We start from the raw sequence: 57,671 nt of genomic DNA on the forward strand, positions 1-57,671 counted from the left end.
CGACCTCGCCGCCCACCGTAACCTCAAGCGTGTAGTTGTGGCCGTGCCCATTCGTATTGGCGCACTTGCCAAAGACTTCGCGATTCTTCTCTTCGCTCCAAGCGGGATTGCGATAGAAGTGGGCGGAGGAGAACTCGGCTTTGCGTGTCAGATAAATCATCGTCTTATTGGATGAGTGTAAGGCGTTAAGAGTCGCTAAGTCGTGTACTCGCGGCCCTTCCACGTGACGGCCTTCGCGATCTTGACCATCTGCCATGAGCGGATCAACAAAGCTGCGAAGAGTGGCAGTGCGATCACCGTGAGGATGCGGTCGAGGAAGGGCGCGTGGGAACGGCCGACGCGCGAGAAGTAGCGCAGGAGCACACGCAGCCAGACGATGAAGATGGCCAGCGCCTGCCAGACCACAAGGTTCGGCATCAGGAGGGGCAGCAGCGGCAGGCCAAGCAGCAGAACGAAGTTGAGTAGGGCGATGGCCGCCATGATCAGCGGATTGCCGAAGAGCAGTGCGAGGTTCTTCGTCCAGCCTTCGATCATCTCCGGTGTTGACGCGTACATTCGTGCACTTACCGCTTCCGGTGCGTAGCGCAGTCGGATGGTGTGGCGGCGCTTCAGCAGCTTGGCGAGTGCGACGTCTTCGAGCACGGAAGATGCTACGGCCATGTGACCGCCCACGTCGAAGTAGGCCTGCCTGCGGACGAGCAGGAACTGGCCGTTGGCTGCTGCTATGGGGCTGGATGGGTCGCTTACTTTCTTCGGTGGATAGGTGCTTGCGAGCTCCGAGAAGATCAGCGGCATCAGCGCGCGCTGCACGAAGTTTGCTACGAGCTGGCGTGGCGAGTAGCTCAGCATCGTTAAATCGTGGCGTTCTGCTTCGACGATGGCGCGGCTGGTGCTGCCTGGTTCGTGGAGGGTGTCGGCGTCGGTGAAGAGGAGCCATTTCGCTGTGTGAGCCAAAGGCTGTGATGCTCCGAACCAGAGTGCGGCGTTTTTTCCGGTGAATCCGCTGCCGCTGGATTTCAGCGGAGGTGCCTGTAAAACATGCAATCCGGGGTGGTTTTCTGCGAGTTTCTGCACGATTTGAATCGATTCATCCGCCGAATTATCGTCGATCACAAAAATGTGCCAGTGCTCCCCCAACTGGAAGCCTGGTTCGGACTGGTCGAGCAGCGATTTGAGGCAGCCTGGGAGGTTGTGCGCCTCGTTCCGGGCGGGGATCAGGACGGTGAGGGGGTGCGTGGACGGCTCGTCCTCCTCAAGGTGAACGACGGGAGCGGTCCGGCGCAGGGCTGCGGCGGTGGGGCTGCCGTCAAAACGGAGGTCAAGGTCCGGCGCGGGGGTGACGCGATCGGTGCTCTGGTGCTCGGGTTGGGAACTGCTCGACTCGTCTGGCATGCGCCTCCGTATTATAGGAAGCGTGAGAGTTTCTGCGACGCTGCGTTTTGCTTTAGCCGCTGCCCTGTTGTTGACGGGCTGCAATCGTGGCGACCATCCGCAACAGATTGCGGAGACCGCGCCCGAGTTCACCGTCCAGGACGGACAGCAGACCGTGCGCCTGAGCCAGTTCCGCGGCAAGGTTGTCGTCCTTAACTTCTGGGCTACCTGGTGCGCGCCGTGCATCGACGAATTGCCCAGCCTGCAGGCCCTGCAGAAGGCGCGGCCGGACATCCAGGTGCTGGCCGTCTCCATCGACGACGATCCAGTTGCCTACGCGAAGTTCCTGAAGCAGTACGACATGAGCATCCTCAGCATCCGGACGGGCATGGAGGGCGTGAACCTGAAGTACGGATCGGTGCGTCCGCCGGAGACCTTCCTGATCGACCGAGGCGGGATGATCCGCCGGAAGTTCATCGGACCGCAGTTGTGGACGAATCCTGAGATTCTTGGGTATCTGCAGAAGATTTCGTAGCACTTCCAACCGGAGCGCTTAAGGACAACGCCCCACCCTTTGCTTGCAAAGGGTGGGGCGTTTGGCTTCGTCATGCTACTTAACGCTTGGACTGTCGTCTGCCGGCAGGTCGCCGAGGGCGTACTGGATGCCTGCGAGGACGTGTTCCATGATGGGTGTCGTGGCGTAGATGTGTTCGCTGTGGCCGAGGGCCTCATAGAAGACGCGGCCTTTGCCTTCGTGGCGGATCCAGCTCAGAGCGTAGTCGCCGTCGGTGCGTTTGGTTGCGGCCGTCTCCTTCGCCTTGTCGACGTCGCTCATCTTGGCGTAGTCGAGGCTGGTGAGGACGTGCACGCGCTTGCGTGAGAAGGAGTCCTGCACGAAGGTGTAGATCTCGTCATGCACGGTGAACTCCTGGCCGTGGAACATGGCGGTGATGGGGCTCTTCGGGTCGTCGATCTTCACGGTGATGGGCTGCGGGAAGAGCCAGTGGAACTTGAAGTAGCCGCCGATCATGGTGTCGAAGTCCTGCCATGTGCCGGTGGGTGCGTCGGTCGATCCGCGGGGCGGTGACGTGTGGTATGAGTCACCCGCTGCGTGAATCCCAGCGAGGCCTTTGCCGCCGCGGACGAAGTCGAGCAGCGCCTTCTTGCGCGCTTCGGTCGCGGCTGCGTCCTTCGGGTCATCCAGGAAGTTGAGCGTGGTGCTGTCGAGGAAGATCAGGTCATAGTTTGCGAGGTTCGCGGCGTTGATATCTGCGGGATCAAAGGTGATGGTGGTGCTGTACGCGCCGGTCGCCTCGCCCATAGCCTTGATGGTCTCCGCCGCGATCGGGATGGACGAATGGACGAAGCCCGCGGCGTGCGCCAGCAGCAGCACCTTGCGCGGTTTCTTGGGCTTGGCCGGCGCGTGATGCGGGATGTTGTCGAGCATCGCGACGTAGTCCTGAAGCTGCGGCTTCTGAAGCTGGACGCCGTCCTTGATGCTCTGCGGACGCGTGTCCGGGCTGGGAACGGTCTTCTCTTTCAGCTCGGCCGTGGAGCCGGTGTCAGGACGCTGTGCCGGGCGGGTTGCGGGTGGTGCGGCGGGTGCCTGAGCACAGGCTGCGGTGCTGGTGAGTACGGTGGCCGAAAGCGCAAGGGCCAGTGGCAGTGCTACACGAAGGATCATGTCTTTGGGAACTCCGGCGTGGCATTGAGGCCCGCCGTCACACGGTAATCGTGCGAGAGCGTGTCGTCAACGCGTTCCTGTCTATGGAGGATCCCCATACATCCGCTGCGCGTATGTATGGGCACCAGCTTCATGCGATGGTGGTTGCGCGGAAGAATCTTGATTCGCTGCCGTTGGCATCGCGTAGGGCGGAGGGATCAAGATGCAGATCCCTCCGCTTCGCTTCGCGATAGCTGTCCCTGTGGTGGGAAGCGGGACCGCTTAATCCTTGCCGTCTCGGAAGACACGCATGGAACGGCCACCGAGAATCACCTTTTCGCCAAGAGTCTCTGCGGCGAAGGGATTGTCGATCCTCTGGGTGTCGAGTACCTGGCGCCAGGGTGTGTTGCCCGGCGGCGGCGGCAGTTTGAACTCGACGCCGTCGTGGGCTGCGTTGACCATCATCAGGAAGCTGTCATCCGTGATGAGGCGGCCATCATCGTCAGTGACGCCGAGAGTTTTACCGTTGAGCATGAAAGCCAGAGAACGCTGCCAGTCGGCGTTCCAGTCCTCTTCGCGGAACTCCTCGCCGCCTGTGCCGTACCAGGCGATGTCCTTGATGACGGAGCCTCGCACGGTGCGGTCCTGGAAGAACTTGCGGCGACGCAGGTTGGGGTGCTTGGTCCGGAGCTCGATGAGCTTCGTCGTGAATTCCATCAGGCGCTGGCGGGGCTCGTCGAGCTTCCAGTCGTACCAGGTAATCTCGTTGTCCTGACAGTAGCCGTTGTTGTTGCCACGCTGGGAACGACCGACTTCGTCGCCGCCGCAGATCATAGGAACACCCTGCGACAAGATTAACGTTGTCAGGAAGTTGCGGGTCTGACGCTCACGTAACTCATTAATATCAGGATCGTCGGTCGCGCCCTCGGCACCCATGTTCCAACTGTCGTTGTCATTGGCGCCGTCGGTGTTGTCGTCGCCATTGTTCTCGTTGTGTTTTTCGTTGTAGCTAACGAGATCAGTGAGGGTGAAACCGTCGTGCGCCGTGATGAAGTTGATCGAGGCGTAGGGCTTGCGGCCGTCGCTCTGGTAGAGATCGCTGGAGCCCGTAATGCGGTAGGCGAAGTCCGAGAGCAGACCTTCGTCGCCCTTCCAGAAGCGGCGGACGGTGTCGCGGTATTTGCCGTTCCACTCAGCCCACAGGACCGGGAAGTTGCCGACCTGGTAGCCACCTTCGCCCACATCCCAAGGTTCGGCGATGAGCTTGACCGACTGCAGAATCGGATCCTCGATGGATGACGTTGAAGAAGCTGGAGAGCTTCTGGACACCCTCTTCGTCGCGGGCGAGCGTGCTTGCGAGATCGAAGCGGAAGCCGTCGACGTGCATCTCCGTAACCCAATAACGCAGTGAGTCCATGACGAGCATGAGCACCTGCGGGTGCGAGACGTTGAGCGTGTTGCCGGTGCCGGTGTAGTCCATGTAGTAGCGGGGACTGTCAGCGACCTGGCGGTAGTAGGTTGTATTGTCGATGCCCTCCATGAAGAGCATCGGGCCCTTCTCGTTGCCCTCGCAGGTGTGGTTGTAGACCACGTCGAGAATGACCTCGATCCCCTCTTTGTGTAGGGCTTTAACCATTTCCTTGAACTCGCGGACTTGCTCGCCGTCGCTGCCGGAAGAGCTGTAGCGGGCCATGGGAGCGAAGTAGCCCAGGGTGTTGTAGCCCCAGTAGTCGCGCAGTTCGCGATCGACGAGGTGGCCTTCGTCGATGAAGTGGTGGACGGGCAAAAGTTCGACGGCGGTGACGCCGAGCATCTTCAGATACTTGACGCTGGGCTCGGATGCCAAACCGGCGTAGGTGCCACGCAAACTCTCTTCGATAGCGGTGTTCTGCATGGAAAAGCCACGGACATTGAGCTCGTAGATGATGGAGTCGGAGAGCGGGATCTCCGGCGGGCAGTCACCCCCCCAGTCAAAGTGCGGGTCGATAACGATGCTCTTCGGCACGCCGCTGGCTGAATCCTGATCGTCTTTTTTAAGGTCGTCGCCGCTCATGACGTCGTAGGGGAAGACCGGTTTCTTCCAATCGATATCGCCCGTAATGGCCTTGGCGTAGGGATCAACCAGTACCTTGGCTTTGTTAAAGCGAAGGCCTTGCTCCGGCTCCCAAGGGCCGTCGACGCGATAGCCGTAGCGCTGGCCGGGCCGGATGTTGCGGACCAGGCCGTGCCAGACGAACGCTGTTTTCTCCTTCAGGGCAACGCAGTCAACCTGGTTGTCCTGTTCGTCAAAGAAGCAGACGGAGACCGCCGTAGCGTTCTCGCTGTACACAGCGAAATTTGTTCCCTTGCTGGAGGCGGTTGCTCCGAGCGGGTAGGGCTTTCCGGGCAGAACGGTACGTGTCATCTCTTGCATATCCCTATTCAGATCGTGTCTTAGAACGGTGGGATGCGGTGAGCGCGCCGGGGGATGGGCAGCGAAGGCAATGGGTTTGGGGTTGCGTCCGGTAGGCGACGCCTGTCGGCGGCGAATGACGTCACAGTTCGCCGCCGATGGGCAAGGGGCGTATTCTTGGAGTCGGCATGATGTTGCGATTTGCGTCTTACACAATCTTTGCGGGCCTCGCCCTGTCGTTGCCCGTGCACGCTCAGCGGGCTGAGCCAGGTACGCCGTCCCAGTCACCTTCACCACCCCAGCAGACGAAGCCGGCGGCGCCGGTGGAGGAACTGCCGGATTCTCCAGGTGCGTCAGAAGGCCTGGGCATTCCGCCCATGCCGAATGGACCGACCGCCGTCCTCGACACCAGCATGGGCCGCCTGACGTGCCAGTTCTTTGCGAATGAATCGCCGAAGACGGTAGAGAACTTTATCGGCCTCGCGACCGGCACCAAGCCGTTTGTGGATCCCATCACCGACAAGCCGATGAAGGGTGTGCATTTTTACGACGGCACAACGTTTCATCGGGTGATCGCGAACTTCATGATCCAGGGCGGCGACCGCGCCGGGACGGGCGCGGGCGATGCGGGGTATTACATTCCCGAGGAGCGGTCAGCCGGACTACGGTTTGACCGCGAAGGCCGCTTGGCGATGGCCAATGCCGGGCCTGGCACGGGCAGCACCCAGTTCTTCGTAACGGAAGGGCCCGTTCCGGAACTGAACGGCAAACACACGATCTTCGGGCAGTGCGATGCGCACTCTGTTCTGGTGGTGCAATCGATTGCGCGGGTCGAAAAGAACTCAAACGACAAGCCGGTCACACCGGTTTTGATCAACAAGGTGACGATCGTTCCGGAAGGCCAGCCGCTACCGGCGGAGCCAGCCGTTACGGCTGCTCCGGCCGCGAAATAGCATTCGGCAGGGCGGCATACGATACCGCCGGAAGCCGGGCGAACCCATCCGATAGACTTGCAACGAAAGAAGGAGAACGAAAATCATGGCAGAGCGCACACCTGGAACCTACGCGATCTTCAACACCAGCGAGGGCACCATTGTTACCAAGCTGTACGAGAAGGACGCGCCGGAGACCGTCGCCAACTTTATCGGCCTGGCCGAGGGCAGCAAGTCCTGGGAGAGCCGCAGCAAGAAGGGCGACAAGCTGTATGACGGCACCGTCTTTCACCGCGTGATTCCTGAGTTCATGATCCAGGGCGGCGATCCGGAAGGCACCGGCATGGGCGGCCCCGGCTACAAGTTTGCCGATGAGACCAAGGGTTCGCCGCACGGCTTCCAGACCACGGGCAAGCTGGCCATGGCGAATGCCGGCCCGAACACGAACGGATCGCAGTTCTTCATCACGGTTGCGCCGACCACGTGGCTGACCGGCCGCCACACCATCTTTGGTGAAGTGGTTGAGGGCTACGACATTGTGGAGAAGATCAGCAAGGCTCCGCGTGACGGCATGGACCGTCCGAAGAAGACCATCACGCTGGATACGGTTGTGATCGAGCGCGTTTAAGTTACTTTTCATCTTTCGATCGACGCCAGCGCCTTCGGGGGCTGGCGTCTTTTTTTGCTCACATTCGCGCTCTTCAGGCCGCTGTCGCCGCTCGCCGCCGCACATGAAAGTGCCGATTGATGGGACTTTCGATCCAGTGATAGCAGGCGATACCGCATACGATGCTGAGCGCCATGGTCAGCCCTAGCGGCACCATGAAATTCTGGACGCCCGAGAATGCCGGCAGTTGAATGATGCTGCGGACTGCGCCAACGAGAAACCAGTGCACAAGGTAGATGGAGTATGACGCGTCCCCGATGAGGAGTAACAGCCTCGGGATTCTGCGCCCAATCGATCGCTCAAGTTCTACCGCGAAGCCCACCATCAGAAAGGCAAGCGGGCCTGCAAATACGAAGTAAGAGATGGCTCCCCATTGTGTAAAGACCATCAGCCATGTACTCAGGAGCATCCCTGCGCATGCAATCCATGCCGGACAAGGCATTGCACCACGCAAGGCAACGGCGCGATAACGTTCGGCAAGCACCATACCCAGCAGGAACTCTAACAAGAGAGGCAGACGTGCGGTGTCCACCGGCACAAGAGCCGGCAAGTGCAGAAAGAACCCAGCCGCCCCCAGCATCAACAATGGCGGCAGAAAATACCGCAGGCGCACGCGAAACAGAAGCGCCAGGGCAATCAGGAGGTAGAAAAGCATCTCCATGTTTAGTGTCCAGCCCGGCGGCAACAGTGGCACGACCTCTCCCAGGCTGTTCCGCGAGGGAAGGAAGAGGTAAGAGGCGATCGTGTGCCAGACTGCCAGCTTGACTGTACCCGGCAGGAAGAAGTCCTTGAGGAGTTTCAAGGTGGTGAAGATCCAGTACGCAGGCACAAGCCGTTCAAGCCGTCGCAACAGGAATCTGCGGGCGTCCGCCGGGCCGCTATTCGACCGGCGCACGGAGAGCGGCATGATGAAGCCGCTGAGAACAAAAAAGATGTCCAGGCCTGTGCCACCATTCACGATGAACGGCAGTGTTCGTCTCCCCAGCTCAAACCACATGGTGGTCGTATGTAGCGAGATCACAAGTAACGCCGCGATACCACGGAGCGCCTGTACCGTCAGAACCGTGCTGCGCAAAGAGGGTGCGGGCTGGATCAGTCCGCGACTCCCAGCTGCCGCAACCACTTTCATGCCAGTTGCAGCAGGCGGCTCGTCTCTGCCGTCATTTGCGTCAGGAGCTCGGGTTCGGTATTCATGGAGCGGCCGTAGCTTGGCACGAGGTCGCGGATGCGGTCTGCTGAGCTTTCTGTTGCGGACAGCACCGGGAGGCCCTTGGCGATGAGTTCGAGCATGATGGAGACGGCTGTGGATGCTCCGGGGGATGCACCGAGCAGTGCGGCGAGTGAGCCGTCGGCGCTACGGACGATCTCAGTGCCGAATTCCAGCTTGCCGCCGGCCTTCGGGTCGGGCTTGATGATCTGTACGCGTTGACCGGCGATTTCGAGCACCCAGTCCTCACCGCGGGCGGTGGGGACGAACTCGCGGAGGGCGTTGATGCGGTCTTCCTGCGACTGCATGACCTGGCCGATGAGGTACTTGGTGAGTTCAAGGTTGGTAGCGCCGGCGCCGAGCATGCTGATGAGGTTACCGGTGCCGATAGAGCCGGGCAGGTCGAGGAACGAGCCGGTCTTAAGGAACTTGGTGGTGAAGCCTGCGAAGGGTCCGAAGAGGAGCTCGCGCTTGCCGTCGATGACGCGCGTGTCCAGGTGAGGTACGGACATGGGCGGTGCGCCGAGTGCGGGCTTGCCGTAAACCTTGGCGGCGTGCTGCTCGATGACGTCGCGGTTGGTGCAGCGCAGCCATTGGCCGCTGACGGGGAAGCCGCCGTAGCCGCGGCCTTCGGGAATGCCGGACTGTTGCAGAAGCGGCAGAGCCCCACCGCCTGCACCGAGGAAGACGAAGCGGGTGGTGATGCGTGTGCGCTTTTTGGTGGCGAGGTTCTCTACTTCGACGTACCAGCGGTTGTCCGGCAGCCGTGTGAGATCCGTGACCTTGTGGCGCGTGTAGATGCCGCTGCCCTGCTCATACAGGAGGCCGAGAAGGAGACGGGTGAGCGCGCCGAAGTTGAGGTCGGTTCCCTCTTCCGAACGCGTTGCCGCGACTGGTTCGGAGGCGTCGCGGGAGTTCATCATCAGCGGAATCCACTCGCGGACCTTTGCGGCGTCGTCGCTGAACTGCATGCTGCGGAAGAGCGGGCTGACCTGCATGGCTGCGAAGCGGCGGCGGAGGAAGTCGACGGCTTCGGCTCCATGGACGAAGCTCATGTGCGGGATGCGATTGATGAACTGCTTCGGATCGGCCAGCAGGCCGCGCTCTACGAGCGATGCCCAGAACTGGCGGGAGTGCTGAAACTGCTCGTTGATCTTGATGGCGCGGTCGATGGCGATGGTGCCGTCGGGCTGCTCGGCGGTGTAGTTGAGCTCGCAGAGTGCGGCGTGGCCGGTGCCGGCGTTGTTCCAGGCGTCAGAGCTTTCGATGGCCGGGCGGTCGAGTGCTTCGACGACGGTGACGCGGACGGACGGCGCGAGGGTCTTGAGCAGCGTACCCAGCGTGGCCGACATGATACCGGCGCCAACCAGAAGAACATCGGTTTCAGCGGGAAGAGCAGCTACTTCAGACATTTGAAAAGCCTAGCAGGGGGTGATTACGACTCGCAATCCGATGTTCGCCCATTTGGGCGGCTATCGCACGATTTGCGGACCTTTGTGAGCGGGACGGAAACGTGTGGCTCAGAAGGCCTGACAGACCTTCTGAGCCCTATCGATTACACAGCGTGGTGCGCACGCTGCATGATGTTGAGTACGTCGGTGTACTTGTTGCCGGTGCCGGTGTTGAAGATGACGACGCGGTCGCTCGGGCTGAGGAATTCCGTCTCGATGAGGCGGTCGTAGGCTGCGGTGGCAGCGGCGCCTTCGGGCGAGAGCAGGATGCCTTCGTTCTTACCCCAGTCCTGGATGGACTCGAAGATCTGGTCGTCGGTCTGGGAGATGACGGTGCCGCCGCTCTGGCGGACGACGTCGAGGATGATGTAGTCGCCGTAGGGCTTTGGGACGCGGAGACCGCTGGCGAGTGTGTGTGCGTTCTGGAACATCACAGAGGCGTCCGCGCCTTCGCGGTAGGCCTTGGTGACGGGTTCGCAGCCCGCTGCCTGTACGGCGATCATCTTCGGGCGCTTGCCGGTGACCCAGCCAAGCTCTTCCATTTCGAGGAAAGCCTTCCACATGCCGATGAGGCCCACGCCACCGCCGGTGGGGTAGAAGACTGCGTCAGGGTAGGTCCAGCCGCACTGCTCGACCAGTTCGTAGCCCATGGTCTTCTTGCCTTCGACACGGAAGGGCTCCTTCAGCGTGGAGACATCGAACCAGCCCTCCTCTTCCCTGCGTGCTGCGACGATCTTGGCGCAGTCGCTGATGAGGCCGTCGACGAGGGTCATGTGCGCGCCGTAGGCGATGCACTCGACCTGATTGGCGAGCGGGACGTCCTGCGGCATGAAGACGTGTGCCTCAATGCCTGCGGCAGCCGCGTAAGCTGCACATGCGCCGCCGGCATTGCCCGCGCTGGGCACTGCGACCTTGCCGATGCCGTAGTGCTTCATCATCGTCATGCACATGCTCATGCCGCGCGCTTTGAAGGTACCGGTGGGGTTGGCTCCCTCTTCCTTCAGCAGCACGTTGGGATTGCGACGCGACGGGAGAATGGGTGTCCAGCCTTCGGCGAGTGTGACCGGTGGGACGTCTGGCAGGACCGGCGCGTAGCGCCACATGCTGTCAATCTGCGGCAGGTTATCGCGGACCTGCAGGCCGCGCGCGGCGGAGAGGTCGTAGCGAACGTAAAACGTTCCGGCACATACGGGGCAGACGGTCTTGGGTGTTTCCGCACTCTCGCGATGATGGCAACGCGAACATTCCAGGTGGTCGATCTTCGGCATAGATCATCAGGATAGAAGATTTGTGACAGCAGCGGCGCGGTGGGTGACGCAGACACCTGTCTTGCAGAGTCTTCGACGTCAGGCGGCGCTTATCGACAGACGGATGGGCTGGAGTATCTGAGCCTCCTCTACACTTGAGTGCGATGCGGACTGTGCTTGCGACTCGTTACGTTCTTGCCCTGCGCGAGGGCGGTTCCATGCCCGCGATCGTCGAGGCAGACGACCTTGGCATGTACGTTGTGAAGTTTCGTGGTGCCGGTCAGGGCCCGCTGGCTTTGACGGCCGAGATCGTCGCCGGTGAGATCGGCCGTACGCTCGGGTTGAGTGTGCCGGAGTTGGTGCTGGTGGAGGTTGATCCTGCACTGGGCCGCAACGATCCCGATGCAGAGATACGGCATCTGCTGAAGGCGAGCGTCGGCACCAATGTTGGGCTGGATTATCTCCCTGGGTCGACAGACTTCAATGCCGCCGCAGGAGACCTGATCTCTGCAGAGACGGCTTCCATGGCGGTGTGGTTCGACAGCTTTGTGCAGAACGTCGATCGCACGCCGCGCAATCCGAACCTGTTGATGTGGCATCGCGAGGTGCGCTTTATTGATCATGGTGCGGCGATGTTCTTTCATCACAACTGGGAGACGATGCCGACCAAGACGCAGTCGCCTTTCGCCCAGATCGAGCACCATGTGCTGCTGCCTTTTGCGAGTGATCTCAAAACTGCTTCGTCACGCGCGCGTGCCGTGCTGAGTGAAGACGTGCTGCGCGCCATCGTTTCGATGGTGCCCGATGCATTCCTTGCCGCGGCGCTGGTTGAGAGTGGCGATGCGGAAGCAATCAAGGCAGAGGCCACAGCGAAGCGCGAGGCTTATGTGCGCTTCTTTGTGGAGCGTCTGGCTCACTCATCTATCTTCGAAGAGGAGGCCGACCGTGCACGCCAACGCCAGCTTTGATTACGCGACGCTGCGCGTGGTGCCTCGCGTGGAGCGTGAGGAGTTCGTCAACGCCGGCGTGATCCTCTTCTGCCTGGAGCGACGTTATTTGAAGTGCCGCATCGCGCTCGATGAAGAGCGAGTGCTGGCGCTGGCACCTTCTCTTGATGTCGCGACCATCCGGCAGCATCTGCGTGCCGTGGAGCTGCTCTGCAACGGTGATGCAAAGGGTGGACCGATGGCGAAGCTGTCGCAGCGGGAACGCTTCCACTGGTTGACTGCTCCGCGTAGCACCGTTTTGCAGACCTCGCCGGTCCGAACGGGTGTTTGCAGCAAAGAAAACGGCGACTGCCATGATCTGGACAGTCGCCTGGGTGAGATTGCTGCGATGATGCTGGGGACAAAGTAGGACGGGGTCGCGCTTCCGCGCGACGGAGCGCACTTGGCGCTGGTCCATGTATCAGAATCGATACATGGGGCACCCAGTTCTCACCGCTCGCTAGCTCCAGGCTCGGCCTTCGATGACGCGCTCGTAGACCCTGATGTACTCTTCCGCGGGCTTGTTCCAGGAGAAGTCCTGTTCCATGCCCCGCCTCATCATGGCCTCCCACTGTTCCTTGTTCTGGAAGGTGGCGACGGCGCGACGGATGGCATCAAGGAAGTCCCACTGGTTGTAGCCGTGGAACTTGAAGCCGTTGCCCTGCCCTTCGTGGAGTTCAACGATGGTGTCCTCGAGGCCGCCGGTTGAGCGGACGACGGGCACCGTGCCGTAGCGCAGCGAGTACATCTGGTTCAGGCCGCTGGGCTCGTAGTGCGACGGCATCAGGAAGATGTCGCTGCCTGCCTCGATCTTGTGCGCGGTGGTGTTGTCGTAGCGGATGTCCACGCGCACCTTGTCCGGGTAGCGTGCGGCAAGCTCGCTCAGGAGGCGCTCGTAGTACTCCTCGCCGGTGCCGAGCGCGATGAGGACGACGTCGTCCTTGATGAGTTCATGCAGGATGCCCGCGAGCAGGTCAAAGCCCTTCTGCGTGGCGAAGCGCGAGACGATGCCGAGCACGGCCGTTGTGTCTTCGACGTGGTCGAGACCGAAGGCATGCAGGAGGTCGCGACGGCATTCTTTCTTGCCCTTCAGGTTGTCCGCGCTGTAGTGTGCTGCGATGTGCGCATCGCGTGCGGGGTCCCACTGGTCGTAGTCGACGCCGTTGAGGATACCGAAGAGATCGCCGCTGCGCCTCCGGAAGATGTCGTCGAGGCCGTTGCCGAACTCCGGCGTCTGGATCTCTTCGGCGTAGCGCCGGCTCACCGTCGTGAGCGCGTCGGCGTAGACAAGGCCACCCTTGAGCAGGTTGACGTTGTCGTATGCCTCGAGCTTTTCCAAGGTGAACATGTCCCACGGCAGCATGATGCGTGGCATGGTGTCGGCCGGGAACCAGCCCTGGTAGCCGGCGTTATGGATGGTGAAGACACACGGCACCTTGCGCAGGACAGGATCGAAGAAGTAGATCGAGCGCAGATAGATGGGCACGAGCGCCGCCTGCCAGTCGTGGGCGTGGAAGACATCCGGCACGCCGAGGATCTTGCTGGCTTCAATCACCGCGCGGCTGTAGAGCGAGAAGCGCTCCCAGTTGTCGAGGTAGTCGCCGCCGGGCGTGGCGTAGAAGCTTTCGCGATCGAACATCTCCGGACAATCGAAGAAGTAGACCTGCACGCCATCCTGGATGCCGCCGTCCAGCACGCGCACGTAGCGCTGATAGCTTGGGAACGGAATGGTAAGGCTTTGGATGACCGTTGGCAGGTCGGGCAGCTTGCGCGCGACCTGGCGATAGTACGGTACAAACGTGGTGACGCGATGGCCCATGCGGACCAGGACGGGAGGCAATGCGCCGACCACGTCAGCCAGGCCGCCGGTCTTGGCCCAGGGCACGCACTCCGATGCTGCGAAAACAATGTGCATCCAAACTCCTGCAAATGTGCAGACCCAACGATACCGCACACGCAGGCACGATACCCTAAAGGTCTAGTCATCGGATGCAGCCACGCAAGCCAAAGCTCGGACAAAATTTTCTGGTCGACGACAACGCGCGTCACCGCATCGCGGATGCCCTGGGCGATGTGTCGCAGCGGACGGTCCTGGAGATTGGTCCAGGGCATGGCGCGATCACGACGATTCTGGCGGAACGAGCGAAGCGGCTTGTGTGCATTGAGCTTGACCGGTCGCTGGCGCCCGAGCTGCGATTCAAGTTCCGCAACCACCCGAATGTCGAAATCGTGGAAGGCGATGTGCTGCAAACGGACCTGACCGCCCTGGTGCCTGAGGGTGAGAAGGGCCTGCTGATCGGCAACCTGCCGTATTACATCACCAGCGACATCCTGCTGCATATGTTCACGCATGAGGCCGCGCTTGAGCTGGCCGTGGTGATGATGCAGCGGGAGGTGGCGGACCGTGTGGCGGCTGAGCCTGGGTCGCGCGACTTTGGCCTGCTGGGAGCGACCGCACAGATGCACGCGCGGGCGAATTCTCTGTTTACGCTGCCGCCGCAGGCCTTTGCGCCACCGCCAGATGTCTATTCGACCGTGCTGCGGTTGGCGTTTGCGCCGCGGTTCGATGAGCTGGGCATTGCAGATCGCAAGGGCTTCGATCGTTTTCTGAAGCTTTGTTTCCAGCAGAAGCGTAAGACCCTGAGCAACAACCTGCGTGCTGCGGGCTACACGCCGGCGCAGATTGCGGATGCGTGCGCGGCCGCCGGGATCGAGTCAAGCACGCGCGCCGAGGCGCTGCCACTGGATCGGTTTGCTGAGTTGTTTCGGGCGCTTTAGGCTGCCTGCTACTTTTTGGCGATCTCCTGCTGATCGACCATAGTCAGCAGTTGCTGGGCGCGGGTTCGGACGCGTTCGAGGACGGCTACGTCAGTAGCGAGGCTCTCGAGGATTGGGCGGATGGCACCAAGCTCGGCGGCGCGGCCTGTCTTGGCATCCTCTGCGAGGCGGATCATGACGGGGTCGAGGCCGAGACGGTCGTAGCGATGCAGCCGGTCGAGCTCAAGGCCTGCCTGCACGGTGCCTGCGATGGCCAGCATGTAATCCAGTGCTTCACTGAGCGGCTTGTTGTCGGTGAAGTTAAAGGTGCAGTGTGCGGCGGGGCCATCAGCCGGGGCGTATTCGACTTCCTTGGTGCCCATGTTTGCGATGCCCTTGGAGCGGGTCTCGCATGGCTGCAGGTTGTGCGTGCGTTCCATCAGCGAACTGAGCCGGGCGCGACCGGTGGGCGAGAGACGGAAGAGCACCTGGCCTGGATCGCTTCCCTTCACGGGCTTGCCTGTGTACTCGGCCATGCCGTGCAGGGGGACGGAGATCTGCCAGTGCGGGACAAGCAGGCCGGGCCGGTCATAGCTGACGACGAGTCGAAACGGAGCAGTGGTTACTGCCGGAGCGGAGTCTGGCACAGCATCCTGCGCGTGCGCCGACAGGGCGAGAGCAAGTAACGAACCGGCGAAGAGCAAAGACTTCAACGAACACCCATCCCAAAGTGTGTCTGCGCCGTGTGCACGTGGCAGATGGCGATTGCCAGTGCGTCAGCGGCATCGGCTGGTTCCGGCGCCTTATCCAGATCGAGCAGCCTCGCAACCATGAACTGTACCTGCTCTTTCGCGGCGAGGCCATAGCCTACGACGGCGCTCTTGATGGAGAGCGGGGCGTACTCGCTGACTTCCAGATTGCAGGTGGCCGCGGCCAGCATGGCGACGCCGCGAACGTGGCCCAGTTTGAGGGCGCTTTTGGCGTTGGCGGCGAAGAAGACGTCTTCAATGGCAACGCAATCGGGCTCGTAGACGGTCATGAGTCCGGTCAGTTCGGCGAAGACCTGCTGCAGTCGCAGCGGCGTCTTCTGCTTCTTGTCGAGCTTGATGGCGCCGGCGGCGATGGGGACCAGGCGACGCTCGCGTGCGGTCTCTTCGACCTGCACCACGCCCCAGCCGGTGTATTCCGTGCCGCAGTCGATTCCGAAGACGCGCATAGGACGAGTGTACCGGCAATGTCGGCTAAGGGACGGGCCTGAATCGCGGATGCTACTGCCGCGCCAATGTGCGCTGTGGGCGGGTGAAAGGAGCGATTTACGGGGCTGCAACGGCTTGTCGGAGGGGCTTACAGAAGTCTTACACACAGATACGGGCACTTCACGGTAGCTTTGGTGGTGAGGCGGACCAAAGCCCGCCAGAAACGAGTAGCCGAATGTCTCCTGTTGTTGATCAAGCCGCTGCAGAACAGACTCGCAGCACCCCCGTCGCAACCGCGCCTGTGCGCCTTGTTCCGGCAGCCGTAGAAGCTCGCGAGAAGGCCAAGATGGACCTCCGCATGGGCCGCGAGCACCAGCACGGACAAGTGAACTGGATTACCGCCATTGCCTTCGGCGCGTTCCATGTTCTGGCTGTGGTAGCCCTCTTCTTCTGGTCCTGGTCGTATGTTGCCTGCTTCGCCGTGATGTACTTCCTGGCGATCAATGTCGGCATCGGCATGACGTATCACCGCCTGTTGACGCACCGCGGCTATCGCGTTCCCCGCTGGCTTGAGATCTTCATGACCGCCTGCGGCACCATGGCCCTTGAGGGCGGACCGATCTTCTGGGTGGCCACGCACCGCGTTCACCATCAGCACAGCGACCAGGAAGGCGATCCGCACACGCCGCACGATGGTACCTGGTGGGCGCACATCGGCTGGATCATCACCGGCCGCGCCATGCATAGTGAGACTGCCCTGCTGGGCCGTTACGCCCCTGACCTTACCCGCGATCCCGCACAGCGCTGGCTGAGCAAGTACCACTGGCTGCCGCTGACCATTGCCGGCTTCCTGCCAGATGGGCCTTGGCTACTACATGGGCGGCGTGAAGATGATGTTCGGCATGGTTCTGTGGGGCACGTTCCTCCGCGTAGTTGTCGGTGTGAACGCGACCTGGTTCGTGAACTCGGCCTCGCACATGTTCGGACCGCGCCGCTTTGAGACGAAGGACGACTCGCGCAACAACTGGTGGGTCGCGATCCTTACCGGTGGCGAAGGCTGGCACAACAACCACCACGCTCATCCCGTCAGCGCGCGTCATGGCCTGGTCTGGTACGAGTTCGACATCAACTACTACGGCATCTGGCTGCTGAAGAAGCTGGGCATCGCAAAGAAGGTCCAGATTGCCAAGTGGGATCCTTCGAACCCGAAGCCTGCCGGCGCTTAGTCCGTTAATGTTTCCCAGAAGGCCCGGTGAAAGCCGGGCCTTTTTGTTTGTGCGCAGCTATGGTCCTGAGTGAATGAAGAGAGATGAAAGAATGATCACGCCATGAACATCACACGCCGGCGTGGCGCGATCGCGTTCTACATCACACTGGGTATCTGCCTGGTAGGGCTGGCCGTTGCCCTGAACGTTGGATGGATCATCGTCAACGTGACAGAGCGGCGTATTGCCATGCTGGTGCTCGGCGTGATCTTCTTCGCCGTCATCATTGCGGGCATGGTGCTCAACACAATCTTTCTGGTGCGTGAGATCCGGCGGAACGAACGCCAGGACAGCTTTCTGAACGCGGTCACGCACGAACTGAAGACACCCATTGCGTCCATCCGCCTGTACCTGGATACGCTGCAGCGGCGGCCACTGGAAGAGTCGCAGCGGCAGGAGTTCTACACGCGCATGCGTGAAGACAATGACCGCCTGCTGGCCACGGTGGAGCAGATCCTGCGCGCGGGCGAAGCCGGTGCCAAGGGTTTGCAGCGCAACGCGAAGGGCCGCCTGCCCGTGGATGTTCGCGCGCTGACGCAGGCCTGCCTGGAGGAGACCCTGCGACGGCACCATCTGGCTGAGGACGCAGTGAAGATGGTCGACGACACGGCCGGAGCAGACCTTCGCGTCAACGGCGATGCGGACAGCCTGCGCACCGCGATGTTGAACGTCCTGGACAATGCCGTGAAGTATTCCCCGGCGGGCGTGCACATCACGGCAGAGCTCAACACCGCACGTCGCGGCTTCGTCATTCTGCGTTTCATCGACACGGGCATGGGTATCCCGCCGGGCCAGCTTGGCAGGGTCTTTCACCGCTTCTATCGAGTGGGCGGCAATGCTTCCGCGAAGGTCAAGGGCACCGGCCTGGGACTGTTCATCGTCCGTGCCATTGCTCGTAATCACGGCGGCGATGCCAGTGCACAAAGCTACGGGGAAGGGCGCGGTACCACCATCACCCTGCAACTGCCGTTGATGCCCGCGGGCGCCGATACCAAGGCTGCAAGGAAGGTTTCATGAGCGATCAACCGCTGATTGCGCTGGTTGAGGATGAAGAGCATCTTGCCGATGCGCTGCTGTTCAACCTGAAGGCCGAAGGTTATCGCGTACACCACGAGGCGGATGGCGAGGCTGCGCTGGCGTGGCTGTTGAACGCGCCGGAACGTCCACGAGCCGTGCTGCTGGACGTGATGTTGCCGGGTATGGATGGATTTGCCATCGCGCGTGCACTGCGAGCTGCGAACAACTACGTCCCCATCCTGATGCTGACGGCCCGCGACCGGCCTGAGGACGTACTGGAAGGATTCGAGTCCGGTGCCGACGACTACCTGAACAAGCCGTTCGATCTGTCGATTCTGCTGGCCCGGCTGAACAGTCTGTTGCGTCGCATGCAGTGGCAGCAGGAATCGGCCCCGACCACCGAGGCCCCGGCTGCAGCCGAGCCGGAGGAGGTTCGCGATGTCTACGAGTTTGAGGGCAAGACCATCAACTTCGACTCGCTGGAGATCCATGCCAATGGCAAGATCACGCGGCTGACGCTCATGGAAGCGGACCTGTTGCGTTACCTGCTGGTTCGCGAGGGCCGGGTTGTTTCACGCAAGGAGATCCTGGAAGAGGTCTGGCGTGTGCGGGAGGACACGGATACGCGCGCCATCGACAATTTTATTGTGCGTCTGCGGCGATACCTGGAGGACGATCCCGTGCGGCCCCAGCACCTGCTTACGGTGCGTGGGGTTGGGTACCGGTTTGTGATCGATGGCGCGAAGGCTGCTGTCTGATCCTTGCCCGCTTTTCCACGAGCGGATACCGCGAACCCTTCCGCCGCCGGAGCGCGTCCAATCGCTACACTTAGGTACATGAGGAACCGTTGACACCGTGCGAATTCTGACGCGTTACATTTTGCGCGAAGTGCTGTCGCACGCGGTGCTGGGCGGTGTGCTGTTTACGTTTGTGCTCTTCATGCGCGACCTGGGGCGCATCCTTGAGCTGCTGGTGCGCGGCTCCGCGTCGCTGCATTCGGTGATGCTGGTCTTCTTCTACACGCTGCCGACGACGCTGATCCTGACCATTCCGATGACGGTGCTGGTCGGTATCCTGCTTGGTCTTTCGCGGCTTTCGGCAGACAGCGAAGTCACGGCCATGCGGGCTGCAGGCTTTGGCGTGATGCAGTTTGTGGGCGTCGTCTCGTATGCGGCGGTTGCTGCGCTGCTGGTTGGCCTGTTCAATTCGATGTATGTTGCACCGAAGTCGGCAGCCGCGTTGTTGCGCCTGGAATCATCCCTGAAGACGCAGCAGGCAAGCTTTGAAGTGCAGCCGCGCGTCTTCTACGAGGACTTCAAGAACTACGTTCTGTACGTGCAGGACACGCGTCCGGCTCAGGGCGCGACGCTGTGGCGCCACGTCTTTCTGGCCGATCTGACGGAGCCTGCGGCGCCCTCGATCACCACGGCTGAACAGGCTGTTGTCGTGCCCGGCCCGAGCGCGTCGCTCCGGCTCCACTTCCGCGATGGATCGAAGCACGAGATCTCGCCCAAGGACCCGAACCAGTACGACATCTCCACCTTTACGGAGACGGACACACCCATCCAGACGGGCGCGCAGGAAGACCTGAAGCTGGGCCACGCGGACACGCCGCTGGTCGCGATGTCGTTCGCCGAGCTGTGGCATCGCCGCTTTGAGCCACAGGGTCGCGTCTACATGATCGAGCTCCATAAGCGCATCAGCTATCCGGTCGCATGTATTGTGCTGATGCTGGTGGGCGTGCCGCTTGGTCTGTCGTCCCGCCGCGGCGGCAAGAGCACCGGCTTTGTGCTGACGGTGGCGCTGGTCTTCGTCTACTACTTCTTTTCGAGCGTCGGCGTGGCCATGGCGAAGCAGGGCAAACTGCCGGCAGGCATCGGCGTGTGGATTGCCAACATTGTCTTCTCCATCGTGGGTTTCCTGCTGCTGCGGCAGATGGCCCGCGGCGATGTCGGGATGCGCGGAACGGCCCTGGTACGTGCGCTCTCACCGGTGGGCCTCTGGGTCGAACGGCGTCTGCCCGCCCGCTTCCGCTCGTCGAACGCCGCAGCACAGGCTGCGAAGCGTGAGCGTCCGGCAAGCTATCGACCACTGCGCAACAACCGCTTCCCGCTGATCTTTGACGACTACGTCATGCGCCAGTTCCTGTCGACCTTTGCGCTGGTGCTGGTCTCGTTCGTCGCGATCTCGATCATCTTCAACTTCTTCGAACTGATCGGCGACATCTTCCGCAACCGCACGCCGCTGATCACCGTCGGCGACTACCTGCTGAACCTGATCCCGTACATGCTCTACAACCTGACGCCGCTGTGCGCGCTGCTGGGTGTTCTGGTGACGCTCGGTTCCCTTTCGCGGACCAGCGAGTTGACGGCCATGAAGGCCAGCGGCGTGAGCCTGTACCGGCTGATCGCGCCTCTGCTGCTGATCGCAAGTATTCTTGCCGTCGGACTGTACGCCTTTGGCGATTTCTATCTGCCAAACGCCAATCGCCGGCAGGAGTCACTGCGATCGGAGATCAAGGGAAAGCCCGCACAGACCTTCCTGCGGCCTGATCGCAAGTGGATCAGCGGACAGCAGGACACGGTGGGCGAGCCGGCGCGCATCTTTTACTACCAGTTCTTCGATCCGGATAAGAACGTCTTCGCGAACCTGACGGTCTTCGAGTTCCAGCCGGGCAGCTTCCACCTGAGCCGCCGTATCTTTGCCAGCTCTGCGCACTGGGAACAGAAGACGCAGCAATGGGTGTTGGAGAGTGGCTGGGAACGCGACTTCCAGGGCGAAGCCATCTCCGACTACAAACCGTTTGCGCTTTCCGTCTTCCCCGAGATCCGCGAGCAGCCCTCCTACTTCAAGAAGGAGACGCGGCAGTCGCAGGAGATGAGCTTTGGCGAGCTGGACAAGTACATCACGGACCTGCAGCAGAGCGGCTTCGACACCATGCGGCTGCGTGTGCAGCTCAACCGCAAGCTGGCGTATCCGCTGATCACGCTGGTGATGGCGATCTTCGCGGTGCCGTTCGCTTTGACGATGGGCAAACGCGGGTCGCTGGCGGGTATTGCCACGGCCATCGGCATGGCCGTGGCTTACACGGTGATTGCCAGTGTTTTTGAGGCGATGGGGAATGTGAATGCGCTTCCGCCGATGCTGGCGGCGTGGTCGCCGGACCTGCTGTTTGGCATGGCGGGTGGGTATCTGCTGCTGAAAGCGCAGACCTGATCGCGGTTTCGCCGCATCGTGCAGACCACTCGTAGAATCAAATGCGAGGATTGTTCATGCGAAACCTTGCACCAGCGCTGCTCGCAACGATTGCCATGGCAGCGACCGCACAGACCGCCCCGAAGCCCGCAACCACCACCGCGAAGCCCGGCGCCGCGAAGAGCTCTACCGCGACACACCGGCTGACCGCTCACGTTCCAAGGACGACCATGCCCGATCCCAAAGCAACTGAAGGCACTGCCGCTGTCGGCACGATGCCCGCTGTCACCGGCACGCCGGCGCCGCTGTACGCACTGAAGTACATCGACACAAAGATTGGCGACGGCGAACTGGCTCGCCCGTCGACGCCGCCGTCCAACGTGGTCTTCTACACCGTGCATTACACCGGTTGGACCCTTGACGGTAAGAAGTTCGATTCGTCCGTCGACCGCGGCCAGCCCATCGTCTTTCCGATCGGCCTGAAGCGTGTGATCTCCGGCTGGGACACGGGCTTTGAAGGCATGCATGTCGGTGGCAAGCGCCGCCTTATCATCCCGTACCAGCTTGCTTATGGTGCTGCGGGGCATCCGCCCGATATCCCAGAGAAGGCTGACCTGGTCTTCGACGTGGAGCTGGTCGGTCAGGGCAATACGCAGCAGCCCGTTACGGGCTCGCATTTTGAGCCGCCGACGCCTGAGTCTGCACCCTTAACACCGCAACCCGGCGCGAACCCGGCGGCCAAGCCGGAAGATCACCCGGAATAGAACAGGAACAACCATGCTGGAAAAGCTGAACCCACTGCGTCCCTACCTGAAGCGATACCGCGCCCAACTGGCGCAGGGCGCAGTCGCGGTGCTGCTTTATAACAGCTCGAAGATCGTGATGCCGTTGCTGATCGGCCGCGCCGTGGATGGCATCGTCCACCACGGCGCGGAGTCGGTCATCACGCGTACGGTCTTTCTGTTGATCGCCGTCGCTGCCGTTGCGGCGGTGTGCCTGTATGCCACGCGATGGATCATCATTGGCGCCAGCCGCGAGATCGAGTTCGATCTGCGCAATGACATGTTCGGCAACCTTGAGAAGCAGTCGCTTTCGTTCTTCCACCAGCACCGTACGGGCGACATCATGGCCCGTGCGACGAACGATCTGAATGCGGTTCGACAACTGCTTGGCCCGGCAATCATGTACTCCGCCAACACCGTTGTCTTTACGGCGGCGGCGCTGCCGTTCATGCTGCACATCTCCAGCCGGCTGACGCTGTTTGCGTTCCTGCCGTTGCCGATCGCTTCCGTCGTCGTGCAGCTGATGGGCCGCAAGATCCACTCACGCTTTGAGCGGATCCAGGCCATGTTCTCGGAGATCAGCGCCAAGGCGCAGGAGAACTTCAGCGGTGCCCGCCTGGTCCGCGCCTTTGCGCAGGAAGAGGCGGAGATCAAGTCCTTCGAAACGGCGAACCGTGAGTACATCCGCCGGTCACTGTTTCTTGTCCGCATTATGGCCATGCTGTGGCCCACGCTTGAGTTTGTGCTGGGCATGTCGATCATGCTGACCTTGCTGGTCGGCGGCCGCGAAGTGGTTGGGGGCCGCATCTCCGCCGGGCAGTTCGCGGAGTACATGGTCTTCATGGTGCAGCTTACCTTCCCAATGCTGGCGCTTGGCTACGTCATCAACCTCTTTCAGCGCGGCACCGCATCGGTCGTGCGTATCGACGAGCTGCTGCGCTGGGAGCCGTCGATCAAGGACGAGAGTGGCCTGTCCATACCCATTGACGCTGTGCCACGCGGCGACATCGAGTTCCGCAACCTGACCTTCGGCTATGGCGACGGCCCGCGCATCCTGGAGGATGTGAACCTGTCGATCCCGGCAGGCAGCTCCCTTGCGATTGTCGGGCCGACCGGCTCGGGCAAGTCGACGCTGGTGAACCTGATTCCGCGACTGCTGGACGCGCCTGCGGGCGAAGTCTTCGTGGATGGTCTGCCCATCCGCGAGTGGCCGCTGACGGCCCTGCGCCGCTCCATCGGCTTTGTGCCACAGGAGACGTTCCTCTTCTCGACCAGCATCCGCGACAACATCGCCTTCGGCGTCGAGTCAGCCACGGACGCGGAGATCGAACGCGCCGCAACCGTCGCACACATCGCGAACGAGATCCTTGAATTCCCCCATGGCTTCGATACGCTGGTGGGCGAACGCGGCGTAACGCTTTCCGGTGGCCAGAAGCAACGGACGTCGATCGCGCGAGCAATCATGCGCGATCCGCGCATCCTGATCCTGGATGACGCACTTGCCTCCGTAGACACGTATACGGAAGAGCAGATTCTGCGCGGACTGCGCGAGGTGATGACAGACCGCACAACAATCCTGATCGCGCATCGCGTCTCGACCGCACGCAGCGCCGACCGGATCGCGGTCCTGATCAACGGTCGCATCACGCAGATCGGCACGCACGACGAACTGCTTGCCAGCGGTGGCTACTACTCGGAGCTGTTTGAGAAGCAGCAGCTGGAAGAAGAGATCGTCGCGAACTAACGATCGCCCGCCCTCGGCCATCAGCGCATAACGATCCGCTATGCGCGGGTAATGGTAATGCCGCGCTTCGCGTAGGGTTCGACCAACGCCTCGTCCACGCTACGTTCCACGATGATGCCGTTTATGTCGGCAAGGCCGACCACTTCGTAAGCCGAGGCGGCGTTCAGCTTCTCAGCAGAAGCAAGAACCACTGTCTCGGCAGAAGCCCGACTCAAGGCGCGTTTCACGGCGGCTTCCTCGTAGTCGCCGGTTGTGAGTCCGACCTTCGGGTGAACACCGGTGACGCCCATGAAGAAGATGTCGGCGTGAATCTTACTGATGGCCTCGACAGCAGATGCCCCGACCGCGACCACGGAATGCTTAAAGAAGCGACCGCCGATCAGAATCACTTCGACGCCTCCGTGGTTCACCAGCTCAAGCGCAATGGTCGGACTATGGGTCACGATGGTGGCTTTGAGGTCGAGCGGTAGATGCCGCGCAATCTCGCGAGAGGTCGTTCCTCCATCAAGGATCGCGACCTGGCCTGGCTGAATCATCGCCGCTGCCGCGATACCGATGGCAATCTTCCCTTCATGCCTGAGCTGTTCGCGACCGGCGAAGTCAGCGACGGCGGGCGAAGCCGGCAGTGCGCCACCGTGGACCCGCTGGAGTAGCCCCTCTCGTGCAAGTTCGCGCAAATCCCGGCGAATGGTGTCTTCGGAGACGTTCATAGACTGGCTCAGGTCTTTCGCAACGACCTGCCCCTCTTGCGTGAGAATCTGGATAATCTGCTGTTTTCGATGCGTCGTGAGCATTCGCTCTCTCTTGCACGATATTACTTGACTCTGCATGAAACTGCACGTTACGGTCAACGTATGAGTCACCAAGCGGCGGTGAATACGGCAAACGAAAAGGTACGGATCAAGGCGGTCGAGACCCTCTCCGACGATTGGTACGTTCTGAAAAAGACGACCTTCGAACTACTTCGCAGGGACGGGAGCTGGCAGCAGCAGAGCCGCGAAACGTATGACAGAGGGAACGGAGCGACCATTCTGCTCTACAACCTGGAGCGAAGGACGGTCGTGCTCACGCGCCAGTTTCGCTTTCCTGCCTACGTCAATGGTCACTCCGGCATGCTGATCGAAACGGCTGCGGGCCTGCTTGATCAGGCAAGTCCCGAAGATCGAATTCGCGCAGAAGCCGAAGAGGAGACTGGCTACCGTGTGTCGCATGTCCGCAGGGTCTTCGAAGCGTTCATGAGTCCGGGATCTGTCACGGAACGACTCTACTTCTTTGTCGCTGAATACGGGAGTGGGTCCCGGGCCACACTGGGTGGAGGCAATCACGAAGAAGGTGAGGATATCGAAGTTCTGGAGCTACCGTTCGAAAAGGCCATGGCTGCAATCGACAGCGGAGAGATTGAAGATGGCAAGACGATCATGCTTCTGCAATACGCATTCATTCATCTCTTCCAGGCCCAGCGAGCCACGCCGTAAGTCTGCGCTCTGGCCCAGTCGGCTCAGATGAGACTCAGGCCACCATCGACCGCCATCACCTGTCCCGTGATGAACTCCGGCGCGGCGGCGAAGAACATTACGGCTGCTACTACGTCCTCCGGGGATCCATCGCGTCCCATGGGCGTCTTCCCTGCCAGCCGCTCCGGCTCGTCCGGCAAACGGATCATGCCGGGCGCGACGCAATTCACGCTGACCTCCGGTGCCCATGCCTTCGCCATCGTCTGCGACAGCATATGCAGCGCGGCCTTGCTGGCGCAGTAGTGCCCGTGCGTGATCCATGGCTTCATGCCACCGAGCGAGCCGATGTTGATGATCCTGCCATGACCGCTGGCACGCAGATGCTGCAAGGCCGCCTGCGCCACCAGGAATGGACCGCGAGCGTTGACCGCGTAGGCGTCGTCCCACTGCTCTGGCGACAGTGCCTCTAGCGGTGCCGACTCAAACATACCGGCGTTGTTAATCAGCAGGTCCAGGTCGCCAAGAAACTCCACCGCCTGTGCGACCGCGCTGATGACAGCATCCGGCGAGCGCACATCGCACGCGACGGCGTGCGCGCGGACTCCGAGATCTGTGAGTTCCTGGACGACCGCGGCAGACTCCGCATCCAGCGAGCGTGAGGTCACAACGACGTTCGCTCCCGCGGCCGCGAGAGCCACGGCGAACGCACGTCCCAGCCGCCGGACGCCGCCTGTGACGAGTGCACGTCGGCCCCACAGTATGTTGCTCATGCTTAGTTCGAAGGAGAGGAGGTACCGGGCGAGCCGTCGCTGGCAGGCGTGGTATCGCTCGAGGTCTTATTCGGCATCTTGGCCGGTGCTGCAGGCGCCGGAGTGACGTTATGGTCGGCGGGTACCACGGTCGAATCACCCTTGGCCTTCGCGTTCTTCGGCAGCGAGGGCAGTTTGATCACAGGTGCTGTGGCCGGCAGCGGCTTCGGCGTCGAAGACGGGCCCGTATTGCGAATGGGCTCCTGAACGCCGACGCTGCGGTTCATGTCCTTGGCTTCGTTCTCACCATACGCAGAGACCTGCGTCGTCGGCCGCTTCATGCGTACCGTCAACTGCTTCGAAGGCCCATCCAGCAGGATCGTTCCGGCGTAGGTCGTAAAGCCATTCGCAATGACCTGAATGCCCACCTGCGAGCCGGTCGGAATGATGTCGATGAAAGCCTTGCCGTCTGTGCCGGACTTGATCTCGAGATTGCCCTCGTCGTTGCCATCCTTCGTGGGATGGAAGATGACGGCAGCGTTCTCAAGGATCTTGCCGTTCGTGTCCTTGACTACCAGAATCTCAAGGTGGCTGGTCTCGGGCGGCGCCTTGTACTTGCGGCCGTGGCGCTCCGACTGCGCAGGGGCCAGCGTGGCGGCCAGGGTAACAACACTTGCAACGGAGACGAGAAGCGAACGGCGGAACTGCATGGGTGCATTCTACCGCCGCAGGCGCTCGCCTGTCTCCGAGCAGTCACAAACTGAAGTCGTCTTTTGACGCTGCTTGACGTTTACAGACGACCTTGAGCGACATTCACTCATATTTCATTGAGCAGTCTTGACTCTCACTAGGCCACCGCCGTACATTAGCAATCGGAGCGGCGGAGTGCTAAAACGCCCTACCGCCCACCCACACATCAAGGAGAACGAAGAACCATGGCATCGACATTCACACCGCTGCACGACCGCATCCTGGTCCGTCGCCTGGAAGAAGGCGAAACACTTCGCGGCGGGATCATCATCCCCGATTCTGCGAAGGAAAAGCCCCAGCAGGGCACAGTTATCAGCGTCGGCAAGGGTAAGAGCAATGACGAGGGCAAGGTATTCCCGCTCGACGTCAAGGCTGGCGACACGGTCCTCTTCGGCAAGTACTCCGGCACCGAGATCAAGCTGGAAGGCGAAGATCTGCTGATCATGCGCGAAGAAGAAGTCCTCGGAATCCTCAAGTAACCATTGCCCCGAACTCGGGTGCCCCATGTCTCGCTTCTGAGACATGGGTTTTCAGAACTCCGCAATCAACCGCAGCTCTTCGTGAGCGCGAACAAAGGAAAACATAATGGCAAAGCAAATTCTGCACGGTGAAGATTCCCGTCAGGCTATCCTCCGCGGCGTGAACGTCCTGGCGGACGCCGTCAAGGTGACCCTCGGACCCAAGGGCCGTAACGTTGTCATCGAGAAGAAGTTCGGTTCGCCGACCATCACCAAGGACGGCGTTACCGTCGCCAAGGAAATCGAGCTGGCGAACTCGCTCGAGAACATGGGCGCACAGATGGTCAAGGAAGTTGCTTCCAAGACCTCGGACGTTGCCGGCGACGGTACGACCACTGCAACCGTTCTGGCACAGGCTATCTTCCGCGAGGGCGTGAAGACGGTTGCTGCCGGTGCAAACCCCATGGCACTGAAGCGCGGCATCGATAAGGCTGTTGCAGCCATCATCGGCGTTCGCGACAACGACGGTGTGGTTCAGGGCGGCGCCCTGTCCAAGTTCTCCAAGCCCGTCTCTGGCGACATGATCGCTCAGGTCGGCACCATCTCGGCTAACTCGGATTCGCAGATCGGCACCATCATTGCCGAAGCGATGAAGAAGGTTGGCAAGGACGGCGTCATCACCGTCGAAGAGGCGAAGAGCATGGAGACCCAGCTCGACGTCGTCGAAGGCATGCAGTTCGACCGCGGTTACCTGTCGCCCTACTTCGTCACCGACGCAGAGCGCATGGAAGCTGCCTTTGAGGATCCATACATCCTCATCTATGAGAAGAAGGTCTCGTCCATGAAGGACATCCTTCCCCTGCTGGAGCAGATCGCTCGCACCGGCAAGGCACTCGTCATCATCGCGGAAGATGTTGATGGTGAGGCTCTCGCAACGCTCGTCGTCAACAAGCTGCGTGGCACGCTGAACGTCGCTGCTGTGAAGGCACCTGGCTTCGGCGATCGCCGCAAGGCAATGCTGGGCGACATCGCCATCCTGACCGGTGGCAAGGCCATCACGGAAGACCTCGGCATCAAGCTGGAGTCCGTGAAGATCGAGGACCTGGGCACCGCGAAGCGCGTGACCATCGACAAGGACAACACCACCATCATCGACGGCGCCGGCAAGGAAGCCGACATCGACGGTCGCGTGCGCGAGATCCGTTCGCAGGTTGAGAAGACCTCGTCGGATTACGACCGTGAGAAGCTGCAGGAGCGCCTCGCCAAGCTGGTTGGCGGCGTTGCAGTCATCAAGGTCGGTGCTGCTACCGAGACCGAGATGAAGGAAAAGAAAGCACGCGTCGAAGACGCGATGCACGCAACCCGCGCTGCCGTCGAAGAAGGCATCGTCCCCGGTGGCGGTGTGGCCCTGATCCGCTGCATCCCTGATGTGGACGCGCTGGTGAAGACGCTTGATGGTGACGAGAAGATCGGCGCCAACATCATCCGTCGCGCCATCGAAGAGCCGCTGCGCATGATCGCCTACAACGCAGGCGAAGAAGGCGCAGTTGTGATCGGTAAGATCACCGAGTCGAAGGACATGACCTTCGGTTACAACGCAGGCACCGACAAGTACGAGGACCTGGTCGCGGCCGGTGTCATCGATCCCACCAAGGTAACGCGCACTGCCCTGCAGAACGCAGCCTCCATCGCCGGCCTCATGCTGACGACGGAAGCCATGATCGCCGACATCCCGGAGAAGGCACCGGCAGGCGGCGGCCACAACCACGGCGGTGGCGGCGGTATGGACGGCATGTACTAAAGCATTGCATGCAGCGGACGCGGCCAAAGCCGCAGACGCAAGTGCGACGAGACAGAAAGCCCCGGAGCAATCCGGGGCTTTTGTTTACGACATGTTTCGGCCTGGACAATTCAGACGCCTACAAAACCACATCCAGATTGGGCACAAGCTCGCGCGCGACAGCTTTGGAGCTGATGAATAACAGTCGCCGAAAGTTGCCAAGCCCCTTCGTGTGTCGAATTAATTTTTTCACAAAATGAATTAGTTATGGGGCAAGGCTGAACGCCAGGAATAATTTTCCGTACTAGGAATTTTTTACTGTAGTTTAGGGCGGTGCCCGAAATCCTCTGCACGGTTGCCGGTCCCAGCTGCCATTTTTCGGGCTACCGCCTTGGCTGCTCCGTGAGGTGAGGGCTCCACCCAAAGAGGGTGGTAATGCTCGGTGGGGAGTCACGACTGAAAAGCGTGATTCCTGTTCATTTTAGGGAGTTTACGTTTGAAAGAATCCAACCCGCTTCCAACGCCCGGCGGTCATCACCGTTTCCATTTGCTAGATGCGCTCCGCGGCCTTGTTTCCGTGCTAGTCGTTTATCTGCACGCACCCGCCTATCTCAACTTGCGAGCTGGGCACGACACAACCCTTGGGGTCGACTTCTTTTTCTGCTTATCCGGGTTTGTGATTGCTTTCTCTTATGAACGGCGCCTGGCGCTGTCACTCACCTTCAAGCAGTTCTTACGCGCACGCCTCATTCGTCTCTACCCGATCTATCTCTTTGGCCTGCTCGAGGGAACCATCTCGTTCCTGCTGGTGATGGTCAAATTCCCTCTTTCGATTGGGGACGTGGGTCGCCTCTCGATTCTCTTCGGTCTACAGACGTTGATTCTTCCTGGCTTCGGCGTTTGGAAGAGCCACCTTCTGTTCCCGCTGAACTTCCCCGCCTGGTCAATGTTTTTCGAGTTGCTGGTCAACATTGCCTTCGCTGCAGCCATTCGTAAAAAAATCGCCAGCAACAAGGCTCTCATTGCGACTTACGCCGTCTCACTCGCGTTGATGATCGGGCTTACAACGCAATACAAGGGCACTGATGTTGGATGGGGTTTGAACGCAGGCCATCTCATCGGCGGCACCGCTCGTGTATGTCTATCTTTTGTCGCCGGAGTGCTCATCCTTCGCTACACCCGTGCGAATCCGCGCAAGAGTTTCTCAGATCGGATCAGCATCTTCGCTTCCCTAGGCATCATCATCGCATTACTGCTGATCCTGCAATCACCGCATCCAGTGTTACGCACCAAGCTATTTCAGCTACTCGCGATCAGCTCTCTTCTACCTGCCACCGTTTATCTCGGCTCGCGTTGTCACGTATCGAAAAGACTCGCGCCTGTCTGCGCTTTCTTAGGGGACATTTCCTTCCCTCTATACCTCATCCATGCCCCCATCATGGTTCTTTTTGATTTGCCTGCAGTGAAGGCACTCCTCCTTCGCCTTCCTTCCTTGCAGCCCCTCGTCGTTCCTTCGGTGCTCTTGATCGCCGGGACAATCTCTTACTTCGTTATGACGTACTACGATCTTCCGGTAAGAGCTTTCCTCCGACGCCAGCAATCACTGCGATCATTGATCTTCCACCTCCCAACCGCTCTCACACGACAAGGCAGCGTCAGCGATCGTAGCGAGCAAGGGCTGGGCCAGCGGTACCGCGATGAAGCAGCAAAGCACGTAGCGATGCTGTAGCTCAAGATGCCTCGTAACTAACTCACGCTACAAAGCACGCATGTCGCTTGAAGCTGGACAAGATGAAGAGATGCAAACGCAGAAAAGCCCCGACGATTCTCGAGGCTTTTTTGTTTTGTTTTGTGTAAAGAACTAAGCAACCACCTTGCCATGCGTAGCTTCGTTCAGTGTGTCAGCCCAAGGATCGATCACGATCTTGGTGACTTGGTCTTCCTTCTTCTGCCACTTGCCGTACATCTCCGGTGCCTGCTCGATACCGATGCGGTGCGAGATCATAAAGCTTGGGTCGATCTGGCCTGCTTCGATGCGCTCAAGTAGCGGTGCGAGATGCGCCTGCATGTGGGTCTGACCCATGTTCATGTGGACACCCTTGCCGAACGCTGCACCAAAGTTCACCTTATCGAGGACGCCACCATAGACGCCAGGGATGGAGATAGTTCCGCCCTTGCGCACGGCCTGAATAGCTTCGCGCAGAACGATGGGACGATCCGTCTCAAGCATCAACGTCTGCTTCACACTGTCATACAGACCGGCCGTCGTGGCAGCGTGTGCTTCCATACCGACAGCGTCGATACAGGAGTCCGGTCCCATGCCGCCAGTGATATCCCGCAGCGCTTCCTGGATGCTGAGACCTTCATCGGTGTAGTCCATGATGGTTGCTCCGCAGTAACCCTCTGCGAGGCGGAGACGCTCTGGGAAGCGATCGATGGCGATGACCTTCTCTGCGCCCAGCATGTACGCGCTGGCGATGGCGAAGAGCCCCACGGGACCGCAACCCCAAACAGCGACCGTGTCGCCGGGCTTGATGTTTGCATTCACAGCAGCCTGGTAGCCGGTTGGGAAAATATCCGAAAGGAAGAGTACCTTCTCGTCCGGGATGTCGCTCTCGATCTTGATGGGTCCCACATCCGCGAACGGGATGCGTGCGTACTGCGCCTGTCCCCCGGCGTAACCGCCGTACAGATGCGAGAAGCCGAAGAGACCTGATCCCGAGTAGCCATACATCGTTTCGGCAACCTGGGCGTTGGGGTTGGTGTTATCGCAGACGCTCCATAGATCGCTTGCGCAGAAGAAGCAGCTACCGCATGCGATGGTGAATGGCACCACGACGCGATCGCCACGCTTCAACTTCTTCACTTCACTGCCGACCTCTTCGACGATGCCCATGAACTCATGGCCCAGGATGTCTCCGGATTCCATCGACGGGATGAAGCCACCGTACAGATGCAGATCGCTACCGCAGATTGCGGTACGCGTGACGCGGATGATTGCGTCCTTGGGGTTAATGATCTTTGGGTCCGGAACATTCTGGACCTCCATGGACTCTTTGCCCATCCAGCAGACTGCCTTCATTGCGTACTCCTTCTAACTTGTCGCGAGTGTTTCGAAATGGTTGACTTACGCAGATCCAGGGCGATGCAGACTACTGCTGGCTGCTGCCCGGCGGCGTGGGGTTGTTCTCGCCGTACATCCACTTCTTGATGGTTCCGCTTATGCCGCGATCGCCATGCGGCTGGCCCTTCACGGTAGGAATCTCGCCCGTCTCTGCGAACTGCTTGAAGTGACGCAGATCTTCCGTCACAATCTGTCGCGGGCTGCGCTTGGCTGTCGCGGCGATCGCATTGCCGAGGGCGCCAGCGGGTACCTTACCCACCTGCACCAGCGTGACGCGTGTGCCCCGCGCTGTCTCTTCAAAGGTGACAACACCACTCTGCTTTACATCGTCGGTGATGGAGCGCCAGGCAATCTTCTTACCCGGGACGAGCTCTGTTACTTCCGAATCAAACTCAACGCGCTTGCCGTCGGCATCATCCGGATCACCCATAACCCAATGACTTACACGCTCACTTACAGGATTTACAGAAACGACATACTCCTGCCACAGGGGAATAGAAACGATATCGCTCCACATGGCGAAGAGAGTCTGAGCGTCCTGACGGATGATCTGCACGGACCGGCCGATGATCTCCCCATCGTCGGTCTTATCGGCCGGAACAAAGTAGCGATTGCCGTCCTGCTGTGCCATGGGAAAGGTATAGTTCGGCGGATTCTGCGGAGTACTCATGGTGGCCTCTGTCGTGGTGGCGTTACTGATTCTCTAGTTGTGATGGCACAACCGCGACTGTGAGCCACCCGCCGAGCGCCGCAAGCAGCACTTTCCGCACGTCATTTTCACCCGCAGCAACACGGCAGCGTCAGAAAGACACAACTGCCGCACTTTGTGTGACTTATGTGCCTGATATCGCACATAAGTCGATCGACTCTAACCGCAAAAGCCGTCCATGGCGCAGCCGCGTCTCGGTGAATCTGATCCGTAAGGATTATCAGAACTAGTGAAGCTACAAACAAAATGGCAACGCGACGAATCGCGTTGCCATTTGCAACTATGCTTTTGAGGCCTATCTGGCGCCGGCTGCGCCTGCCAGTTGCTGTGCGCGTAGCTTGACGCCCTTGGTGTTGGAGCTGACCTTTACGCGCTGCAGTTTGGTGGAGCCGGTTTGAAAGGTAACCAGATAGCTCTCACGCAGCTCAGAGTCGAACTTTCGGAAGTATGGCTCAAGCGAGACCGGGTTGATAGTGCCGCCGTTGAGTGATTCGCCACCTGTGCCTTCGGCAGTCTGGCTCAGATAGCTCTGCCCGCTGAAGCTGGCGAGATTGCCATTCACCTCGCGACGGCCGTAATAGATCGAATAAACGGGCACGCCGGCACGCTGGGCGTCCGTAATGGCCTGCGCGACGTAGGGGCTGTCCTGATTCATTGGGCTCACCGATCCGTTGTAGCGATCGATGCCGCTGGTGATCATTAGGACCACTCGCGCGACGCCCGGATGTACGGGCCACTTCTTCACCAGATCCTGGAGGCAGAAGTATGGGCTGCCGTCGACGCCTGCCATGGAGATGGGGAGACGGATGGCCTTGAGCTCCTGCTCAGCCTCCGTGCTGAAGCCCTGGGGAAAATTAACGCCACCATTGCGCATATAGCCAACGCCGACCGCGGTGGTGGGCGAAACGGTGTTCTTCACAAACGATTCCACTTCATGAAGCTGGATGCCAAAGTTCGAGCGCAGGCCGTCGTCGATCAGCAGCGCGACCTCGGTGCGCACACCGGGCTTGTTCCCAACGCTAAGCGCTTGCAGAGAGCTGACAGGCACTGTCTTGCCGTTGAACTCCAGCTTGAGATCGGAAGGCTGCAACGTGGGCGCGCCGCCCTTGCTCTCCGCACGCACGATGATGCTGACAGGCTTTGGGCCTTCCGTGTATGCATCCGAACGCTGCGCGTTCATGCTGAGTGTGGTGCAGCAGACTAGACCTGCAGTGATTGCCATGGAACGGAACATAGCGAACTCCTTGAAAGCCGCTGACATGGCTCTCTAGATAAGACGCCGTCCATGAATTTTGGATCGATATTTCTACACGCCAATACGGCATGCTGCCCGGTAAGCCTACTTCGGCTCTCCGGGCAGCACTGGATTATTCCGCTGGAAAGCGAACCTTCAGGCCAACACGCACCGTCAGCGGAAGGCCTGGATAGCCAAACGCGCCAATGTGCTGGTTGTTCAGCAGATTCTCAGCCTGCGTAAACACACCGATCGACGGCCGCCACTGGTAGGTGACGCTGGCGTCCAGCTTCGTAAAGCCATAGGCCAGGTTACGGTTCGGCAGCAGCATCGAGTTATCGAAGGTAGAGCTAGAGAACGCATCGATAAACGTCGAATCATCCGACCGCGAGGACATAGCCCCCTTCAGCGCAGCACCAAACTTGTTGCCCGTGTACTGCACGACGAAGAAGCCCGTGTTCGGCGCGCGCCGGAACGGACGCTGACCCACCAGCGGCGAACTGACACCGATGGCAACGCCCGCATACTTGGGGTTTACGGTCGCCGCACCACCAAGCGCCTGCAACGCATCGGTTGAGAAGGACTGCTTCACCGAAGCATCCAGGTACGTGTAGCCTGCACGAACAAACAGGCGATGCGTCATCTGGTACTGCAGCTCCGCTTCGATGCCCTGCCCCTGTGTCGACAGAGAGTTCAGATAAAAGCCATACAGCGCCTGCGGCAGCGTCTGGTTGAAGTACTGGTTGTACAGCGACGTCGACACATACTCGATGCCGCGGCCGTACGTACTGTGAAAGTAAGTGAGGTGCAGAATCGCACGGTCGCTATAGATGTTCTGACTTACGCCACCTTCGTAAGTACGGCTGCGCTGTGCGCCAATGGGACTGACACGGAACTTTGCAATATCCGCCGTATCGTTGATGCCTTGCAGCGCGGCATACAGCGATGAGAGCTGCGTCGACAGGTTCGGCTCCTGCACGCCCTTGGCAAAGTTCACACGCAGACGCGTGCCATGGAACCAGCCGGTACCAGGCTGAATGGCATAGTAAGCAAGCCCAAGCTGCGGCTGGCCCTCAGTGCCATACAGCGAGTTGCGCTGGATCGCACCGCCCAGTGTATAGAAGACTCGGTGACCCACGCTTCCCTGCATCTGCAACGTGTAATCGTAGTTGCTGCGGCCAACCTGCTGATTGGTGCCGAACAGCGGATACCGATACGAGCCACGCTCATCCTGAAAGCGGAAACCACCAATGACCGTAAGGTGTTCGTTGACCTTGTAGTCCGTCCGGTAGTCAAGTCCATCGCGGTTCGAGACCAGTTCATAGCGCGTTGGGAACGGATCGTAACCAACGACGGCGCTGCCCGTTGCAGACGTGCCATTCGCGCCGCGAATCGTCACAACCTTGCCGTAGTAAGTGCCGAAGCCATCCGGTGTGCCGTTGCTGGCAAACTGCTGCGACTGCTCGCGCTTGCGTGCGCCAATGTAGCGGAAGCTGTTATGCCAGCCGCTTCGACGCGTGTCGTCGATGACGCCGGACATGTACGTGTTCTGATCGCCCTGCTTACCCACCTGCGTCAGGCCCTGGAAGTCATAGGGGCCCGGCAGTCCCGTTGCAGACACACCATTGCGAACTGTGCCGCGGATGCTGGTAGTGCCCGTGAAGCTATAGCCCAGGTTCGCAGCAGACGTCGCGGAATGATAGCGGTCATTGGCCAGCGCGTTGGAGGTATCGAAGCGCGAGAAGGCCGTGTAGTAATCCGCCTTGCCGTACGTACCGGAGAGCGTCGCTTCATTGCGCCAGGTGTGTAAGTTTCCCGCGTCACCAGAGTAAGTAAGCACCGGCCGAATCGCCGTGCCGTGCGGTGTTTCAAAGCGCACCACACCCGCGCGCGCATCCGTACCGTAGAGCACGCTATCCGGTCCGCGATGTGACTCCAACGCGCGCACTGCCGTGGAAGATACGGTGCCAAAGTCAAAGACACCGCCCACGTCGTTCGCGGGTACATCGTCGATCAGGACCTTGTTCGCGTCCGAGTTGCCGCCACGCACAAACAGCGACGTCGCACCACCGTACTGGCCGGTCTGTACCATCGATACGCCTGGCTGCAGACGCAGTTCCTGCGTCACGTCGACACGCGTGCTCAGGTCCTGCATCGGAATAATCGTGACGCTACCGCTCGTCTGCGCGATCGCCGTGGGTACGCCCGTGGCCGTCACCGTGACTTCACTGCGGACGGGATTGATCGTCATTTGCAGATCGCGTGAGACCACGTCCAGCGACCGGCCATAGAAAGGCTCGCTGACCTGCACGGCAAAGGCCTGTGCGTTTGCCAGCAGCAAGAAGCGTCCGTCTTCCGTAGAGCGAATTTCGTACGAACCATCCGGCAGTGTGACGGTCGATGCCACAACCTGCGTGCCCTTGATTAACTGCACGCGTGCCGATGGAATGGCCCGGCCCAGCGGATCGCGCACGCTGCCGCGAATGATGACGGCGTGTGCCGTAAGTGTAGTGGTGGACAAGACTGCGGCGAGCCACACGCATGTGCGCGCGCGTCGCCTGGGGATGCAATACATTTGAATCTCCTACGCTCCCCCTCGGGGCGTGGTTTGCTGTCAGCACCGGAATCGGTCTCCTGACTTACGCGCTTGCGCAGGGCCTCGGTAATGCCACGCACCTCGCCTTCCCGCTGTTCGCAGTGACGACCGGCGCCTCGAAGCTCCGCGTCTCCTCAATGCATCGGAGGAGCGCGATTACAGTTGCGGGGCAGTGGCGGAATCTCACCGCGCTTCCCATTGCATTCCAATGCAGTTGGCGTGAATGTCGAACAGTGCGCCGAAGCGCAGTCTGTCAATGGAGTGTGAACCTCCAGTCTACGCGCCACCGGACGCATTAGGCCGCTGTATGTGCCTCTATCGCAACATTTGCCAGGATCGCCGATGCACGCAGGCAGGCGGTTTGATCCACATCGCGATGCGTCACCAGGCGCACGCTGTGGGCGCTCAGGGCACTGGCAAGTACGCCGTTTTGCTTGAGCGCTGCGACATATGCAGGCGCGTCAAAGGCAGTGGTGAAGATCACGATGTTCGTCTCAACATCTGCTGGATCAATCGTGATGCCTTCGATCTTCGCCAAGGCCTCTGCCAGCAGCCTCGCCGTGGCGTGATCCTCGTGCAGACGCTTCGGCATCTCTTCCAGCGCGATCAAGCCCGCCGCGGCCAGAATGCCCGCCTGCCGCATGCCACCACCCAGCGCCTTGCGGACCATGCGGGCTTCCCGGATGAATTCCGCAGTGCCAACCAGGAGCGATCCCACCGGCGCGCACAGGCCCTTCGACAGGCAAAAGTTCACCGAGTCATAGCCCTCCGTCAGCGTGGCAACGTCGGTCTTCAGAGCGGTCGCGGCGTTAAACACTCGCGCACCATCCAGGTGAATGGGCAAGCCGCGGCTGTGCGCGCCATTCCGCAACTCGCGCATGACGGCCAGCGGCGTCACCGTGCCGCCTGCCATGTTGTGCGTGTTCTCTACCCAGACCAGGCCGGTCTGTGCCTTGTAGTAAAGACCGGATGTCGCCAGAGCCGGCTCGATATCCTTCCAGCGCAGAACACCGCGCTGCCCGGCGACCGTACGCAACTGGCAGCCGCTGAACATTGCGGCCATGCCCATCTCCCAGTCCATCACATGCGCCCGCGACTCGCAGACAACTTCCCTCCCGGGCTGCGTGTGCAGACGCAGTGCGATCTGATTGCCCATCGATCCGGTCGGCACAAAGATAGAAGCCTCACGGCCAAAGAGCTCAGCAGCGCGCGCCTCCAGCTTGTTGATCGTCGGGTCCTCGCTGTAGACGTCATCCCCCACCTCAGCGTTGGCCATGGCAGAACGCATCTCGGGCGTGGGTTTTGTTACGGTGTCGCTGCGAAGGTCGATGATGTTCTCAGGCACGTTTCAGTTCTCCAGGTTCCGGCAAGCGCAGCAAAGGCTTGAAATCAACTCGCCAAATATCCAACTCGAACAGGTCGCCATCCTGATCGACGTTAAGCGAAATCTCGAGCCCCATGCCGTCTTCGTCCCTTGCACGCACGGCGATCAATTCGTGATCCATCTTCCGAGGCCCGAGCCCCGTAAAACGAAGGCTACCCATGCCGCCGTCCTTCATGAACTCGACACGAGCGTCAGCCAAATGATCCCGCAGCGATGCGCCGTCCGGCAGCATTTCGAGCATCGCTGTGATCAGCGCTGATTCGCGTGGAGTGAGGGCTCGCGCACCCGGGCTAACGTACGGTGATGCGTCCCACGTGGATGTTGCCGTCGTCGAATCTAAAGGCTCGAAACTCAAGGTGCACTCCTCTCACATGAACTTCTCCCGTATAGGGTCCGGCCATGAGTCGGTCCTGCAAGAGCTGCAGATGCTTCGTGATCTCCTGCTCAACGTCGCTTTGTGTCAGTCCTGCCGCATAGGTGTGACGGAAGGTATGTGAGAGCTGATTGGCATTCCGTCCGAACTCGATCAAATGGCGGTCATCCGCGATGACATGATTCTAAGCTGCTGGGATAGCGAGCAATTCTCCAAAAACACTGGATGAGAGGATGCGTCCGTTCTGAGTCAATCGGACGGATTCGCGGTCTACAGACATGAAGCCCGCGATAGCAAGCTCACGGGACCTCTCAACAAAGGCATCCACCCACGCAGCAGGGTAATCCCGCCGCAACGCGTCGATCGACACGCCCTCGCTCAAACGCAGCCCAAGGAAGATACTCTCCTCCCAGGCTTCAAGTGCATCCACCCGCTCCACCTCCACGGCCTCGGCGGCGTCCATGTAACCGTCCAGGTCGTCGGCGTTCGCGAAGCGCACAGCCCCACCGGTCTCGGCGTCCAACAGCATGGAGTGCGCATCGAGTCCGAAACCGAGGTAGGGTGCCCGTGTCCAGTACTTCAGATTGTGCCGCGACGTATGGCCGGCTCGCGCAAAGTTCGAGATCTCGTACTGCGTCAGCCCTGCGCCGTTCAACGCTTCACAAGCCTGCGAATAAAGATCCGCAACCAGTGAGTCAGCAGGCGTCGCATTGGCGCCGTAACGGACACCCGGTCCGATCAGCTCACGCCCAAGCCGCGAATCCTCATCGACCTCGAGCATGTAGACAGAAACGTGATCGACGCTACTCTCGATGGCCTGCTGCAACGACTCACTCCAGCTCGCGACCGTCTGGTGCGGCAGCCCGGCGATCAGATCCACGTTGAGATCCCGAACGCCCGCAGCACGCAGGCGTTCCAGCTCTGCCAGGCACGAAGCACCCGTATGCGAGCGCCCAACAGCCCGCGACTCCGCATCGACGAAGCTCTGCACCCCCAGCGAGATGCGGTTCACACCACTCTTTAGCAGCGAGTCCAACAGCGCATCGGAGATCTGACCCGGAGCGGCCTCTACGGTGATCTCGGCGTCCTGAAACACTTGAAACTGGTCACGAAGCGCACCAAAGAGCGCCGTCATCTGCTGTGGCTCCAGCAACGAAGGCGTACCCCCGCCAAGGAAGATCGAATCCACCGCGGATGGGACCGCAAGTCCATGCGGTGACGCGAAATCGCGCGCGGCGCCAATCTCTGCAATGACCCGATCCACGTAAGCGGCCATGCGCGCGGGCGGGTAAGCGTCTGAGGCGAAGTTGCAGAAGGTGCACTTGGCTTTGCAGAACGGCACCGAAAGGTACAGTCCCAGCGTGTTGTCGACCGTGCCCATGGCTCCATTTTCCCACGTTGGTGCTGGCCGCCCCATACGAAAGCTGCACCGGAGCGGCCCCGGCCCACATCTACAATGGGACAGACTCATGGCGAAACGCACCAAAGAAAAGCCCAAGCCCGCAGCGAAGTCCGGCGGCGACGAAGAGGTACTGGGAAAGGCCTATGACAGCCGGCTGATGCGCCGGCTGCTGACCTACATGCGTCCCTACACGGGCCATGCCGTCCTCAGCTTCGCCGCCATCCTGCTCAAGGCCGCCGCGGACGTCGCGGGCCCTTACCTGATCCTCGTTGCGACCGATCGCTACATGACGGGCCGCTCCACGACGTTTGTACCGCCATTTCTCCAGCGCCATCTCAGCACAGTGCCGCTCACGGGTATCACCCAGTGCGCGCTACTCTACATGTGCGCGCTGCTGATGAGCTACGGTCTCGAGTTCCTGCAGACCTACCTGATGCAGTGGACCGGCCAGCGCATCATGTTCGACATGCGCTCGCAGATCTTCCGCCACCTGCAGCGCATGCACGTCGGCTTCTACGACAAGAATCCCGTGGGCCGCCTGGTTACGCGCGTCACAAGCGACATTGACGCGCTGAACGAAATGTTCACGAGCGGCGTGCTCGCGATCTTCGAAGACGTCTTCGTCCTGATCTTCATCGTCGGCATCATGCTTTGGATGAGCTGGCCGCTGGCCCTGCTCACGCTCTCCGTACTGCCGCTCATCATGTACGCCACGCGGCTCTTTCGGATCGCCGTACGCGCCAGCTACCGTCGCATCCGCGTCGCCATTGCGAAGATCAACGCCTACACGCAGGAACACGTCAGCGGCATGAGCGTCGTACAACTCTTCAACCGCGAAGAGCGCGCCTACAAGGACTTCCAAAGCATCAACGCAGAACATCGCGACGCCTTCGTCGACCAGGTGCAGGCCTACTCGCTCTACTATCCTGCAGTCGAATTGCTCAGCAGCATCGCCATCGCAACGGTCATCTGGAAGGGTGGCCTAGGCGTCCTCCACGGCAGCACCTTCTTCGGCCGCACGGTCACGGTCGGCGTCCTGCTTGCCTTCATGCAGTACGCGCAGCGCTTCTTCCGGCCCATCATGGACCTCAGCGAGAAGTACAACATTCTGCAGGCTGCCATGGCCGCCAGCGAACGTGTCTTCAAGCTGATCGATACCGAGCCCGAAATCGTCTCACCGGCAACCGTCACCGCCACGCCAGACAGTGGCTCACCGTGCGCCATTGAGTTCCGCGATGTCTGGTTCACCTACCAGACGCTGAACGACGACCAGCGCGTCTGGGTCGAAACCGCGGCCGACGCGGAGCTTGCCGCATCGACCGACATCGAGTGGATCCTCCGTGGTGTTTCGTTCCGCGTGGCGCGCGGTGAGACCGCTGCCATCGTCGGACACACCGGTGCCGGCAAGACGACCATCACGGCCCTGATGATGCGCTTCTACGACGTCACGCGCGGCGCAGTCCTGATCGATGGTGTCGACGTCCGCGAAGTAGCTCTCGACACCCTGCGCAGGCGATTCGGTGTCGTTCTGCAGGATGCCTTTCTGTTCACCGGCACCGTCCGCAGCAACATCCGTCTGGGCAGTGAATGGATCACGGACGCCGAGGTCGAGCATGCCGCCGACGAGGTCAACATCGGCGACTTCATCCGCACCCTGCCGCAGGGCTTCGACCAGCCCATGCAGGAGCGCGGCGCGACCCTCTCCACCGGCCAGAAGCAGCTCATCAGCTTCGCACGCGCTCTGGCGCACCGGCCTGAGATCCTGATCCTCGACGAAGCCACCAGCTCCGTCGACACCGATACCGAACTGCGCGTGCGACTTGCCCTGCAGCGCATGATCACCGGCCGCACCTCGGTCGTAATCGCACACCGCCTCTCCACCATTCAGCGCGCAGACACCATCCTGGTCATGCACAAGGGCCAGCTCCGCGAGAGCGGCACGCATAACGAACTGCTCGTGGAGCGCGGCCTCTACTGGCGCCTCTACCGCCTGCAGTACAAGGATCAGGAAGACACCGTCATCCCCATTCCGGCAGAACCACTCCGCCTGCAGCCCGGCGACTAACGCAACATCGATTCAACACAGAAGCGGAGGCCCCATCGGCCTCCGCTTCTTCTTGCTGTCGACCACGGATCGTTACCGGCGACGGACACCCTCACGACCATTGTGGTTCTCGCGCTGGATCTGGTGGCTGGCGACGTTCTGTTCGCGATTCACCTGCTGCCGCTCAGGTCCGTTTAGCCGGCCGCCGTTTGCCATACGATCCGCCCTCACCTGCTGGTTGATGTTCTGCTGACGGCTCTCCGCTCGTGCCGCCTCGCTCGCCGTCATCTGGCCGCTGTTGATGCCGTTGGCAATTCGCTGCTGCTGATTCGCCTCGCGGTCACCCACCAGACTATTGCCCTGGTTCTGTACGGCAGCATTGTGCTTGTCGTTGTAGATCGAGTTGCTGATGTTGTTCTGGCGCTGGTTGATGTTCTGCTGCTCCTGCGGCGTCAGGCTCCCGCCGTTCGCTGCACGGTCATTCCGAATGGTGTTGTTCAGGTTCGCCTCGCGCCCCTCAACGTTTCTCGTCTCACCGGCGGTCATCTGCCCGGAAGCGACACCCTGCGCAATGCGGCCCTGCTGGTCGAAGCGGCGGCCATTCACCTGGTTCATCGCAAGCGTCTGCGGCCGACCACCATTCACGCTGGCAAGCGAGCCGCGATCCTGCGCAAAGTTCGTCTGGTGCATCTGCTGATTTACCGTGGCACCCACATGCTGCTCATGGGCAAAGGCCATCTGCTGCGGCGTCGGCCGCGCCGCGATCCCACCAGGTCCATTGAAGCTCACACGGTTGATGTTGTTGTTCACAATCACCGTGCGGTCGACGTACGTGTTGTGAATGACCGTCGTATTCACATTCATCACAGCCGTGTTGTAACGGAAGGTATTCCCCGCCCACACACCGCCGCCAAAGCCCACGCCCGTATAGCCAAAGCCATAGTTCACGCCGCCATAGAAGCCGACATGCGGTCCCCAGTAGCCGGGATGCCAGCCATACGCACCGCTTGCAAAGCCCCAGTAACCCGGCGTCCACAAATAGCCAACCTGCGGCGGCGCAACCCACACGCCCGGCACCCAGTAGTAGCCCGCAGGACCATAGGCCCAGTATCCCGGCGTCCACAGGTAGCCCGGCGTCGGGCACGGCGGCTGCACGTAGACCGGCAGCGCGGGCGGCGCAGTGTGAATGGCGATGCCAATCGAAAACGACTGGGCCGCAGCGGATGGCGGCGCGATGCTTGCAACAGCAGCGATCAAAGGCAGAGTTGCAGCGAAGGTCAGTTGCACGAAGCGATTCATGGTGTCTCCCGTGCACGAAGTCAGTCCGTGCAGACAGCCACTTCAACCCACGGCTTTTTCGGATGTTTCTCGCAGCCTCGCACAATGCGTTCCGTGTCGCAATTCTGCGTATCCGACATAACGAGCTCCGCAGCAACATCGCCCACCTACCGCGACGGATACACTTGTCGGGACGTGCTGCAGACCCCACTCATCTTCCTCTCGGCCGGCGAGGCCAGCGGCGACCACTACGGCGCACAACTCATCGCTGCCGTAAAAGCCGTCCTGCCACAGGCCCGTTTCATCGGACTGGGCGGAGCCGCCATGGAAGCCGAAGGCCAGCAACGAGTCGTCCGCGCAGAAGACGTCGCCGTCATGGGCATCACCGAGATACTGCAACACATCCCGCGCATCCTCGGCAGCTACCTCCGGCTCGTCCAATCCATCAAGAGGAACCGGCCAGACGTCGCCGTGCTCATCGACTTCCCCGATGTCAACTTCCGTCTCGCCAAACACCTCAAGAGGCTCGGTGTACCCGTCATCTGGTTCGTCAGCCCGCAACTCTGGGCCTGGAAGCGTAGTCGTCTGCGCTGGGTGCAGCAACGCATCTGGAAGATGCTGACCATCTTTCCCTTCGAAGAGACCTTCTATGCCAACCGCGGCGTCACGGCCGAATTCGTCGGACATCCGCTGGCGGAACAGCCGCTCCCGACGATCTCTCGCGAGCAATACGCGAAGGATCACAGCCTCGATCCTGCAAAGCAGTGGGTCGCTCTCCTGCCCGGCAGCCGTGGCGGTGAGATCGACGCAAACCTGCCAGAGATGGTGCGCGCAACCGCACTCATCGAGCAGGACTATCAGTACCTTCTCCCCGTCGCACCCACCGTCAGCGACGCACGTCGCGATGCGATGAGGACCGCCACGCAGGCATCCAGAGTCAAGCTGGTGTCCGACGCCCGCGCCGCCTTGCTGCACAGCCGCGCAGCCGTCGTAGCCAGCGGCACGGCGACAGTGCAGGCAGCGGTCATCGGCATCCCGTTCCTCCTCGTCTATCGAGTCTCGGACCTTACGTTTAAGGCAGCGAAGCGCCTGGTCCGATACCCCGTCGAAATTCCGGCGGAGGAGGACGCGCACGGCAATCTTCCCATCGGCATGGTGAACCTCGTCGCCGGCAGGCGGATCGTCCCCGAGCTCCTCCAGGAACACTTCACCGGAGAAGCCGCCGCCGCGGCCCTGAGACCCCTCCTCGAAGATTCACCCGAGCGTGCGGCTCAGATCGCAGCCCTCGCTGAAGTCCGTCACAAGCTCCAATCCCCCAACCACCGCACCGGCATCGAAAGCCTGCGCGACGCCGTACTGGAAGCTCTTGAACCGCCGCCCCTGACCACCTCATCCGCCGCGCCTGCATCTGCGTCTAAATAAAGGACAGCCCATAATTGGGCTACCCTTGCCTCAGCTCGAATGAAGGACCCTCGCCAGCATGTTTGCGATCCGCAAGTTTGTAGTCGCCACCAGCGCCGCCGCTCTCTCTATCTCCGCCGCCGCCCAGACCAGCGGCACGCGCCAGCCGCTGCAGGTGACCGGCTACACCATCGACGCACAGCTTGATCCCGTCGCTCAGCGCCTGACAGCGACCGCCGCCGTCACCTTCACAGCGGTTCAGGACCTCATGTCGGCCACCTTCGAACTGAACAACGGCCTCCGCATCACCAAGATCACCGGGCCGGACGGCAAGCCGCTCGACAGCGACCGTGACGCCAGACGCTCGACCGTTACGGTGTCGCTTCCCGTCGCTATCCCAACCGGAACAACCTCCACCTTTACATTCACTTACGCCGGCATCCTGAAAGAAGCAGATACAAGCCCGGTTGAGGGCATCAAGACCGCTGCGCTCGCCACGCCCATCTCCATGCTGCTCTACCCGGGCCGCTGGTTCCCCATGGTCGGCCTGTACACCAACCGCTTTACGATGAACCTGCACGCCACCGTCCCCAGCGATGAGATCGCCGTGAGCAGCGGTTTCACGGGTAAGAAATCGGTCGCTGGCAACAAGACCGAGTTCGACTTCGCATGGTCCAAACCCGGCTTCCCCGGAACCCTGATCGCAGGCAAGTTCCTACCGGCAGGCAAGGTCGCAGGCTCGAATCAGATCTCCATCTACGTCACCGAGCCGCACAAGGCCGCGGCTGCTGATTACGCCGGCGTAGCCGCGCAGCAGCAGGAGTACTTCACCAACACCTTCGGCCAGCCCGAGAGCGGCAAGCTGCAGATCGTCGAACTGCCCGACGACAGCGTCTCCGCATCCTGGGGACCAGAGATTGCCGCCATTGCGGGCAATCGCATCGGCGACAAGAACAGCCATCGCCTGCTGGCCAACACCATCAGCCGCCAGTGGTGGGGCTCTGAGATCTCGCCTGCCACACTGAACGACGCGTGGATCACGAACGGCATGGCCCGCTACTCCGAACTGATGAACCTGGAAGAGACCGGCGGCAAGACCGCGCTCCAGAACGCCATCCCCGATATCGAAGCAGGCGCGCTCGCCTACGACACGGCACCGCTCTCGACCCTCGCTCGCGTCGACCCATTCTCGCCACAGTTCCAGTCCATGACGCTTGAGAAGGGTGCCATGGTCTTCCACATGCTCCGTTACCAGCTTGGCGACGACAAATTCCTCGCCTTCCTGAAGGGCCTGCTCTCGCAGTACACCGACAAGCCCGTCCGCTCCGCTGATCTGGAAGTGGTCGCGAAGGCGCAGGGCGGCGAAGGCGTCAACCTGAGACCCTTCTTCGCGCAGTGGATCGATGGCACCGGCGCACCGTCCTTCCAGGACAAGTTCACCATCTACCGTCTCGGGTCCAACAAAGGCTTCCGCACCATCGGCTCTGTCTCGCAGGACCTCGACCTCTTCCGCATGCCCATCGACCTGCGCATCGAGACCGACGGTAAGACCGAAACCCGCAAGATCGACGTGACCGGTACGGACTCCGCGTACACCATCGAGACCTTCGGCCGTCCCCGCCGCATCGTCATCGATCCCGACAACTGGGTGCTCAAAAGCACGCCGGATCTCGCCGTCCGCGTCGCCGTCCTCAAGGGTCAGCAACTCGTAGCCCAGGGCGACCTCATCGGTGCACTGGCCGAGTACCAGAAGGCGCTCGACAGCAACAAGAACTCAGCGCTCGCAAACTACCGCATCGCAGAGATCTTCTTTACGCAACGTAACTACCAGTCGTCCGCCAACAGCTACCGCGACTCGCTGCGAGGCGACGGCGAACCGCGCTGGACGCAGGTCTGGAGCCACATCGGCCTCGGCAAGATCTTCGACCTGACCGGCCAGCGCGATCGTGCCGTGCAGGAATACCGACTCGCCGTGCAGACCAACGACAACACACAGGGCGCCATCAACGAAGCGCGTGCACTTCTGCAGAAACCCTTCGAGCGCGCGCGCTCCATGGACTAAGCTTCGTTTCGAACCAACAAGGCCCACGTCTCAATCCTGAGGCGTGGGCCCTGCCTTTTGCGAAGCAATGAGCCAGAATCCAACCACCACCTTCGGGTCAGAAGAATGTCGCATTCTTGCGCCTCAACACAAGCAACACGCGACGCAATTCCTGAATCCGCGCGCCACCAAAGCGCGTCTAGTTAGGTGTTCGGCAAGGAAATGCGGGTCACTCGAGAACCTGCGATCCGCACTGAACATGGCACAAGGCCAAACACGCCGGGCGATGAACGGAGCCGGCGCGAAGCTCTTCCCTAAAGCCGTGGGCACCAGTCGCGACCGCTCGACGACTGTCCCAACAGGGTGACACTTATGGTTCTTCGTAACGCTGCACTTTTGCTTGCACTGACGCTTCCAATAGCCGCATTCGCACAGGAGCATGATCGCTCCCCACACACGCATGACAGCTCACCGCGTACGCACGACAGCTCGCCACGTCCCACCGGCCAGCCGACTCGCTAACCGAGTCACATCGACATCAGAAAGGGCATGGCGCAAGCCATGCCCTTCTCTATTGCAAACCTTCCTCACGAACTAATCTTTTCGCTGCACCTGCAGCTGCGCGGCCTGCGCCGCCATGTCCCGTAGCGCCAGCAACACGGCATCGTGGATCTCTTCGCGGAAGGCATCACGCACTGTCTGTGCGACCTCACCCGGTTCAAACGCCACGTCACTCGTGCGGCGCTCGAAGACGCGCTCCAGCACCTGCTCCACCACCGGCTTCACGTTGATGTGCTTCGCAACGATCTTCGCCACACGCCGCACCGGGATATCCATCGCCGTTTCCATGGAGTCCTGCACCGCCGGCTGAGCCCCCTGCCAGTCGCCTTCGAAGATGTTGATCATCTTCTTCACCGCCGCTGCATCCTGGAAGATCACGCCAATCTCTCGGCGCGCCTCCAGCTCGAGCTTACGCAGACTCTGGCTGCCCAGAAATGCGGCCTTCCCATCACGAAGGATCGCGCGCACGTGCAGACGCATCCCCATCGTCCGCAGCGGCAGAATATTCGCCCGGGGTGAAGCGCGACCGATGATCCGCACATCCACGCCATCCGCGACCTTCTCCCGCAGCAACTTCACAAAGTCTGGATCGCTGATCTTCATCTCGTACAGCAGCAGCTGCTTCTTGGCGCCCTTGATGAACTCCGTCAGCTCCTTGCGCGCGTTAATCGGGCTGACGACCAGCTCATGCACGCTCGACACAAACGGCGTCCGGTGCGAGTCGCACTCGAACAGCTTCACCGCCTCCGCCACGATCGCGGGTGTCGTAATCCGAGCGCCAAACGACCGGCTCAGCGTAATGTCCAGGTGCGTGTAGTTGAACGCCAGCAGGAACAGTTCCTTGCGGTCGATGATGAACATCTTGCCGTGGTAACGCACCAGGTCGTCCGCCGTACGCGTCACGGTAATGCCGCGCTCCAGCAGACGCATCTCCAGCTTGCGAAGGTTCTTCTCTTCGCCGCGATTGGTAAACGCGATCAGCGCCTGCACCGTAACGCCGCGCTGCACGGCTTCTACGAGAGCCCGTTCGATCTCGCTACGGTCATACCGAAAGATCAGAATCAGAATGCTCGTCTTCGCGCTGCGCAGCGCGTTCAACAGGGGCTCGATGCCGTCATCCGGCTGTACCATCAGCTTCACTTGTATCTTGGTCTCCTGCTGTACTGGCACAGCGTCGTACTTCATGAGGATGCAGAACCGCTAGTGGAAGATGTTTTCCGTGCGTCGCGCATCGCACTTCGCGGGAATTGCTTCTTATCTCGTACAGACCACGTTCGGAGACAACATGTTGCGTTTCACACGGCTTTCGCACTTTGCAGTGATCTGCACGCTTGCCGCAGCATCCTTTCAAAGCTTTGCGTCCCCTGCCGCCGCCCACGCCGCTTACGTTCAGGACGACGACAAGAAGTCCAAGGCCAAAGAAGATGACAATGACCGCGACGTTCGCAGCAACGCCGCGCTGTGGGCGCAGATCCGCAACCCCGTCCTGTGGCACCAGCCAAAAGACATCGCCAGGCTGGACCTGCTCAACGGTCAGGGCGGCAGGGACAAGCAGCCCCGCCCTCCATTCGTCTTCGAATCAGAGGACATGGGCGGCACCAATCCCAAGATGGATGTGCGCGACGCCGGCGATAAGAAGTGGCGCGTGAAAGCTGGCGAAGAAGCACGGCCAGAGGTCGTCGCCTCGCGCCTTCTGTGGGCCATGGGCTACTTCGTCAATGACGACTACTTCTTGCCGTCAGCAACCGTCAGTAACGTAAAGGTGAAGCGGGGCCCGAAGGAATGGAAGGCCGGCCAACTGCAGGACGTCCGCTTCGCACGCAAACCCGCGGGCCAGAAGAAGATTGGCATCTGGGAGTGGAAGACCAACCCCTTCTACGGCAAGCGTGAGTTCAACGGCCTGCGCGTCATGATGGCCGTCATGAACAACTGGGACCTGAAGGACGAGAACAACGCCGTCTACACCGATAAGAAGAGCGGCCAGCAACTCTTCCTCGTCAGCGACGTCGGTGCAAGCTTCGGCTCCAACGGCATCGGATGGACCAAGGCAAGCTCCAAGGGAAATATCGACAGCTTCAAAGACTCGAAGTTCGTGACCCGCCTGACGACAGCCACCGTGGACTTCGGCACTCCCAGGCGTCCCACCGGCATGCTCTTCGCCACGGCGGGCGTCACGGCCAAGTCTTTCGCCATGCGGGCCAATCTCGACTGGATCGGCCGCGAGGTACCACGCGAGGACGCCCGATGGATCGGCGGCATGCTCGCCCAGCTCAGTCACAGGCAGTTGACCGATGCCTTCCGTGCAGGCGGCTTTCCCGACGAAGTCGTCACCCAATACGTAACCGTCGTCGAGTCACGCATCGCAGAGCTGAAGAAGCTTTAGTCAGCGCTGTCAGCAGAAACGAAGGCCCGGTTGCTGATGCATCCGGGCCTTCTTCCTGGCAACTGTCCGAACGGACGCCTAAGCCAGCAAAGCAGACTTCTCTTCATCCGCATGGGCTTGTGTCTCGTTCAATTCCTGGTATAAACCGCCGGCATGGATCAACTCGTCATGCGTGCCATTCTCCACGACACGCCCATCCTGCAGCACATAGATGCAGTTCGCATTCCGCACCGTCGATAGCCGGTGAGCGATCACGATCGCCGTCTTCCCTTCCATCAATCGATCGAGCGCCTCGAACACCAGGTGCTCGCTGTTCGCATCAAGCGCCGAGGTCGGCTCATCCAGGATCAGGATCGGGCTGTTCCGCACCATGGCACGCGCAATCGCGATGCGTTGCCGCTGGCCACCCGACAGCAGGATGCCCCGCTCGCCCACGACTGTATCGTACTTCTGCGGCAGGCAGTCGATAAACTCATCCGCATTCGCGTCCTTCGCGGCCTGCACAATCTCGGCGTGCGTCGCCTCCGGCCGCCCATACGCAATGTTCTCCCAGATCGACCCGCTGAACAGCACCGTATCCTGCAGCACAAAGCTCAACTGCTCACGCAGTGACTTCTGCTTTACCTTGCTGACGTCCTGTCCATCGATCCGCACAGTTCCCGACTGCGGCTCGTAGAAACGTGCAATCAAGTTGATCAACGTCGTCTTGCCGGAACCAGTCGGCCCCACGATCGCAACCGTGGAGCAGGGCTCCACGCGCATCGTCACATCGTGCAGGATCTCGCGATCGCTGTTGTAGCTGAAGCTCACATTGTCCAGTTCGATGCGACCTTCGGTGATGCGCAGATTCTTGGCGCCAGCGGCGTCACGCATCTCGTCCTGATTGCCAATGATCTCCTGGATGCGTTCGTAGCCGATGTCGGCCTTCGAGTACGAATCCATGATCTTGCTGATGTCCTGCATCGGCTTGTACATACCCGCGATGTACGCAATAAAGATGTAGATCTTGCCGCCGGTCATATTCGAATCCAGAGCCAGCCGACCGCCGAAGTACAGCACACCGCAGGTACCCAGTGCCGTGACGATGTTCACAATCGGTACCAGCTTCGCCTTCAGCGTACGCGCCTTCAGTGAAGCCTCAACTGTCTCCAGGCTCTCGCCCTCAAGCCGGTCGATCTCATACTGCTCGCGCGAGAACGCCTTCACCACGCGGATGGAGCCAAGGACCTCCTGCACCACGGAGATCATCTTGCCCTCCTGCTTCCGCACCGCACGCGAAGCCTTCTTCACCTTGCGCGTGTACGTGTACACGATCGCGAACAGGATAGGCACGACAGCCAGCGCAATCAGTGTCAGTTGCCAGCTCAGGTAGAACAAAACGCCGATCATGCCGACAATGGTGGCGATGTCGACCAGGATGCTCAGCAACCCCGACACAATGAAGCTCTGAATCGAATCAATATCCGTCGTCACGCGGCTGATCAGGTCGCCCGTCTGGCTGGTGTCATGGTACGAAAGCGACAGCCGCTGCACCTGCGCGTAGAGCGTCCGGCGCAGATCATGCGTCACCCACTGCCCCACGCTCGTCGTCGTGTACTTCTCCCAGTACGAGCAGAACGCGTCCACAATCGCGATCGCAACAACCGCAATGCAGGCGAACATCAGGATCTGGTGCGGCTCCGTGCCGGCCGTGCGTTTGATGAACTTGAAGAGCCAGCCGTGAGATTCCTTGTGCGCAATCACATTGTCGAGCACGATCTTCAACGGCCACGGCGCCGCCACATCCGCGATACTCTCACCGGCAATCGCAACCAGCCCCAGCATCAGCGCCCGACGGTGAGGCCGCAGCAGTTCCTTGATCGTAATGCGGCGCGTCTCCTGCTTGTCGGGCATACTGCTCTGCAATCTCCTGGTCTGTGACGGCGTCTCGGGATCCACTGCAAATGCAGCAGGAACACGACAGTCGAACCACAGTTCCCGACCGCGTCGCCCCACGATACATTACGCCGAAGGACCACGGAATACCCCGTTAGCACGGAGAAAAGTAGCTCTTCAGAATCTCTTGAGTCCAACCGTTTGGACGCTGCGCCCCGCGCGGCTGTTGTCTTCCCGCCGTGTCAGCGGCCCGCCGCTCTCACGCGTTCAGAGCGCATCGTGGAACCACGCGGAGATCCAGCAATTCAACCTCGGGCGTCATGTAGTCCTCGCGCACCGGCTCTTCACGAAGCAGCCCCGTACTCAAATACTTCTTGTTGTCATCGCAAAACACAGTAGCAACCGTGGTCTTGCCTTCGAAGCGCATCGCCGCTGTCACCGCAGCAAGAAAATTGCAGCCCGACGAAATCCCTACGGCAAGCCCGAGCGTTCGCGCCAGCAACTGCGCCATCAGGATGGAGTCGCCATCGTGGATGGCGATCACCTCATCCACCTCGCGCAACTGGACGATCTCCGGAATGAACTCATCGCTGATGCCCTGGATGCGATGAGACCCCACCTTATAGCCGGTCGTCAGCGTAGGCGACTCCGCCGGCTCAACCGGATGACAGGTCAGGCCAGGCCACGCACGGCGCAGCGACTGCGAAACGCCCATGATCGTCCCCCCCGTTCCCACACCAGCAACAAACGCATCCGGGATCAGGCCTGCATGGCGAAGCTGCGCAATGATCTCTGGCCCGGTGCCGAGCGCGTGTGCCTCCACATTCGCTTCATTCTCAAACTGCCGTGGAAGGAAAACAGCGTTCTGCTCCAGGGCCAGCCTGCGGCAGCAGTCGATGCTGCCCAGAAAGCCACCCTGGTCCTTGCTGATGCTCACAACCTCTGCGCCATAGCTGCGGATCAGATCCATCCGCTCCCGGCTCATCCAGTCCGGCATGTAGATGACGACCTTATGTCCGAGCGCACCACCCAGTGCCGCAAACGCAATCCCCGTGTTTCCGCTGGTCGCTTCCGCAATGCGATCGCCCGGGCGCAGCGACCCATCCTCATACGCGCGCTCCAGAATGTGAAGCGCCATGCGGTCCTTGATCGAGCCGCTCAAATTCAGGTGCTCGGCCTTCGCGCAGACAGCGCCCGTCGCGTCCGCGATACCGGTAGTCGATGCAGAGCATCGGCGTGTTGCCCACCAACTCCCGAAGTGCGGTGAAACGGTGACGCGTGGTCTCTGGAAGAGTGACAGGCTGCAGAAGCTCTAGGGGCATACGAGAATGCTAAAGATTCCCGTGCTTTCGATCCATAATGTTTGTAAGGTAGGATGCGTCTTATGCCGACGAATGTTAGGCCAAAAACCGCTGCAAAGAAGATCGCGAAAGCCGCAGAGGCATCGCACGTGCCGCCGCTCACGCCGGCGCCTGCCCTGCTTGATGCCATCGATCACGCCCTCATTGAAGAGTTGCAGGACAACGCACGCATCTCCTTCGCAGAACTGGCGCGCCGCGTCCATCTCTCCAAACCCGCAGTGATGGAGCGCGTACGCCGGCTGGAGACGTCCGGAGTGATCCTTCGTTACCGCACCGAGATCGACCCGGCAAAGCTCGGACTCGCAGTGCGTGCGTTCGTGAAGATCACCGTCGCTGGCGATCGCCTGTCGAACTTCGCACGCCTCGCGCGGTCGATCCCCGAGGTCGTCGAATGCCATCGCGTCACCGGCAATGAGAGCTTCCTGGTCCAGGTGGTCGTGCGCGACATGAACCACCTGGAGACAGTGATCGACGCGCTCATGCCCTACGTCGCCACCAATACCAGCATGGTGCTCAACTCCCCCGTACAAAGCGCGCGCATCCCACTCCCTGCGCCGCAACCGAAGCGCGGCGGACGACGATAGAGCGCGCAAACGCAGCGGAGGGATCTGCTTCTCGCCCATGCCGGCTGGTTTGCCTGGCTCGGACGAAAAGCAGATCCCTCCGCCTCACTAACGACTTGCTTCGAACTACAGCGAACTCATGTTGTGCAGGAACTCCTGGTTGTTGCGGGTCTTGCTCAGCTTGTCCGTCAACAGTTCCATAGCCTCGACCGGCGACAGCGGATTCAACACCTTGCGCAGAATCCACGTACGCTGCAGGTCTTCCTTCGGGATCAGCAACTCTTCCTTACGCGTACCGCTGCGCTGGATGTCGATCGCCGGGAAGACGCGCTTGTCGACCAGCTTGCGGTCCAGGATGACTTCCATGTTGCCCGTACCCTTGAACTCTTCGAAGATGACTTCGTCCATACGCGATCCGGTATCGACAAGAGCCGTCGCCATGATCGTGAGCGAACCGCCCTCTTCAATGTTGCGGGCCGCGCCGAAGAAGCGCTTGGGGCGCTGTAGCGCGTTCGAGTCCACACCGCCGGAGAGCACCTTGCCCGAAGGCGGCACGATCGTGTTGTAGGCACGTGCCAAACGGGTGATCGAATCCAGCAGGATCACAACATCGCGCTTGTGCTCGACCAGGCGCTTGGCCTTTTCGATGACCATCTCGGCCACCTGTACGTGACGTGCTGCCGGCTCGTCGAAGGTCGAGGAGATGACCTCGCCCTTTACCGAGCGCTGCATGTCCGTGACTTCTTCCGGACGCTCATCGATCAGCAGGACGATCAGCACAACCTCAGGATGGTTCGTCGTGATCGAGTTCGCAATCGACTGCAGCAGAACCGTCTTACCGGTACGCGGCGGTGCAACGATCAGGCCACGCTGGCCCTTGCCCACGGGCGTCAACAGGTCCATCACGCGGCCGGAGATGTTGTCGCGGACCGTCTCCATCTTCACGCGCTCTTCGGCGTACAGCGGCGTTAGGTTGTCGAACAGAATCTTGTTGCGCGTCTCTTCGGGCGATTCAAAGTTGATCGCTTCGATCTTGACCAGCGCGAAGTACTTCTCACCCTCGTGCGGCGGGCGCACGTTGCCGCTGATCGTGTCGCCGGTCTTCAGGTCGAACTTGCGGATCTGCGAAGGCGAAACGTAAATATCATCCGGACCGGGCAGGTAGTTATAGTCGGGCGAGCGAAGGAAGCCGTACCCGTCGGGCAGGATCTCAAGGACACCTTCCGCGAAGATGTGGCCCTCTTTTTCGCTCTGGGCCTGAAGGATCTTGAAGATCAGGTCCTGCTTACGCAGGGCGCTTGTGCCTTGGATCTCAAGGCCGCGTGCGAGCTTTCCGAGTTCGGCAATGCTCTTTTCTTTAAGTTCTGAGATGGTCATGGATACCTGTGTACGTGCGTCCGTCTTGATAGGAGCGGGTGAGACTGGGAAGGGATTTCAGTGCGGAGGGTGTTGCGGGCTGGTGCGGTTGTTTTGCTGCAAATCAAAGCAGTCGTGCAAACGGCAGTGCGGCACTCTCAACTTGGGTGTGGTGATGCTACAGACACTACTACGAAACCGGCGGCGTGCAAATGCCTATTTCGTTGAAAAGAGCGGTGCGGGTGCACCGCACGGCCGTTAGGCCGCGCGGCGCTCCTCGATGGTTTCCAGAACTGCAGCCGGCTCAGGGCCAGTCTTCAGATCGGACGGCGCCTGCTCATGGAAGCGCTCCAGAACTTCGTTCGTCGTGTCCTGCAGACGGGTGTTGGGCTTGTGGAGCTTGCGGGTTGCCTTGCTGGCAAGCTGACAAAGCTGGTAACGGTTCTGGACGTGGGTTAGAGCGCCAAAGATCAGATCGGAGCGCATGGTTCTCCTTAAATTTTGTTACGGCTTCAGTTGGAAGCCGCTTACAGCGGGCCGGAGGGGGAGTCTTGGAAGCCGGTTCACTGTAATTAGACGTCTCACCCTGGTCATGGGGTTCAACGCATGAAGTTCTTCAGAACGAGAGCGCACGGCACTACCCGCCACTGTGGCGTCCACTGCCCTCTCGTTACGGTATGGATTGCTGCGCCTGGCCGTCCGGCGCTTTGTACGGGAACTGGTCCATGTACTGGGATTCAACAGCGCCCGGCCTGGATGCCGCTGATTCGGAGAAAATCGCGACGGCAAACTGAACACACCGACCGCAATACTCTCCATCAGCACCATAATTGCTCCAACCCTGCAGCGCAATACTTATTTTCGGACACTTCTCCCGAATTATGGAGGTGACGTGACCCAAAAGTGATCCCTGTGACCTTTCTCACGCCCAGTAGCTGCGATCCAGCGTCCGATATTGAATCGCCTCAGCGATGTGTTTCACCGCAATGTCCTGCGCGCCCTCCAGATCCGCGATCGTCCGTGACACCTTCAGGATCCGGTCATGCGCTCGCGCGCTCAAACCCTGCTGCTGCATGGCGCGCTCCAGCAGCCGCTCCGCATCGCTCGACAGCTCACAGAAGACGCGGATCTGCTGCGTCGTCATCTGCGCATTCGCAAAGACTGGCCGATGCTTCCGCGTCGTCGGCGCAGCCTCGCCCACCCGGGCAAAGCGATTCGCCTGCCGCTCTCGCGCCGCCAAGACACGCTCGCGGATCCTGGCAGAGCTCTCGCCCTCGGCGCCTTGCCGCAATTCCTTGTACTGAACGGCCGGCACCTCAATGTGAATGTCGATGCGGTCCAGCAGCGGCCCGCTCACCTTCGAGACGTAGCGCTGGATCATCGGCGGTGTGCACATGCAGTCGCGGCTCTTGTCATTGAAGTAGCCGCACGGGCAAGGGTTCATCGCGGCCAGCAGCATGAACTGCGCCGGAAAGCTCAGCGACATCGCCGCGCGAGAGATCGTCACGGTGCCATCTTCCAGCGGCTGCCGCAGCACCTCCAGAACATTGCGCGGGAACTCGGGCAGCTCATCCAGAAAAAGCAGACCGTTGTGCGCCAGCGACACCTCGCCCGGCCGCGGCACCATTCCGCCACCAATCAGGCCCGCATCGCTGATCGTGTGGTGCGGCGCGCGAAAGGGCCTGTGCGCAACAAGTCCCTCGCTGGGATCCAGCACACCCGCGACAGAATGAATCTTCGTCGTCTCCAACGCCTCCTGAAACTGCAGTGGCGAAAGAATCGAAGGCAGCCGCTTGGCCAGCATCGTCTTGCCGCTGCCCGGCGGCCCGATCATCAGCAGGTTGTGCCCACCGGCCGCCGCAACCTCCATAGCACGCTTGGCCGTGTGCTGACCACGTACATCCTTGAAGTCGAAGGGAAAGTGCTGCAGCTCATTCAGAACTTCTTCTGCCTTCACGCGCAGCGGTTGCGCATGCGACCCATCGAACGCAAAGGCGTTCACCAGGTCCAGCACCTCACGCAGCGTCCGGACCGGATACACATCCACACCATCGACAACCGCAGCCTCGCGAGCATTCTGCGCCGGCAGCACCACGTTGCGAATTCCCTTCTCACGCGCCATCACCGCCATGGGCAGCACGCCCGGCACGGATCGCAGCGAACCATCCAGACCAAGCTCGCCCACCAGAAGAAAGTTCGTCAGGTCCTTGTTGTGCAACGCGCCGTACGCGCCCAGGATGCCGACCGCTATGGGAAGGTCGAAGCCCGACCCTTCCTTCTTCAAGTCAGCCGGCGCCAGATTAATCGTGATGCGCGTAGGCGGCATGTCGAAGCCACTGTTCTTGATGGCCGCGCGCACACGATCGCGACTCTCACGAACGGCAGCGTCAGGCAGTCCAACCGTGCTAAAGGTCGCTTTGTCCGCTTCCAGCACACCGGCGAAGTCCACTTCCACATCAATCATGTGGGCATCAATTCCATACACTGCGGCGCTGCGCGCTTTGAACAGCATGCTTTCAGGAACCTTCAAAGAATTTCAATATGGTGCAGGAGCGCAGTGTAGCGCATCTTAAAAGGGACACAACATATTCCCGTCCACGGTCACGTTTTGAAAGGAACGTTCATGCGCCTTCGCTGTACCCCTGTTGCCACACTTGCACTTCTCTCGGTCTTCTCGCTGCCGCAACTTCCCGCGCAAACCACCAATCCCGATGCGCAGGTCGTCGGCGCACCCGATGAAATACGCCCCGCAGTCCTGATCGAAGCCGCATGGACCCGCCTCGAAAACGGAGTCACCGGCACGAAGAACACAGACGTCCGTATCGCCGCCATCAGTGGCCTGTCGCTGCTCGGCGGCGAACCACGCGCCGAGCGCCTCGTCGGCAATGCCATGCATGACTCCGACATCGATGTCCGCCTGGCC

The 57,671-nt window shown here is 60.7% G+C and carries 52 protein-coding genes and 1 riboswitch (2 of these 53 cut by a window edge); of the genes, 23 read left to right on the forward strand and 29 right to left on the reverse strand.

What is annotated here, in order from left to right; translation table 11 throughout:
* Positions 1–160, reverse strand: the start of a protein-coding gene (locus TERRO_RS12940; RefSeq protein ID WP_014786105.1) for a 6-pyruvoyl trahydropterin synthase family protein. Its footprint begins 296 nt before the window's first position; 160 of the gene's 456 nt are visible here — the first part of the coding sequence; the start codon lies at positions 158–160; its stop codon lies off the left edge, out of view.
* A 35-nt stretch (positions 161–195) separates the two neighbouring features.
* On the reverse strand, positions 196–1,392 hold the full coding sequence (locus tag TERRO_RS12945) for a glycosyltransferase family 2 protein (RefSeq protein ID WP_014786106.1): 1,197 nt from the start codon (positions 1,390–1,392) through the stop codon (positions 196–198).
* A gap of 22 nt (positions 1,393–1,414) precedes the next feature.
* Between TERRO_RS12945 and TERRO_RS12950 the strand changes: the two genes are divergently transcribed.
* Positions 1,415–1,906 carry a TlpA family protein disulfide reductase gene (locus TERRO_RS12950; protein ID WP_245536067.1) on the forward strand — a complete coding sequence of 164 codons (492 nt, stop codon included), beginning with the start codon at positions 1,415–1,417 and terminating at the stop codon, positions 1,904–1,906.
* 75 nt (positions 1,907–1,981) lie between these two features.
* On the opposite strand, the gene TERRO_RS12955 is transcribed toward TERRO_RS12950, so the two are convergent.
* The 3 genes from TERRO_RS12955 to TERRO_RS23690 all read right to left on the reverse strand — a co-directional run bounded on the left by TERRO_RS12955 (position 1,982) and on the right by TERRO_RS23690 (position 5,438).
* On the reverse strand, positions 1,982–3,055 hold the full coding sequence (locus TERRO_RS12955; protein ID WP_014786108.1) for a ThuA domain-containing protein: 1,074 nt from the start codon (positions 3,053–3,055) through the stop codon (positions 1,982–1,984).
* A gap of 261 nt (positions 3,056–3,316) precedes the next feature.
* Positions 3,317–4,276 (reverse strand): GlgX family protein, encoded by a 960-nt coding sequence (locus tag TERRO_RS23685; protein WP_245536088.1) that lies wholly within the window; start codon positions 4,274–4,276, stop codon positions 3,317–3,319.
* The gene (locus TERRO_RS23690) at positions 4,227–5,438 is read right to left on the reverse strand and encodes a glycogen debranching protein (protein WP_245536089.1); all 1,212 of its coding nucleotides are present in this window, start codon (positions 5,436–5,438) and stop codon (positions 4,227–4,229) included. The genes TERRO_RS23685 and TERRO_RS23690 overlap by 50 nt, the downstream gene beginning before the upstream one ends.
* 176 nt (positions 5,439–5,614) lie before the next feature.
* On the opposite strand from TERRO_RS23690, the gene TERRO_RS12965 reads away from it, so the two are divergent.
* Both TERRO_RS12965 and TERRO_RS12970 read left to right on the forward strand, forming a co-directional pair.
* Positions 5,615–6,379 (forward strand): peptidylprolyl isomerase, encoded by a 765-nt coding sequence (locus TERRO_RS12965; RefSeq protein WP_014786180.1) that lies wholly within the window; start codon positions 5,615–5,617, stop codon positions 6,377–6,379.
* An 85-nt stretch (positions 6,380–6,464) separates the two neighbouring features.
* Positions 6,465–6,986, forward strand: a complete 522-nt coding sequence (locus TERRO_RS12970) for a peptidylprolyl isomerase (protein ID WP_014786111.1) — start codon at positions 6,465–6,467, stop codon at positions 6,984–6,986.
* 73 nt (positions 6,987–7,059) lie between these two features.
* On the opposite strand, the gene TERRO_RS12975 is transcribed toward TERRO_RS12970, so the two are convergent.
* The 3 genes from TERRO_RS12975 to TERRO_RS12985 all read right to left on the reverse strand — a co-directional run bounded on the left by TERRO_RS12975 (position 7,060) and on the right by TERRO_RS12985 (position 10,951).
* Complete coding sequence (locus TERRO_RS12975; RefSeq protein WP_014786112.1) at positions 7,060–8,154, reverse strand: acyltransferase family protein; 1,095 nt, start codon at positions 8,152–8,154, stop codon at positions 7,060–7,062.
* Positions 8,151–9,644: a malate dehydrogenase (quinone) gene (gene mqo, locus TERRO_RS12980; protein ID WP_014786113.1), complete on the reverse strand. Its 1,494-nt coding sequence runs from the start codon at positions 9,642–9,644 to the stop codon at positions 8,151–8,153. Before mqo ends, TERRO_RS12975 begins: the two co-directional genes overlap by 4 nt.
* 143 nt (positions 9,645–9,787) lie before the next feature.
* The gene (locus TERRO_RS12985) at positions 9,788–10,951 is read right to left on the reverse strand and encodes a threonine synthase (protein WP_014786114.1); all 1,164 of its coding nucleotides are present in this window, start codon (positions 10,949–10,951) and stop codon (positions 9,788–9,790) included.
* Positions 10,952–11,094: 143 nt separating this feature from the next.
* On the opposite strand from TERRO_RS12985, the gene TERRO_RS12990 reads away from it, so the two are divergent.
* Positions 11,095–11,898, forward strand: coding sequence for a HipA family kinase (locus tag TERRO_RS12990; RefSeq protein WP_041592568.1), 804 nt, complete (start codon positions 11,095–11,097; stop codon positions 11,896–11,898).
* The gene (locus TERRO_RS12995; protein WP_014786116.1) at positions 11,876–12,286 is read left to right on the forward strand and encodes a DUF3037 domain-containing protein; all 411 of its coding nucleotides are present in this window, start codon (positions 11,876–11,878) and stop codon (positions 12,284–12,286) included. The genes TERRO_RS12990 and TERRO_RS12995 overlap by 23 nt, the downstream gene beginning before the upstream one ends.
* A gap of 90 nt (positions 12,287–12,376) precedes the next feature.
* On the opposite strand, the gene glgA is transcribed toward TERRO_RS12995, so the two are convergent.
* Positions 12,377–13,831: a glycogen synthase GlgA gene (gene glgA / locus TERRO_RS13000; RefSeq protein ID WP_014786117.1), complete on the reverse strand. Its 1,455-nt coding sequence runs from the start codon at positions 13,829–13,831 to the stop codon at positions 12,377–12,379.
* A 74-nt stretch (positions 13,832–13,905) separates the two neighbouring features.
* On the opposite strand from glgA, the gene rsmA reads away from it, so the two are divergent.
* Positions 13,906–14,694 carry a 16S rRNA (adenine(1518)-N(6)/adenine(1519)-N(6))-dimethyltransferase RsmA gene (gene rsmA / locus TERRO_RS13005; protein ID WP_014786118.1) on the forward strand — a complete coding sequence of 263 codons (789 nt, stop codon included), beginning with the start codon at positions 13,906–13,908 and terminating at the stop codon, positions 14,692–14,694.
* Positions 14,695–14,702: 8 nt separating this feature from the next.
* Here the strand turns inward: rsmA and TERRO_RS13010 are convergent, their stop codons facing one another.
* Positions 14,703–15,386 carry a hypothetical protein gene (locus TERRO_RS13010; protein ID WP_014786119.1) on the reverse strand — a complete coding sequence of 228 codons (684 nt, stop codon included), beginning with the start codon at positions 15,384–15,386 and terminating at the stop codon, positions 14,703–14,705.
* Complete coding sequence (ruvC, locus tag TERRO_RS13015; protein ID WP_014786120.1) at positions 15,383–15,889, reverse strand: crossover junction endodeoxyribonuclease RuvC; 507 nt, start codon at positions 15,887–15,889, stop codon at positions 15,383–15,385. Before ruvC ends, TERRO_RS13010 begins: the two co-directional genes overlap by 4 nt.
* 215 nt (positions 15,890–16,104) lie before the next feature.
* Here ruvC and TERRO_RS13020 point away from each other — a divergent pair, with 215 nt between their 5' ends.
* From TERRO_RS13020 to TERRO_RS13045, 7 genes are all read left to right on the forward strand, one after another.
* Complete coding sequence (locus TERRO_RS13020; protein WP_245536090.1) at positions 16,105–16,869, forward strand: hypothetical protein; 765 nt, start codon at positions 16,105–16,107, stop codon at positions 16,867–16,869.
* Complete coding sequence (locus TERRO_RS23695; RefSeq protein WP_245536091.1) at positions 16,772–17,095, forward strand: fatty acid desaturase; 324 nt, start codon at positions 16,772–16,774, stop codon at positions 17,093–17,095. The genes TERRO_RS13020 and TERRO_RS23695 overlap by 98 nt, the downstream gene beginning before the upstream one ends.
* 102 nt (positions 17,096–17,197) lie before the next feature.
* Positions 17,198–18,151, forward strand: a complete 954-nt coding sequence (locus TERRO_RS13025; RefSeq protein WP_014786122.1) for a sensor histidine kinase — start codon at positions 17,198–17,200, stop codon at positions 18,149–18,151.
* Positions 18,148–18,909 (forward strand): response regulator transcription factor, encoded by a 762-nt coding sequence (locus TERRO_RS13030; RefSeq protein WP_014786123.1) that lies wholly within the window; start codon positions 18,148–18,150, stop codon positions 18,907–18,909. Before TERRO_RS13025 ends, TERRO_RS13030 begins: the two co-directional genes overlap by 4 nt.
* 97 nt (positions 18,910–19,006) lie before the next feature.
* Entirely contained in the window at positions 19,007–21,367 is a 2,361-nt protein-coding gene (lptG, locus tag TERRO_RS13035) for an LPS export ABC transporter permease LptG (RefSeq protein ID WP_014786181.1), read from the forward strand.
* A gap of 56 nt (positions 21,368–21,423) precedes the next feature.
* Positions 21,424–22,110, forward strand: coding sequence for an FKBP-type peptidyl-prolyl cis-trans isomerase (locus TERRO_RS22125; RefSeq protein WP_014786124.1), 687 nt, complete (start codon positions 21,424–21,426; stop codon positions 22,108–22,110).
* 13 nt (positions 22,111–22,123) lie between these two features.
* The gene (locus TERRO_RS13045; RefSeq protein WP_014786125.1) at positions 22,124–23,872 is read left to right on the forward strand and encodes an ABC transporter ATP-binding protein; all 1,749 of its coding nucleotides are present in this window, start codon (positions 22,124–22,126) and stop codon (positions 23,870–23,872) included.
* A gap of 38 nt (positions 23,873–23,910) precedes the next feature.
* Here the strand turns inward: TERRO_RS13045 and TERRO_RS13050 are convergent, their stop codons facing one another.
* Positions 23,911–24,666 (reverse strand): DeoR/GlpR family DNA-binding transcription regulator, encoded by a 756-nt coding sequence (locus TERRO_RS13050; RefSeq protein WP_014786126.1) that lies wholly within the window; start codon positions 24,664–24,666, stop codon positions 23,911–23,913.
* A gap of 60 nt (positions 24,667–24,726) precedes the next feature.
* Between TERRO_RS13050 and TERRO_RS13055 the strand changes: the two genes are divergently transcribed.
* Positions 24,727–25,347 carry an NUDIX domain-containing protein gene (locus TERRO_RS13055; protein WP_014786127.1) on the forward strand — a complete coding sequence of 207 codons (621 nt, stop codon included), beginning with the start codon at positions 24,727–24,729 and terminating at the stop codon, positions 25,345–25,347.
* 23 nt (positions 25,348–25,370) lie between these two features.
* Here the strand turns inward: TERRO_RS13055 and TERRO_RS13060 are convergent, their stop codons facing one another.
* Together TERRO_RS13060 and TERRO_RS13065 are read right to left on the reverse strand one after the other, a co-directional pair.
* Entirely contained in the window at positions 25,371–26,096 is a 726-nt protein-coding gene (locus TERRO_RS13060) for an SDR family NAD(P)-dependent oxidoreductase (RefSeq protein ID WP_014786182.1), read from the reverse strand.
* Between the two features lie 2 nt (positions 26,097–26,098).
* A complete protein-coding gene (locus tag TERRO_RS13065; RefSeq protein WP_014786128.1) occupies positions 26,099–26,785 on the reverse strand; it encodes a hypothetical protein in 687 nt (228 codons plus the stop codon).
* Between the two features lie 225 nt (positions 26,786–27,010).
* Here TERRO_RS13065 and TERRO_RS13070 point away from each other — a divergent pair, with 225 nt between their 5' ends.
* The 3 genes from TERRO_RS13070 to TERRO_RS13080 all read left to right on the forward strand — a co-directional run bounded on the left by TERRO_RS13070 (position 27,011) and on the right by TERRO_RS13080 (position 30,792).
* Positions 27,011–27,304, forward strand: a complete 294-nt coding sequence (locus TERRO_RS13070) for a co-chaperone GroES (protein ID WP_014786129.1) — start codon at positions 27,011–27,013, stop codon at positions 27,302–27,304.
* 106 nt (positions 27,305–27,410) lie between these two features.
* A complete protein-coding gene (gene groL, locus TERRO_RS13075; RefSeq protein WP_014786183.1) occupies positions 27,411–29,084 on the forward strand; it encodes a chaperonin GroEL in 1,674 nt (557 codons plus the stop codon).
* 475 nt (positions 29,085–29,559) lie between these two features.
* Positions 29,560–30,792, forward strand: a complete 1,233-nt coding sequence (locus TERRO_RS13080) for an acyltransferase family protein (RefSeq protein WP_014786130.1) — start codon at positions 29,560–29,562, stop codon at positions 30,790–30,792.
* A gap of 132 nt (positions 30,793–30,924) precedes the next feature.
* Here the strand turns inward: TERRO_RS13080 and TERRO_RS13085 are convergent, their stop codons facing one another.
* The 8 genes from TERRO_RS13085 to hemW all read right to left on the reverse strand — a co-directional run bounded on the left by TERRO_RS13085 (position 30,925) and on the right by hemW (position 39,864).
* The gene (locus tag TERRO_RS13085; RefSeq protein WP_014786131.1) at positions 30,925–32,145 is read right to left on the reverse strand and encodes a zinc-dependent alcohol dehydrogenase; all 1,221 of its coding nucleotides are present in this window, start codon (positions 32,143–32,145) and stop codon (positions 30,925–30,927) included.
* 70 nt (positions 32,146–32,215) lie between these two features.
* A complete protein-coding gene (locus TERRO_RS13090) occupies positions 32,216–32,857 on the reverse strand; it encodes an SRPBCC family protein (protein ID WP_014786132.1) in 642 nt (213 codons plus the stop codon).
* A 334-nt stretch (positions 32,858–33,191) separates the two neighbouring features.
* The gene (locus tag TERRO_RS13095) at positions 33,192–34,130 is read right to left on the reverse strand and encodes a vWA domain-containing protein (RefSeq protein WP_014786133.1); all 939 of its coding nucleotides are present in this window, start codon (positions 34,128–34,130) and stop codon (positions 33,192–33,194) included.
* Positions 34,131–34,263: 133 nt separating this feature from the next.
* Complete coding sequence (locus TERRO_RS13100) at positions 34,264–36,705, reverse strand: TonB-dependent receptor (protein WP_014786134.1); 2,442 nt, start codon at positions 36,703–36,705, stop codon at positions 34,264–34,266.
* Between the two features lie 30 nt (positions 36,706–36,735).
* A riboswitch (cobalamin riboswitch) is annotated at positions 36,736–36,976 on the reverse strand.
* 45 nt (positions 36,977–37,021) lie between these two features.
* A complete protein-coding gene (locus TERRO_RS13105; RefSeq protein WP_014786135.1) occupies positions 37,022–38,071 on the reverse strand; it encodes a threonine aldolase family protein in 1,050 nt (349 codons plus the stop codon).
* A complete protein-coding gene (locus tag TERRO_RS13110) occupies positions 38,064–38,465 on the reverse strand; it encodes a DUF6984 family protein (RefSeq protein ID WP_425358491.1) in 402 nt (133 codons plus the stop codon). Before TERRO_RS13110 ends, TERRO_RS13105 begins: the two co-directional genes overlap by 8 nt.
* Positions 38,401–38,640, reverse strand: coding sequence for a hypothetical protein (locus TERRO_RS22130; RefSeq protein ID WP_014786137.1), 240 nt, complete (start codon positions 38,638–38,640; stop codon positions 38,401–38,403). The genes TERRO_RS13110 and TERRO_RS22130 overlap by 65 nt, the downstream gene beginning before the upstream one ends.
* Before the next feature lie 27 nt (positions 38,641–38,667).
* Positions 38,668–39,864 (reverse strand): radical SAM family heme chaperone HemW, encoded by a 1,197-nt coding sequence (gene hemW, locus TERRO_RS13115; RefSeq protein ID WP_014786138.1) that lies wholly within the window; start codon positions 39,862–39,864, stop codon positions 38,668–38,670.
* An 88-nt stretch (positions 39,865–39,952) separates the two neighbouring features.
* Between hemW and TERRO_RS13120 the strand changes: the two genes are divergently transcribed.
* Positions 39,953–41,950: an ABC transporter ATP-binding protein gene (locus TERRO_RS13120; protein WP_014786139.1), complete on the forward strand. Its 1,998-nt coding sequence runs from the start codon at positions 39,953–39,955 to the stop codon at positions 41,948–41,950.
* A 72-nt stretch (positions 41,951–42,022) separates the two neighbouring features.
* Here the strand turns inward: TERRO_RS13120 and TERRO_RS22135 are convergent, their stop codons facing one another.
* A complete protein-coding gene (locus tag TERRO_RS22135; RefSeq protein ID WP_014786140.1) occupies positions 42,023–43,228 on the reverse strand; it encodes a YXWGXW repeat-containing protein in 1,206 nt (401 codons plus the stop codon).
* 174 nt (positions 43,229–43,402) lie between these two features.
* Here TERRO_RS22135 and lpxB point away from each other — a divergent pair, with 174 nt between their 5' ends.
* Positions 43,403–44,629 carry a lipid-A-disaccharide synthase gene (lpxB, locus tag TERRO_RS13130; protein ID WP_245536068.1) on the forward strand — a complete coding sequence of 409 codons (1,227 nt, stop codon included), beginning with the start codon at positions 43,403–43,405 and terminating at the stop codon, positions 44,627–44,629.
* A gap of 58 nt (positions 44,630–44,687) precedes the next feature.
* Positions 44,688–46,670: a M1 family aminopeptidase gene (locus TERRO_RS13135; protein WP_014786142.1), complete on the forward strand. Its 1,983-nt coding sequence runs from the start codon at positions 44,688–44,690 to the stop codon at positions 46,668–46,670.
* A 573-nt stretch (positions 46,671–47,243) separates the two neighbouring features.
* Here TERRO_RS13135 and TERRO_RS13140 read toward each other — a convergent pair.
* Positions 47,244–48,341, reverse strand: coding sequence for a phospholipase D-like domain-containing protein (locus tag TERRO_RS13140; protein ID WP_245536287.1), 1,098 nt, complete (start codon positions 48,339–48,341; stop codon positions 47,244–47,246).
* Positions 48,342–48,495: 154 nt separating this feature from the next.
* Between TERRO_RS13140 and TERRO_RS13145 the strand changes: the two genes are divergently transcribed.
* Positions 48,496–49,593, forward strand: a complete 1,098-nt coding sequence (locus TERRO_RS13145) for a hypothetical protein (protein WP_014786144.1) — start codon at positions 48,496–48,498, stop codon at positions 49,591–49,593.
* A gap of 78 nt (positions 49,594–49,671) precedes the next feature.
* On the opposite strand, the gene TERRO_RS13150 is transcribed toward TERRO_RS13145, so the two are convergent.
* A complete protein-coding gene (locus TERRO_RS13150) occupies positions 49,672–51,486 on the reverse strand; it encodes an ABC transporter ATP-binding protein (protein ID WP_014786184.1) in 1,815 nt (604 codons plus the stop codon).
* Between the two features lie 241 nt (positions 51,487–51,727).
* Complete coding sequence (locus TERRO_RS13155) at positions 51,728–52,630, reverse strand: PLP-dependent cysteine synthase family protein (protein WP_245536092.1); 903 nt, start codon at positions 52,628–52,630, stop codon at positions 51,728–51,730.
* Between the two features lie 222 nt (positions 52,631–52,852).
* Between TERRO_RS13155 and TERRO_RS13160 the strand changes: the two genes are divergently transcribed.
* Positions 52,853–53,413, forward strand: a complete 561-nt coding sequence (locus tag TERRO_RS13160) for an Lrp/AsnC family transcriptional regulator (RefSeq protein ID WP_014786147.1) — start codon at positions 52,853–52,855, stop codon at positions 53,411–53,413.
* A 105-nt stretch (positions 53,414–53,518) separates the two neighbouring features.
* On the opposite strand, the gene rho is transcribed toward TERRO_RS13160, so the two are convergent.
* The 3 genes from rho to TERRO_RS13175 all read right to left on the reverse strand — a co-directional run bounded on the left by rho (position 53,519) and on the right by TERRO_RS13175 (position 57,260).
* On the reverse strand, positions 53,519–54,769 hold the full coding sequence (rho, locus tag TERRO_RS13165) for a transcription termination factor Rho (protein ID WP_014786148.1): 1,251 nt from the start codon (positions 54,767–54,769) through the stop codon (positions 53,519–53,521).
* 237 nt (positions 54,770–55,006) lie between these two features.
* Positions 55,007–55,234 (reverse strand): hypothetical protein, encoded by a 228-nt coding sequence (locus TERRO_RS13170; protein ID WP_014786149.1) that lies wholly within the window; start codon positions 55,232–55,234, stop codon positions 55,007–55,009.
* Between the two features lie 436 nt (positions 55,235–55,670).
* Positions 55,671–57,260 carry a YifB family Mg chelatase-like AAA ATPase gene (locus tag TERRO_RS13175; RefSeq protein ID WP_014786185.1) on the reverse strand — a complete coding sequence of 530 codons (1,590 nt, stop codon included), beginning with the start codon at positions 57,258–57,260 and terminating at the stop codon, positions 55,671–55,673.
* 111 nt (positions 57,261–57,371) lie between these two features.
* On the opposite strand from TERRO_RS13175, the gene TERRO_RS13180 reads away from it, so the two are divergent.
* Positions 57,372–57,671, forward strand: the beginning of a protein-coding gene (locus TERRO_RS13180) for a HEAT repeat domain-containing protein (RefSeq protein ID WP_014786186.1). 633 nt of this gene lie beyond the right edge of the window; 300 of the gene's 933 nt are visible here — the first part of the coding sequence; its start codon is at positions 57,372–57,374; its stop codon lies beyond the right edge, outside the window.

Source organism: Terriglobus roseus DSM 18391 (genome assembly GCF_000265425.1).
Lineage (GTDB): Bacteria > Acidobacteriota > Terriglobia > Terriglobales > Acidobacteriaceae > Terriglobus > Terriglobus roseus.

Coding starts and splice junctions, on each gene's coding strand:
- TERRO_RS12945 (WP_014786106.1), bottom strand. CDS start 1,392: ATGCCAGACGAGTCGAGCAGTTCCCAACCCGAGCACCAGAGCACCGAT.
- TERRO_RS12955 (WP_014786108.1), bottom strand. CDS start 3,055: ATGATCCTTCGTGTAGCACTGCCACTGGCCCTTGCGCTTTCGGCCACC.
- TERRO_RS23690 (WP_245536089.1), bottom strand. CDS start 5,438: ATGACACGTACCGTTCTGCCCGGAAAGCCCTACCCGCTCGGAGCAACC.
- TERRO_RS12965 (WP_014786180.1), top strand. CDS start 5,615: ATGATGTTGCGATTTGCGTCTTACACAATCTTTGCGGGCCTCGCCCTG.
- TERRO_RS12970 (WP_014786111.1), top strand. CDS start 6,465: ATGGCAGAGCGCACACCTGGAACCTACGCGATCTTCAACACCAGCGAG.
- TERRO_RS12975 (WP_014786112.1), bottom strand. CDS start 8,154: ATGAAAGTGGTTGCGGCAGCTGGGAGTCGCGGACTGATCCAGCCCGCA.
- mqo (WP_014786113.1), bottom strand. CDS start 9,644: ATGTCTGAAGTAGCTGCTCTTCCCGCTGAAACCGATGTTCTTCTGGTT.
- TERRO_RS12985 (WP_014786114.1), bottom strand. CDS start 10,951: ATGCCGAAGATCGACCACCTGGAATGTTCGCGTTGCCATCATCGCGAG.
- TERRO_RS12990 (WP_041592568.1), top strand. CDS start 11,095: ATGCGGACTGTGCTTGCGACTCGTTACGTTCTTGCCCTGCGCGAGGGC.
- glgA (WP_014786117.1), bottom strand. CDS start 13,831: ATGCACATTGTTTTCGCAGCATCGGAGTGCGTGCCCTGGGCCAAGACC.
- rsmA (WP_014786118.1), top strand. CDS start 13,906: ATGCAGCCACGCAAGCCAAAGCTCGGACAAAATTTTCTGGTCGACGAC.
- ruvC (WP_014786120.1), bottom strand. CDS start 15,889: ATGCGCGTCTTCGGAATCGACTGCGGCACGGAATACACCGGCTGGGGC.
- TERRO_RS13020 (WP_245536090.1), top strand. CDS start 16,105: ATGTCTCCTGTTGTTGATCAAGCCGCTGCAGAACAGACTCGCAGCACC.
- TERRO_RS23695 (WP_245536091.1), top strand. CDS start 16,772: ATGGTTCTGTGGGGCACGTTCCTCCGCGTAGTTGTCGGTGTGAACGCG.
- TERRO_RS13025 (WP_014786122.1), top strand. CDS start 17,198: ATGAACATCACACGCCGGCGTGGCGCGATCGCGTTCTACATCACACTG.
- TERRO_RS13030 (WP_014786123.1), top strand. CDS start 18,148: ATGAGCGATCAACCGCTGATTGCGCTGGTTGAGGATGAAGAGCATCTT.
- TERRO_RS22125 (WP_014786124.1), top strand. CDS start 21,424: ATGCGAAACCTTGCACCAGCGCTGCTCGCAACGATTGCCATGGCAGCG.
- TERRO_RS13045 (WP_014786125.1), top strand. CDS start 22,124: ATGCTGGAAAAGCTGAACCCACTGCGTCCCTACCTGAAGCGATACCGC.
- TERRO_RS13050 (WP_014786126.1), bottom strand. CDS start 24,666: ATGCTCACGACGCATCGAAAACAGCAGATTATCCAGATTCTCACGCAA.
- TERRO_RS13055 (WP_014786127.1), top strand. CDS start 24,727: ATGAGTCACCAAGCGGCGGTGAATACGGCAAACGAAAAGGTACGGATC.
- TERRO_RS13060 (WP_014786182.1), bottom strand. CDS start 26,096: ATGAGCAACATACTGTGGGGCCGACGTGCACTCGTCACAGGCGGCGTC.
- TERRO_RS13065 (WP_014786128.1), bottom strand. CDS start 26,785: ATGCAGTTCCGCCGTTCGCTTCTCGTCTCCGTTGCAAGTGTTGTTACC.
- TERRO_RS13070 (WP_014786129.1), top strand. CDS start 27,011: ATGGCATCGACATTCACACCGCTGCACGACCGCATCCTGGTCCGTCGC.
- groL (WP_014786183.1), top strand. CDS start 27,411: ATGGCAAAGCAAATTCTGCACGGTGAAGATTCCCGTCAGGCTATCCTC.
- TERRO_RS13085 (WP_014786131.1), bottom strand. CDS start 32,145: ATGAAGGCAGTCTGCTGGATGGGCAAAGAGTCCATGGAGGTCCAGAAT.
- TERRO_RS13090 (WP_014786132.1), bottom strand. CDS start 32,857: ATGAGTACTCCGCAGAATCCGCCGAACTATACCTTTCCCATGGCACAG.
- TERRO_RS13095 (WP_014786133.1), bottom strand. CDS start 34,130: ATGTTCCGTTCCATGGCAATCACTGCAGGTCTAGTCTGCTGCACCACA.
- TERRO_RS13100 (WP_014786134.1), bottom strand. CDS start 36,705: ATGTATTGCATCCCCAGGCGACGCGCGCGCACATGCGTGTGGCTCGCC.
- hemW (WP_014786138.1), bottom strand. CDS start 39,864: ATGGGCACGGTCGACAACACGCTGGGACTGTACCTTTCGGTGCCGTTC.
- TERRO_RS13120 (WP_014786139.1), top strand. CDS start 39,953: ATGGCGAAACGCACCAAAGAAAAGCCCAAGCCCGCAGCGAAGTCCGGC.
- TERRO_RS22135 (WP_014786140.1), bottom strand. CDS start 43,228: ATGAATCGCTTCGTGCAACTGACCTTCGCTGCAACTCTGCCTTTGATC.
- TERRO_RS13135 (WP_014786142.1), top strand. CDS start 44,688: ATGTTTGCGATCCGCAAGTTTGTAGTCGCCACCAGCGCCGCCGCTCTC.
- TERRO_RS13140 (WP_245536287.1), bottom strand. CDS start 48,341: ATGGTACAGCCGGATGACGGCATCGAGCCCCTGTTGAACGCGCTGCGC.
- TERRO_RS13145 (WP_014786144.1), top strand. CDS start 48,496: ATGTTGCGTTTCACACGGCTTTCGCACTTTGCAGTGATCTGCACGCTT.
- TERRO_RS13150 (WP_014786184.1), bottom strand. CDS start 51,486: ATGCCCGACAAGCAGGAGACGCGCCGCATTACGATCAAGGAACTGCTG.
- TERRO_RS13160 (WP_014786147.1), top strand. CDS start 52,853: ATGCCGACGAATGTTAGGCCAAAAACCGCTGCAAAGAAGATCGCGAAA.
- rho (WP_014786148.1), bottom strand. CDS start 54,769: ATGACCATCTCAGAACTTAAAGAAAAGAGCATTGCCGAACTCGGAAAG.
- TERRO_RS13170 (WP_014786149.1), bottom strand. CDS start 55,234: ATGCGCTCCGATCTGATCTTTGGCGCTCTAACCCACGTCCAGAACCGT.
- TERRO_RS13175 (WP_014786185.1), bottom strand. CDS start 57,260: ATGCTGTTCAAAGCGCGCAGCGCCGCAGTGTATGGAATTGATGCCCAC.